31 protein-coding genes, 1 pseudogene and 2 riboswitches are annotated in these 52546 nt (G+C 69.5%); of the genes and pseudogenes, 21 read left to right on the top strand and 11 right to left on the bottom strand.

Annotated elements, in window-relative coordinates; all coding sequences use genetic code 11:
• The coding region (locus tag KIH73_RS08300; protein ID WP_274608136.1) for a UDP-galactopyranose mutase at nucleotides 1-221 on the top strand (221 nt) is incomplete at its 5' end.
• A gap of 6 nt (nucleotides 222-227) precedes the next feature.
• On the top strand, nucleotides 228-821 hold the full coding sequence (locus KIH73_RS08305) for an NUDIX domain-containing protein (protein ID WP_219082420.1): 594 nt from the start codon (nucleotides 228-230) through the stop codon (nucleotides 819-821).
• A 72-nt stretch (nucleotides 822-893) separates the two neighbouring features.
• Here KIH73_RS08305 and KIH73_RS08310 read toward each other — a convergent pair whose 3' ends face one another.
• From KIH73_RS08310 to KIH73_RS08320, 3 genes are all read right to left on the bottom strand, one after another.
• Complete coding sequence (locus KIH73_RS08310; protein WP_219082422.1) at nucleotides 894-3965, bottom strand: LTA synthase family protein; 3072 nt, start codon at nucleotides 3963-3965, stop codon at nucleotides 894-896.
• Between the two features lie 310 nt (nucleotides 3966-4275).
• Nucleotides 4276-7497 (bottom strand): family 43 glycosylhydrolase, encoded by a 3222-nt coding sequence (locus KIH73_RS08315; RefSeq protein WP_219082425.1) that lies wholly within the window; start codon nucleotides 7495-7497, stop codon nucleotides 4276-4278.
• Nucleotides 7498-8072: 575 nt separating this feature from the next.
• Complete coding sequence (locus KIH73_RS08320; RefSeq protein ID WP_219082427.1) at nucleotides 8073-9824, bottom strand: ATP-binding protein; 1752 nt, start codon at nucleotides 9822-9824, stop codon at nucleotides 8073-8075.
• Between the two features lie 461 nt (nucleotides 9825-10285).
• On the opposite strand from KIH73_RS08320, the gene KIH73_RS08325 reads away from it, so the two are divergent.
• From KIH73_RS08325 to murA, 6 genes are all read left to right on the top strand, one after another.
• On the top strand, nucleotides 10286-11836 hold the full coding sequence (locus tag KIH73_RS08325; protein ID WP_236022677.1) for an amidohydrolase family protein: 1551 nt from the start codon (nucleotides 10286-10288) through the stop codon (nucleotides 11834-11836).
• 248 nt (nucleotides 11837-12084) lie between these two features.
• Entirely contained in the window at nucleotides 12085-12879 is a 795-nt protein-coding gene (locus tag KIH73_RS08330; protein WP_219082429.1) for a LytTR family DNA-binding domain-containing protein, read from the top strand.
• 646 nt (nucleotides 12880-13525) lie between these two features.
• Nucleotides 13526-19135, top strand: coding sequence for a Spy0128 family protein (locus tag KIH73_RS08335; protein ID WP_219082430.1), 5610 nt, complete (start codon nucleotides 13526-13528; stop codon nucleotides 19133-19135).
• A gap of 524 nt (nucleotides 19136-19659) precedes the next feature.
• Nucleotides 19660-20790, top strand: coding sequence for a beta/alpha barrel domain-containing protein (locus KIH73_RS11230; RefSeq protein ID WP_420830226.1), 1131 nt, complete (start codon nucleotides 19660-19662; stop codon nucleotides 20788-20790).
• Nucleotides 20791-21032: 242 nt separating this feature from the next.
• A complete protein-coding gene (locus tag KIH73_RS08345) occupies nucleotides 21033-21524 on the top strand; it encodes an Rrf2 family transcriptional regulator (protein WP_219082435.1) in 492 nt (163 codons plus the stop codon).
• A gap of 364 nt (nucleotides 21525-21888) precedes the next feature.
• Nucleotides 21889-23214 carry a UDP-N-acetylglucosamine 1-carboxyvinyltransferase gene (murA, locus tag KIH73_RS08350; protein WP_219082438.1) on the top strand — a complete coding sequence of 442 codons (1326 nt, stop codon included), beginning with the start codon at nucleotides 21889-21891 and terminating at the stop codon, nucleotides 23212-23214.
• 300 nt (nucleotides 23215-23514) lie between these two features.
• On the opposite strand, the gene KIH73_RS08355 is transcribed toward murA, so the two are convergent.
• The 3 genes from KIH73_RS08355 to KIH73_RS08365 form a co-directional block, all read right to left on the bottom strand.
• The gene (locus KIH73_RS08355; RefSeq protein WP_219082440.1) at nucleotides 23515-24369 is read right to left on the bottom strand and encodes an endonuclease domain-containing protein; all 855 of its coding nucleotides are present in this window, start codon (nucleotides 24367-24369) and stop codon (nucleotides 23515-23517) included.
• Nucleotides 24370-24836: 467 nt separating this feature from the next.
• Nucleotides 24837-26294 carry an MFS transporter gene (locus KIH73_RS08360; protein ID WP_219082442.1) on the bottom strand — a complete coding sequence of 486 codons (1458 nt, stop codon included), beginning with the start codon at nucleotides 26292-26294 and terminating at the stop codon, nucleotides 24837-24839.
• A gap of 400 nt (nucleotides 26295-26694) precedes the next feature.
• Nucleotides 26695-27351, bottom strand: a complete 657-nt coding sequence (locus KIH73_RS08365) for a TetR/AcrR family transcriptional regulator (protein ID WP_219082444.1) — start codon at nucleotides 27349-27351, stop codon at nucleotides 26695-26697.
• A 236-nt stretch (nucleotides 27352-27587) separates the two neighbouring features.
• Here KIH73_RS08365 and KIH73_RS08370 point away from each other — a divergent pair, with 236 nt between their 5' ends.
• The 7 genes from KIH73_RS08370 to KIH73_RS08410 all read left to right on the top strand — a co-directional run bounded on the left by KIH73_RS08370 (nucleotide 27588) and on the right by KIH73_RS08410 (nucleotide 38361).
• Complete coding sequence (locus KIH73_RS08370) at nucleotides 27588-28472, top strand: lysophospholipid acyltransferase family protein (RefSeq protein ID WP_219082446.1); 885 nt, start codon at nucleotides 27588-27590, stop codon at nucleotides 28470-28472.
• 115 nt (nucleotides 28473-28587) lie between these two features.
• Entirely contained in the window at nucleotides 28588-29583 is a 996-nt protein-coding gene (locus KIH73_RS08375; protein ID WP_219082449.1) for an NAD(P)H-dependent glycerol-3-phosphate dehydrogenase, read from the top strand.
• Nucleotides 29584-30364: 781 nt separating this feature from the next.
• Nucleotides 30365-31582 (top strand): D-alanine--D-alanine ligase family protein, encoded by a 1218-nt coding sequence (locus KIH73_RS08380; RefSeq protein WP_219082452.1) that lies wholly within the window; start codon nucleotides 30365-30367, stop codon nucleotides 31580-31582.
• Nucleotides 31583-32042: 460 nt separating this feature from the next.
• Nucleotides 32043-34154, top strand: a complete 2112-nt coding sequence (amrA, locus tag KIH73_RS10965; RefSeq protein WP_274608176.1) for an AmmeMemoRadiSam system protein A — start codon at nucleotides 32043-32045, stop codon at nucleotides 34152-34154.
• A gap of 628 nt (nucleotides 34155-34782) precedes the next feature.
• Nucleotides 34783-35844 carry an AmmeMemoRadiSam system radical SAM enzyme gene (amrS, locus tag KIH73_RS08400; protein WP_338023986.1) on the top strand — a complete coding sequence of 354 codons (1062 nt, stop codon included), beginning with the start codon at nucleotides 34783-34785 and terminating at the stop codon, nucleotides 35842-35844.
• Between the two features lie 160 nt (nucleotides 35845-36004).
• Nucleotides 36005-37315, top strand: a complete 1311-nt coding sequence (locus KIH73_RS08405; protein ID WP_219082459.1) for a DUF4854 domain-containing protein — start codon at nucleotides 36005-36007, stop codon at nucleotides 37313-37315.
• Between the two features lie 65 nt (nucleotides 37316-37380).
• Nucleotides 37381-38361, top strand: coding sequence for a CPBP family intramembrane glutamic endopeptidase (locus KIH73_RS08410; protein ID WP_219082462.1), 981 nt, complete (start codon nucleotides 37381-37383; stop codon nucleotides 38359-38361).
• A 136-nt stretch (nucleotides 38362-38497) separates the two neighbouring features.
• On the opposite strand, the gene KIH73_RS08415 is transcribed toward KIH73_RS08410, so the two are convergent.
• The gene (locus tag KIH73_RS08415; RefSeq protein WP_219082465.1) at nucleotides 38498-39283 is read right to left on the bottom strand and encodes a mechanosensitive ion channel family protein; all 786 of its coding nucleotides are present in this window, start codon (nucleotides 39281-39283) and stop codon (nucleotides 38498-38500) included.
• Nucleotides 39284-39533: 250 nt separating this feature from the next.
• Nucleotides 39534-40262 (bottom strand): TetR/AcrR family transcriptional regulator, encoded by a 729-nt coding sequence (locus tag KIH73_RS08420; RefSeq protein WP_219082468.1) that lies wholly within the window; start codon nucleotides 40260-40262, stop codon nucleotides 39534-39536.
• Between the two features lie 324 nt (nucleotides 40263-40586).
• Between KIH73_RS08420 and KIH73_RS08425 the strand changes: the two genes are divergently transcribed.
• The gene (locus KIH73_RS08425) at nucleotides 40587-41234 is read left to right on the top strand and encodes a sugar O-acetyltransferase (RefSeq protein WP_219082471.1); all 648 of its coding nucleotides are present in this window, start codon (nucleotides 40587-40589) and stop codon (nucleotides 41232-41234) included.
• Nucleotides 41235-41319: 85 nt separating this feature from the next.
• Here the strand turns inward: KIH73_RS08425 and KIH73_RS08430 are convergent, their stop codons facing one another.
• Complete coding sequence (locus tag KIH73_RS08430; RefSeq protein WP_219082473.1) at nucleotides 41320-42585, bottom strand: DUF2974 domain-containing protein; 1266 nt, start codon at nucleotides 42583-42585, stop codon at nucleotides 41320-41322.
• Nucleotides 42586-42966: 381 nt separating this feature from the next.
• A riboswitch (guanidine-III (ykkC-III) riboswitch) is annotated at nucleotides 42967-43031 on the top strand.
• Between the two features lie 11 nt (nucleotides 43032-43042).
• Between KIH73_RS08430 and KIH73_RS08435 the strand changes: the two genes are divergently transcribed.
• The 3 genes from KIH73_RS08435 to KIH73_RS08445 all read left to right on the top strand — a co-directional run bounded on the left by KIH73_RS08435 (nucleotide 43043) and on the right by KIH73_RS08445 (nucleotide 46025).
• Complete coding sequence (locus tag KIH73_RS08435) at nucleotides 43043-43732, top strand: GNAT family N-acetyltransferase (protein WP_219082475.1); 690 nt, start codon at nucleotides 43043-43045, stop codon at nucleotides 43730-43732.
• 139 nt (nucleotides 43733-43871) lie between these two features.
• Nucleotides 43872-43933, top strand: a riboswitch (guanidine-III (ykkC-III) riboswitch).
• Nucleotides 43934-43943: 10 nt separating this feature from the next.
• A complete protein-coding gene (locus tag KIH73_RS08440) occupies nucleotides 43944-44258 on the top strand; it encodes a DMT family transporter (RefSeq protein ID WP_236022679.1) in 315 nt (104 codons plus the stop codon).
• A 159-nt stretch (nucleotides 44259-44417) separates the two neighbouring features.
• Complete coding sequence (locus KIH73_RS08445; RefSeq protein WP_219082478.1) at nucleotides 44418-46025, top strand: aspartate ammonia-lyase; 1608 nt, start codon at nucleotides 44418-44420, stop codon at nucleotides 46023-46025.
• Between the two features lie 510 nt (nucleotides 46026-46535).
• Here the strand turns inward: KIH73_RS08445 and KIH73_RS08450 are convergent.
• Nucleotides 46536-47747 carry an MFS transporter gene (locus KIH73_RS08450; protein WP_219082492.1) on the bottom strand — a complete coding sequence of 404 codons (1212 nt, stop codon included), beginning with the start codon at nucleotides 47745-47747 and terminating at the stop codon, nucleotides 46536-46538.
• A gap of 409 nt (nucleotides 47748-48156) precedes the next feature.
• Between KIH73_RS08450 and KIH73_RS08455 the strand changes: the two genes are divergently transcribed.
• Together KIH73_RS08455 and KIH73_RS11235 are read left to right on the top strand one after the other, a co-directional pair.
• Nucleotides 48157-50682 (top strand): tetratricopeptide repeat protein, encoded by a 2526-nt coding sequence (locus tag KIH73_RS08455; protein WP_338023987.1) that lies wholly within the window; start codon nucleotides 48157-48159, stop codon nucleotides 50680-50682.
• A 290-nt stretch (nucleotides 50683-50972) separates the two neighbouring features.
• A pseudogene (locus tag KIH73_RS11235) lies at nucleotides 50973-51270 on the top strand (helix-turn-helix transcriptional regulator); the annotation flags it as partial.
• Nucleotides 51271-52467: 1197 nt separating this feature from the next.
• Here the strand turns inward: KIH73_RS11235 and KIH73_RS11120 are convergent.
• The coding region (locus KIH73_RS11120; RefSeq protein WP_338023972.1) for an IS3 family transposase at nucleotides 52468-52546 on the bottom strand (79 nt) is incomplete at its 5' end.

Below are 52546 nucleotides of genomic sequence, written 5' to 3' on the forward strand. Positions count from 1 at the left end.
AGTACAGCCGGTTCGCCGAGCGCGGCGACGAGCCGTACTACCCGATCAACACCGAGGCCGACAAGGAGCTGTACGCGCGCTACGTCGAGCTGGAGAAGGACGTGCCGAACACCGTGTTCGGCGGCCGTCTGGGCACCTACCAGTACTACGACATGCACCAGGTCATCGACACCGCCCTGACCGCCTACGACCAACAAATCCACCCCATGATCACCAAGTAGGTTGCAATGGTCGACGATGAGGATTCCTTCGCCGGCGATGTCCGCAGCGGTATGCAGACCGATCTTGTCGTGCGCAACGAGGAGGTCGTGTTCCGAGGCGACGACGCCGCCGAATTCACGGTGATCCGCTCGCAGATCGAGTCCGACGGCCGGACGGCGCCGGTCATGTTCGCGCAGGTGCGGGGCGGGCAGCCCAGCGTCGTCTGCGTGACCGTGCGCGCCGACGGACGTCTGCTGCTGGTACGGCACCGGCGCATCGCCACGGACTCCGACGAGTGGGAGTTCCCCAAAAGCATGGGGGAGGACGGTCAGATCGCCGGGGACACGGCGGAGCATGAGGTGCTGCGCGAAACCGGAATCCGGCCGCTGTCGCACCGCACCATGCAGATGATCCATGCCGAGACCTGCAAGCTGCGCGATTCCGTCGCGGTCGTGGAGGTCAAGGTCGAGAACGATCGCGCCGATGCCGCGGCTCTGAACGATCCGCGCCTGCAGTGGCTGGACCGTGAGGAATTCGATGCGATGGTGCGGGCCGGCAACATCAGTGACGGCGTCACTTTATCGGCCTATCTGATCTGGAGCCTGCGGGCGGACGATTGATCATTGCCGTTGATTCGCCGTTAGGGGGGGCATGCCTCAATGGGTGTGCCCCCCTAACCATATCGGACGGAATCAGTACAGCGGCTGCTCCGCGACATACTGCTCGAATATCGGTGTATCCGTGGTGAAGCCGGACCCGGGCACCGGGTTCTTGGTCAACGTGACGTTCTGCGCCTCGGGCACGTCGTAAAACGCCGTATCACGCAGATAGCCCTCGCCGGCGGTCATGTCGTACTGGACCATCTGGTAATCCGCCAGCAGCTGCTGGGCCAGAATCGACAGGGTATCCGGATCGATGACGTTGCCATACATGTCCAGATACGTGGCGTCGCCCTCGCCCCAGCCGGCCGACGCGCCGCCCACGCGGCTGATCGAGGGCACCTGCTGCTGCAGCTCGGTCAGCAGCGCAAGATAGGGGGAGACCGTGGCGTTCATGTGCGCCGCGGCCATCGACATGCAGTAGTTCGACGACGAGAAGCTGGTGGTTTCGGCCCCCAGCTTGACGTCGTTGGATGCGGAGGCGAGATTCGACCAGATGAAGTAATCGGTCTCGTGCAGGGCGAGCGTGTTGTTGGGGTCGGCGTTCGCCGTGGCGTAGATGCTGGGCAGATGGTCGCCGTAGAAGATTACGGTGATGGGCTTGTCGATCTGGTCGAGGGCGTTGAGGAATTCGGTGGTCGCCTGGTCGGTGAGGCTGACTCCCTTGGTGTAATTGTCGATCTGCCGGCGCTCGCCATCGTCGAACGTGGACAGATCGGCATCGTAGAACTCGTTGTATTCGTAGTAGTCGCCGTAGGATGCATGGTTCTGCATGGTGACCAGCTGGATGAACTGCGGCTGGTCCTGCTCCTCGATGGCCGCGAGCACGTTATTGTAGGCGGCCGCGTCGCTGACGTAAGGTGATGATCCTGCGTGGTCCTGGTATTCAATCGCGGGGTCACTGTCCAGAGTCAGCAGTTCGGAAAACCCGAATTTCTGGTAGTTGCCGTCGCGGAAGTACATGTTCTTGAAATACGGATGGAATGCGATCGAGCCGGACTCCCCGTAGACGGCGGTCCATATCTGGTTGAACGAATACGGATTGTCCTGGCTCGGCACCAGCTGCTGGTACACCGACAGCATGGACTCGTCGAAATTCGCCATATCGAGACCGGTGAGCGCCTGATACTCGATGTTCGCGGTGCCGCCGCCGTAGCCGGGAGACAGCATCAGACCGGAGGTCGTGGTCTCCTTGAGCATGCGGATGCCGGGCATCGGGTCGACGGTCAGCGCCACGCCCGGCACGCGGGTCGGGTCGGAGAACGACTCCGAAAGGATCATGATGACGGTGTTGTCGGTCAGGTTGTTCGTTCTGGTGGCGTTGATGGCCTCCGCCTCGACGGCGTACCGGTCGGCGATCTCTTCCATCGCCTCCTGGCTGTAGCCCTCCGGCTCATCCATGGTCTTGGAATGGGCCAGCCGCAGGAAGTTGATCGCCGGGCCGTTGCTCCGTGAATCATCGAGGGCGTTCCATAGCTGCGGCGAATCCGAAAGGCTCCGCGACCACTGCTGCGCCCATGAGTTCGGCACGCTGAGGTTCCACACGTATGAGAACAGCAGCGAGGCGCACGCCACAAACGCCGCGACGCGGCAGACCACCGCCGTGATGTTGCGTACGCTGACGAAGCGCGACGGTCTCCAATGGCAGGGGAACAGGCCTCCGCGGCGGTCGAGGATCTGCAGCGCGACGCAGACCGCGATGAAATAGGCCAGCCCGACGACGACGCTGCGCACCAATGCCATGCTTTCGTCGGGGATGAACGACAGCAGCTCGCCGGTATTGCCGCTTGACACGAAGTTCAGATCGGCCGGGATGATCGGCTCGTTGCGCATGGCGACCTTGAATTTGTTCGCTACGGCGAACACGATCATCACCGTGCCGAACAGCGCCGTCGGCACCCAGAACCGGTTGAACAGCGTGATGACCACCAGATAGATCAGCCCCAGCACCAGGAAGTTGAGCAGGAACTGCCATTGGTGCTCCAACCAGGTCTGGCTGACGAATTTGGTCAGCTGGCCGAGCATGGTGCCCATGACGCGTGTGGTGGTGTCGACGTCCGCGTCCTCGGCGTATTCGATGGGGCTATACACGCTCCATTGCAGCGCCAGCACGCTGGCGGTATCGACGATGACGAACACGATGGCGTACAACGCGAACGACAGCTTCGGCCGCTTGTTCCAGACCGTGCGGATGGCCCGGCCGACCGGGGCGAGTGCGGACAGCCCGGACCTCATGGTGGCGAAGGCGTCGGCGAACCGATGGGCGGATGCGTCGGAGGCTTTGTCTCCGTCCGCCGGCTTCGCCGCATCGGTCGAGGTGACGTCGGTCCCGTCTGCGGGGTCCGTGTCCGCTTCGGTGTCGATTCGGTCTTCGTGATCCGTGTCTGCGCCGGGCTGCGGTTCGGCGCTGCCGGCGGACTCCTCGATCGCCGTGGTCGCCGATGACGCTTCGGGCTGCGACGCATCGTCGTCTGTGGCTGGCGATGTTTCAGCGTCCGGCTCGTCCGCGGCTTCCGTCGTGGCGTCGGTGTCGGGTTCGGTCTCGGCGGCGTCTGCGGTGCCGGGTTCGGCTTCGGCTCCGGTGTCGGCAGTATTGACGGCATTGCCGGTGTTGCCGGGGTCGGCATTGGTGCTGTCGTCTATGCCGGCAGTGTCTACGTCGTCGGATTCGACGTCGGGAGCATCGGCGTCGTTGATGGTGCCGACGTCGATGCCGTCATTGGCATTGCCTTCGGCAGTATCGTTATCGTCATCGACGACGGTGCCGTCGATGGTGTCATCGTCCGTATCGTCGGCAGTGTCATGTGCCGCGGTGTCGGTTGAATCAGTCAAGTCGGTCGAGTCGGTCGAATCGGGTGAAGCGGCCGGATCGGCTGTATCGAAGGAGCCGGAAGCATCGAGCGATTCCGTCGCCACGGCGTCCGTGACGTCGTCGGGACCACCATCGCCATCCCGAACGCCATCCGTCTCCGCAACCGCATGCGCCCTGTCGTCAGGGAACGTCACATCCTGCGGGAACTTGTCGATGATGCTGTCCAAGGTATCGGAGTCGTCGGACGCGGTCGTCGCGTCATCGCGATGGTCGGTTTCGTCGTACTGCTTCATGTCACCGTGTATTCATGTTCCGTTTACTACAACGAAGCATTGTACTCATGGAAGCTGGATGGGGGCGTCCAGGCCGTCCGGGCCGTCCTGCCGCCCGCTGGCCGCACGCGGCCGGATGTGCGGCCAGCGGGCGGTGATGCGCCGCCGGACCGTGTGGCCGATGGGTGTGCACCCGTCGGCCACACGGCGGCCGGCACGGTCGTCTCGCCATGCGGATCCACGCCCGCGTCGGCCTGCCAACCGTGCCGGCCTGCTGACCTGTGCCGGCCGTGCTGTCCGTGTCGACTATGCCGGCTGCGTAGCCGCGCCGCTACCGCCGCGCCCTGCGCAGCAGCAGCCCCGCGCCCGCGATCAGCGTCGCCGCGATCGCGGCGACAAGCGCCGGCACGACGCCGGAACCGGTCCGCGTCAGCTGGTCGGGAGCCGCCTCGTCCGAGCCGGCGGCCTGCCCGTCGCCGCTCTGCCCGCCGTCGCCCTGCCCCGGCTGATCGTCCGGCGTGCCCGGCGTCGTCGGCTGGCCGTCGCCGGTCTGCGTGTCGCACGGCACGATCGCGCTCGCCGGCGCGTCGATGGCCTTCACGCCCCAGAACGCGGCGCGGCCCGCGTCGCTGACGGCGTCCGGCCCGGCGTCGGGGAACGCGTCGCCGCCCACGCCGGTCAGGAACATCGCGTAGTCGCCGGTCTCCGTGGTCTGCATGCCCAGCGTGGCCGTGTAGTCGCCATGCAGGTGGCTGCCCTCCTCGCCGGAGTCGATGTGCAGCGTCACGGCGGTGCCGTCCACGCTCCACGTGCCGTCCACGCTCCACGTGCCGGTCGCCGCGCCGCCCAGCGTGCCGTCCTCGTGCAGCGTCACCGTGCGGGCGTGGTAGATCGCGTCGCTGGCGTCGCCGCCGCCCGCGTAGAACGCGACCGGGTTGTGCACCACGAACTCGTAGTCGCCGGCCACCTGCTCGGCGGTGTAGGAGTCCCGCTGCGCCAGCGAGCCGGACTTCTCGTACGGGGCCATGACCAGCCAGCCGTCGGGCGAGACCACCATCGGCTGCACGCGCACCTGGTGCTCCTCGAGGTTGCCCTCGGTGCGCACGAACCGCGTGTGGAACACGTTGTAGACGCTGCCGTCCTCGTCGGTCAGGATGGCGTTGCCGCCCTGCGCGGTCTTGACGTTCTCCGAACCGGTCTGGTCGTAGGAGCTCAGCAGGCGCAGGCCGCGGTTGAACGCCTTGTCGTCGCTCACGGCCTCGGTGTACACCGAGGAGTTGCCGTTCTGGTCGACGTACGGCCCGGTGATGCTTTCGGAGCGGAACTCGCGCATCTGGTAGCCGCCGGTCTGCTGCAGGCCGCCGTAGGACAGGATCATGTACCAGTAGTCGCCCTGCCTGGTCAGCGCCACGCCCTCGCCGGAGTTGCCGTAGCCGCCGGCCAGCTTGTGGCCGTAGTAGGCGTCGGAGACGTTCGGCACGGTCTCGTAGGTCGTGCCGTAGTCGCGCAGGCCGGTGGCCGGGTCGAGCTTGACCAGCCAGATGCCGCCGAACCAGGAGCCGAGCGCCATCCACATGTCGCCGTTCTCGTCGGTCTTCACGCTGGCGTCGATCGCGTTGATGCCGGTGTTCTGCAGGCTGTCGTAGCGCGACAGGTCGGCGCCCTCGCCGAGCACCCGGTACACGTCGGTTTGGTCGGCGTTCGCGGCGCTGAAGCCCGAGTAGATGACCGGGCCGACGTAGGTCCAGTCGCCCTCGATGTCATCGGCGGTGAGCAGCACCATCACGGTCTTCTGGTACGGGAACCCGCCGCCGTTGATCGACAGGTACATGCACCACTTGCCCATCGTGTCGTTCCAGACCACCTCGGGCGCCCACATGTTGCCGGCCAGGTCCGGGTTGGTGTCCTGCTTGGGCCAGGCCTCCCAGATGTCGCCGAGCACGTTCTCGTAGTCGGTCACCAGGTTGTTGGTGAAGTACTCCCAGTGCTGCAGGTCGGTGCTCTTGGCGAACGCGCGGTGCGAGCCGAAGACGTAGTACGTGCCGTCGGCCTTGATGATGCCGGGGTCGTGCGAGGTGACGCGCGTGTGCGTGGCGTCGTCGCCCGCCGACTCCGGCTGGACGGCGACGTCGACGGTCTTGACGACCGGCTGGTCGAAGGCGTCGGAGGTCACGGTCGCGGTGAGCGTCACGTTCGTCGCGCCGCCGCAGGACGGGCGGTCGACGACGGTCGTGTAGTACGACGACCCCTCCGCCAGCGGGTCGATGGACAGCGTCTCCGGGTCGGAGGAGGTCCACGAGACCGAGCCGGAGACCTGGTACGACTCGACGGTCACGGTGGCGGGCAGCAGCAGGCTGCCGCGCACGTCGTCGGCGTTGTCCACGACCACGTTCGCCGCGACGATCTCACGCAGCTCGTCGGTGTCCACGGCCTTCGGCACGGTGACGGTGAACTGCCTGGTCACCGGCGCGTTCGGCTGCGCCATGCGGCTCCTCGGCGCGAGCGTGGCCGTGAGCGTGACGTCGGTGTCCTGCGGCTGCGGGGTGACGCTCGCCGTGCCGCTGGCCGCGTCTACCGCGATCACGTCGGGGGCGGACGAGGTCCAGGCCACCGATGCGTTCTGGGTGGTCGTCGGCAGCGTGAAGTCCTCGCCGGCGTAGCTCGGCACCTCGAGCGCCTCGGCCTGGGTGGTGAGCAGGTCGGTCAGGCCGTCGGCGGGCAGGATGTCGGCGACCTCCGCCTGCGTCATGGCGCCGTCGTAGACGGTGAACGACTGGATGGCGCCGTGGAAGAACGCGTCGCCCACGCCGGGGTAGCGCGACTCGCCGATGACGTTGTGCGTGTGGTCGCCGAACTGGGCGGGGTTCGTGGTGACCGGGCTGCTGGCGACGGAACGGCCGTTGATGTAGAGCGTCACGGTGTTGGTCGTGCCGTCGATCGTGGCGGTCAGGGTCTGGAACGTGTCCATCGACAGGTTCTCGGAGGCGGAGAAGAACGTTTCGCCGTCGCCGTTGGCCTTGGAGGTGATGGAGGAGTAGAGCGAGGTGTGGGTCGAGACGGCCCAGGAGCCCTTGGCGGCCTGGCCGGTGCCGCCGAGCGACCACAGGTAGGTCCACTTGTCGCTGGAGCTGTTGAACTGGTCGTTCCTCACGACGACCGAGACGGTGGCCGACTCGTGGCCCTTGAGGATGTCGTCCGGAAGCGCGACGTAGTAGTCGCCGTCCATCTGCAGCGCGTCGTCCGCGAAGACGCCGGCGGTCGCGCCGTCGGCGTCGGTGATGACCGCGTCGCCGAACGCCGAGCCGCCGACCGTGTTCGGGACGGTGGAGTCGCCGGTGGTGCCGGTGGTGAAGTCGTAGCTGACGATGGGCTCGGGTGCGGTCTCCTGGGCCATGGCCGTGGCGGTGCCGATGCCGGCGATGCCGAGCAGCATGGCGGCCGTGGTGAGTGCGGCGATGGGTCTGCCGCCGCGGTTCATGCGGGTTGCGACGGATCTTCCCGCCAGCTTGTGCGGGTGGGCCGACAACGTTTTATAACGTTGTAAATTGAGCATGCGACCTTCCTTGTTCGCGATTGATGATGGGTTCCGTGATGTCGAAGCCGGGACGCCGTTCCGTTGGAATTCCCGGTTTCGTGATGTCGGAGGCACGGCATCGCTGCCGTGTGGTTCACTATAGCATTGATTGCAACGTTGTAAATACGGGTTGCCGTGCGAGAGGGGGCAAAGCGGGCCGGCGTGGGCGGGAAATGGCCGATTCGCGCGATCTGGATGACGCCGAGGCGCCGGGCGTGGCGCGGTGTGCGTTTGTGTGCGTCGGCCGGGTGTGTCGGTGGCGCGCTCGGCGGTATCGTCCGTCGGAGTCGCCGGATAATCGACCTTCCATGCCGCCGACGCGGCCCGCCGACGGCATAACTCGCCTAGATGTAGTGGATTTGGGGCCTTGCAGACACCCAACTGCATTAGGTGGGGCACCTGGACGCCCTGCCGTCGAGTAGCATCGGCCATATTCCGCGTCTCGTACTCGGGGTATCGCGACTAGGATGCCTCACCTAATGCAGATGGGTGTCTGCAGATCGGCAAATCGACTACACCTAATGCAGGTAGTCGCTTGCGGCTCGGGATTTCGTCTATCGATCCGTGGCGATGGCATCATCGGTGTTGGCGGACGATGCGCGCAGATACTTTCTGTGCTTGCTGGAGGGCGGGGCAGTGGCGACGGCCAGATTGCGCACGATAAGCATGCGGAGAACCCTGCGGACCGTTGATATGCCTTTGCCGCTGCGAGTCACGATGGCATGGACGTCGAGAGGTGTCTCTGTCGACAGGGAGGCGAGCACGATTTGCTCGGTGTTTGAAAGTTTGTCGGTCGTCGGTTTGTCGTCGGCGATGCCGGTCTGGGGCGTCGTGACGGCGTACTCGTCGGGGCCCGTCGGCGTGATGATGCCGCGTGTCGCAAGCCGTTCCATGATGTGCCGTATGTCATCGGAGTCGATGCGCAGCGAGGCGTGAAGCTGCTGAACGGTCATGGTGGAGGTTTGGCGCAGTGGCATCAGTATGGACTGTTCCTGATTGGTCAGCGTCGTGCCGATTCCGGTCAGCCACCGTTTGTTGTCCTGGTATTCTGCGCCGTATCGGTTCAGCACCACCGTGAAACGGTCCGGCTTGGCGACGAACTTCGGCGCGTCGAGCGCTCGTGACCGCATCTGTTGGATGACCAGGGGGATGCCGGTGCCGCCTCCTTCTACGGTGACCAGGCCTTGGGATCCGTATGGGATTTCGTGCATGAGCCGGACCAGCGTTTCGTTGCGGCAGCGTGAGATGCCGTCGGTGATATTGTCGACGGTCACGCCGCCCCATAATCCGCCTGGATTGGAGACCTCCACCCGATCGGGGTAGATGTCGACGCAGATGGATGTTCCGACGAATCGCGCGTCGTATTCGCGGTGGATGACTGCGTTGGCGATGACCTCGCGCAGCACCTCACGTGGTATTTCGGCGTCGGTCTGTGCTCCTGAGCCCACGACGAATGTTGTGGAACGCAGGTTGCGCGCCGTGGCCTCGACCGCCTGGTTGATGGCTTCGGGCATGTTGCCGTCGCAGATCGTGCGGTCGATGAAGCGCGGCCCCGCCGGGGCGGATTTTTCGGTTTCCGGATAGGCGGCGACGTCGATGACCAAGTTGGGGAAGTATTGCTGTGGATATTGCCCGGCGGCCAGCAGCCCTGCAAGGAGGATGTTGCCCTGTTTGTCGGTGATGTTGAGGCGCGCCAGGCGCTCCTGCCGTGTGGTGGTTCCGCGCAGCGCCTTGGAGTCCTTATGTATGTCGAGCAGGTGTTCGACGGCGTCGTCATTGAGGTCGGTCAGGTTGGTCTCGGGAACGATCTCGCGGTCGGCGCGGCTTGGCACCATGGCGTTTTGCAGCTCGAACACCTCGGTCCGGGAGAGACGGATGTCCTTGTCGTCCGCGCGGCGGTATCCGCCGTCGCTGGGGCCTTTGGCTGTGATGTAGCAGGGCTTGCGGTCGGCTGGGTTTTCGTTGATATCGACGGCGAGGAACGGCTTGCCGTTGGCCTGGCATCTGGAGATGCGGTAGGTCGGCGGGTTGGTCAGCCTGATTCCTTGCGGATTGCCGTCGCCGATGCCGTCCATGAACTGGTTGATGACTCGATCGGCGTCGAATCCGTCGATGGGGCGGAAACCGTCTTGTTCGCTGATGCCCAGCAGCATGGTTCCGCCGGATGTGTTCGCGAAGGCGCTGACGCTTTCCCAGACGCTGGCTCCGATGCTGGTGGTGCATGACTTGGCTTCGAACTTGCCGTCGTCCGACCCCTGGCTTCGCAGGCGTTCGAGAACCGGTTTGATGGTGTCATCCGTCCACATGGCACTGTCCTCCGCGTCACTGTCACGTCAGTGTTACACTGACAGTATCAGTGTAACACTGACGTGACAGTGATGTTCCACTGATGATTGATGGTGCGACGTTAATCGTTGATATTCCGCGGATATTCACTGTTTCGTCAGTGGTGCTCAGTGTGCCACTGATTTGTCAGTGATGGGTCAGTGACATTCCACTGTGAATCGCTGATAATCGCTGGCGATCGCCGACCGGTCATTGGCGGTCGTTGATGGGCGTTAACACCCGCTGATGCCCGCCGATGCCCCGCTGGCGCACGCCGCTGCTGTCGGCGTCGCCATCGTCGCCGCAGCCGTCGCCATCGTCGCCGCGTCCGCCGCACCCTCGTCGCCTCCGCCACCGCAAAGCCCCCCACGTGTGTTGCCCGCCCGCCTGATGCCACAATGGAATCATCGCCGGAACACCCCTACCCAGGAGCAGAACAAGCATGAGCAGCGCATTCGAGCCGTCCGCCACCGCCGCAACCCCCGACCTCGCGTCCATCGCCTTCGCCGTCGAAGGCCCGGCCTACACCAGCGAGACCGAAACCCATGTCGCCCATCGCCCGCGGTCGCTGTACCTCATCGACCACGCCGGCGTGATCGCGGCCGTCCTGACGCCCGACGACCCGGACTACACCGCCGTGCGCGCCGACATGGCCCGACTGAGCCGCCTGACCACCCTCGCGGACGGCCAGGTCCTGCTCCCCGGGTTCTGCGACCTGCACCTGCACGCCCCGCAGTGGGCGCAGGCCGGCGCCGCGCTCGACGAGCCGCTCGAACGCTGGCTCGGACGCTACACGTTCCCGACCGAGGCACGGTTCGCGGACCTCGCCTACGCCGACCGCGCGCATCGCCATCTGGTCGACGCGACGCTCGCCCGCGGCACCACCAGCGTGCTCTACTACGACACGATCGACCGCGCCGCCGCCGTCAACCTCGCGCAGGTCTGCGCCGAACGCGGGCAGCGCGGCTTCGTCGGCAAGGTCGTGATGGACGACCCGGATGCGAACCCCGACTACTACCGCGAGACCGCCGAGCAGGCGATCGAGCGGACCGAACGCTTCATCGGCGAGGTGCGTGCGCTCGCGGACGAGGCCGGGCGCACCGGACACGCCGGGGCGTCGCCCGCTGCGGCGACCGGCGCGACCGATGTCGATGGCGGTGGCGTTCGCGGCGCGGGTGCGCAGACCGCCGCATCCGCCCCGGACGGCCGCGCCGCGCTCGACCCGGCCCCGCCGATCGTCCAGCCGGTGATCACCCCGCGCTTCATCCCCAGCTGCACCGACGCCGCGCTCGAAGGGCTCGGCGCGCTCGCCGCGAAGTACCGCTGCTTCACACAGTCGCACTGCTCGGAAAGCGACTGGGAGCACGCCACCGTCCGCGAACGCTACGGCCGCAGCGACACCGAGGCGCTGGACATGTTCGGCCTGCTCACCGACCGCACGGTCATGCACCACTGCGTCTACCTGTCCGGGTCGGACGCCGACCTGTTCGCGCGGCGCGGCGCGGCGGTCGCGCACTGCCCGCTGTCGAACGTGTACTTCGCGAACGCGGTCGCGCCGATCCGCCGGTACCGCGGCCAGGGGGTGACGGTCGGCCTGGGCACGGACATCTCCGGAGGCTACGATCCGAGCGTCCACGCGATGGTCCGGCTGGCGGCGATCGTGTCGCGCAACCTCGCGTCCGGCGTCGACGCGCGGCTGGGGGCGGGGGAGCGCGGCGGCGTGCCCGAGGCGCTGATGACGCTCGACCAGGCGTTCTACCTGGCGACGGTCGGCGGCGCCGAGGCGCTGAACATCCGCGCCGGGCGGCTCGAACCCGGCTATGCGTGGGACGTGCAGCTGGTCGACGTGCATGCGCCGGGCAACGACCTGCCGGTGTTCGAGTCGGACGAGGATCCGGCGATCACGTTCCAGAAGATCATGAACCTGTCGACGCCGGCGAACATCCGGGCCGTGTGGGTGCAGGGGCGCCTGGCGCACGGCTCGCTCGACTGAGCGGCGGGCGCGGCATGTACGGCGCCGTGTCCGCGCGGACACGGCGCCGATACCCGTTGTATTGATTAAGGGGGATGGATGGCTGCATGGCCGTGTCTGGCAAGGCCATGCTGATGGCGCATGAAGGGGGTGTGTACGTTGCGTGAAGGGGGTTGATTCGTTTTTGGGTTACAGCAGGTTTTCTTGTCTATTATTCGTGGCATCGCGTACTTGATGACGTGAAGGCGGTGGTGACGTTGCCCGAGGACATGACAAGAGCCGAAGCGATGACCCGACGGCTGATCCATGCCTTCTGGCGGGGCGACGACCGCTGGATCCAGTCCGTCGCCGGCGAGGGGTTCACCGGCGTCGGCGCGATGCGCGACCGGCTCATGGTCGGCATCGACGAGGTGACGGCCTCGATGGAGGATCTGCCGCATGTGCTGATCACGCACGAGGAATACCGGGAGGTCGCGCAGGACGGCGGCATGGCCGTGGTGGTCGGGCGGTACGCGGTCCGCACGGATCTGCGCGAGCGTCTGGCCTTCGCCGACGTGCGGCGGATCACGGCGGTCTGGCACTGGGTCGACGGCGGGCTGAAACTGCAGCATGTGCATGCGTCGAACGCCGGACGACCGGCGGCGGGCGACGGGCGGTCCCCGATGCGCATGGCCGGCGAGGCGTACCGCTATCTGAAGGTGCTGGTGTCGCAGGGCGACCGGAAGGACGCCCGGCAGGTGCGTGACGCCGAGGGGCGCGTCCACCTGCTGACGCTGGCCGACATCGTATATCTTGAGGCGAAGGGGCAGAGCGCGATGGTGCACGGCACGTCGGGCGAATTCCGCGTGCATGACACGTTGGGCGGGACGTGCGCGAAGCTGGGGCTCGACGAGGAGCATGGGTTCGTGCGCGTGCACCGAAGTTTCACGGTAAACATGCTGTACGTCGTGTCGGTCGGCGACGAGCTGCTGCTGTCCACCGGCACGACGGTTCCTGTGCCGCGTCGGCGGGCCGCCGCGTTGCGCCGTTATCTCGCCGAGCTGCGGGCGGACGACGCCGGGTGACGTCCGACGGTGGTCGGCGGCGTTCCGGTGGCGTCTCGTGCGGCGTTTCGTGCGGCGGTACCGGATGCGTCGTGCGCATGGTGCGTGTCTGTGGTGCCGATCACGCCGGGTGCTTCGGTCGTGCCGTGCGCATGGTGCGTGTCTGTGGTGCCGGTCGTGCCGGATGCGTCGGTCATGCCGGGCACATTGTGTGCGTCGGCGGAGCCGGTTGTGCCGGATGTGTCGGACGCGCGGTGACGTGGGGTTCGTCGATGGGTGCGCGGCTTCCGGCGGTGCGTCGGCGGCGTCTCGCTCGACGGCGTAGGCGGCGTGACGGTGTGCGGCGGCGTGGTGCGTGGTCACCGGGCCGACGTCGATGTCCGTCGCGGCAGAGTGGCGTCCGGTGGCGGGGCGCGCGGCGTCCGGCGGCAGGTCGCCAAGGCCTTGCCGGAGTGGTGCGGTGGCATGTGACGGGGGTTTGTGATGGGGTGATCGCACCGCGTGTGGGAAGTCCGAATAATGGACGGGGAATGCTGCCATTCATTCGTTTCTTCGATTCATTCATTCGCCGTTGTGTGAGAAAACCGCGACCTGGAACGAGAGCATTAAGGGGGGTTCTTTAATATTGCACGTTGCTCAGTGTCGCTTTGTGGAGAAGGAGCATGCAATGGCGTCGATAACCGGTCAACACCGGCGGAAGGGATTCGCCGGAGGCCTGCATATCGTGGTCGCGTTCGTCATCGCGCTGGCGATGGTCGTGTCCGGCGCGGTGACGTCGGTGGCGCAGGCCGCGATCGCCGACTACACCGTGCAGGGCGTGTCGCCGCGCGGCACGACGATCAACGTGTTCGATTATTGGATCGATTCGCGTGACGCGAATGATCAGGGCAACCCGAGCAACTGGCAGAATCGCGGCATCAATGCGGGTCATGCGCTGAAGTTCGGCCAGGGCATGGGCACGACCGAAGATGAGAACGTGGTCAATAGCACCACCGTGAATCATTGGACCGGTGACGCCGCGCCGCGCCAAGGCATCGTGTCCGCCGAACTGGGCGAGGACGGCTATCCGGCGCTGAGCGGTGTCGGCCAGGGGAATCAATCCATCGGCACCGAGTCGCTGGCGTATCTGTTCAACAGTTCGTCGGGCGATGGCAAGGCCGCGTACACGGATGTGGACGGTCTGCTGCAGGTGGACGGCCAGGGTTATTACTACTACAACAGTCAGCGGAACTTCGCCGAGTTCGACGATGATGGCAGCGGCAGCGGATCGTTCACGCTGTACAACACCTGGGGCGTCACCGCCGCCGGCAGTTCGCCCAACGGTCAGTTCTTCCCGTTCAACACCGGAGCCCAGGTGTTCGATGAGGCGAACGGGGAGCTCGACCGGAAAGGCACCAAGTCGACGGACTCGGTGGTCAACCATTATTTCGGTCTGTCGATGTCGACGCGGTTCGTGCAGCAGTACGGCGGGCATACCGATGAAGAGCGGGATACGCCGGTGACGTACAACTTCTCCGGTGACGACGATGTGTGGGTGTTCATCGACGGCGTGCTGGTCGGCGATCTGGGCGGCATCCACGACAAGACGTCGCTGGAGATCAACTTCGCCACGGGCCGCGTGTACGTGTACGCCGACGCGAACAACAACAACCAGTACGACCAGGGCGAAACCGTGTACAACGGCAGCAACGGCAACGGCCAGACCCTGGCCGACATCATGACGGCGGCCGGCGTGACGAGCGGTCTGGATGGCGATACGCTGGCCGACGACACGTACCACACGCTGGATTTCTTCTATCTCGAGCGCGGCAACACGGATTCGAACATGTCGTTGAAGTACAACCTGGTGAACATCCCGGAGTCGGGCGTGCTCAAGGTCGACCAGAGCGGCCGGACCATCGAGGGTGTGGGCTTCGAGCTATATCCGACTGGTGCCGATTACGCCGTGGATGAGAACGGGGCGTATTACACGGGTTCGACGGATGCGAACGGCGAACTGGTGTTCACCACGACCGAGGGGTCGGGCGACGGTAGTCCGATGCCGGTTACGCTGGAGCAGCTGGAGGCCATCAGCTCGTACTGGGTGTTGCGGGAGACCGATGTGCCCGAGGGGTACCGGAACCCGGGCGACATCCAGCTGCGCTTCGAGGATGGCGTGTTGTTGTCGAGCAATGCGTGGTCGACGGGCGCGTGGTCGCAGCCGCACGTGACCGCGACGGCGACCGACACCGTGTACAAGTACGGTGACGACAGCACGTTCTTCGAGGACAGCTCCGGCACGATGTTCGCGGTGGTCCTGCAGAAGCAGGACGACGGCAGCTGGGCCCCGGTGTCGGGCGACGCGATGAGCGGCTGGACCGTGGGCGCGAGCCTGAACGACGATACCGAGATTTCCGAGTCGCTACTGGCTGCGGCGAAGGCAGATCCGTACCCGTTTGTGCTGGGTTCGGGCGGCGCGTACGAGGTGGACATCGAGGACCTGCCGGGCGACATCACGACCTACGCGTACATGCTCCGGCAGAACGGCGGCGACGCGAACGCCGCGAAGTACACGGTCGCCTACTACCGCACGGGCGCGGACTCGCTCGCCGGCGCGACGGCCGGCAACACGGTGCGTCTGGACCCGGACCACGGCGACAACGGCGGTTTCGACCGTGTGTTCTCGGTGACGTTGAACGTCGCGAACATCAAGAACGAACTGTCCCTGGTCAAGACCGACGCCGAGTCCGGCGAACCGATCGAAGGCGTGACGTTCAAGCTTTACCAGGATGCGGACGGCGACGGCGTGCCCGACGTGTCCGGTGGGGGAGCCGGAGCCGAACCCATCAGCACGCTGGCCACCGACAGTAACGGCACGCTGCAGGTCTACAGCGATGCGGACGCGCAGATCCTCGCGAACGGCCGGTACGTGCTGGTGGAGACCGCGCCCGACGGGTACGTGGACGAACACACGACGATCCGGATCGTGGTGGACAATTCCGGCGTGTACGCGGACGCGGGCAATGCGAATGACAACGTGACTGTGGAGACGAGCGTCGGCTCGCTGGTGGCGGGCATGCGCGGCTTCGCCGCGGACGACGACGTGGACGCGACCCTGCATGATGTGCAGGCGCAGCCGCAGACCGCCACCAACCTTCCCTCGTTGGAAGCGCAGGCGTCGTGGGGGAATGTTGACGGCACCGCAGCCATCCACTACCACTACGATTCCGCTTCCGGTCTGGCCTATCAGCCGACCGACGAGAGCGTCGTCAGCTACACGGCCCTCTCCGGCTGGTCGCGTTTGGACATCACGCAGTGCACCGACGAGCACGACGAGGACAGCGGCGCGCTGGGCGAGGCCGGCAACAAGCAGGATTTGGAAGGTCAGAGCCTGAACGCCCTGTTCACCGGCGCCGTGACCATCCACGTGACCAACCGCAAGGACCGCACGCCGGCCACGCTGGGCGGCGACACCGCCCTGCTGGTCCAGAAGACCGTGACCGGCGCGAACACCGACGTCGACTTCGCGTTCTCGCTGACGCTGAAGTCGGGCGACCCCGAAGCCGTGTTCAAGGGCGATGCCGCCACGGCCGCGGCCGGCAACGTCAACGACCGGTTCGGCGACGGCATGTCCGTGACGATGGCCGACCCGTGGGCCGCCGGCGACTCGCGGACCGCCTCGTTCGGCGACATCGCCTTCACCGAGGCCGGCACCTACGTGTTCGAGGTCAAGGAGACCACCGAGGACCCCGATCCGACGAACGGGTGGACGTACGACAATGACAGCGCGCGCACCATCACGGTGACGGTCGGCGTCGATGAAACGGGCGGCCTCGAGGTGACCGACGTCACGTACGACAACGCGAACGCCCGCACCGAGGCCGACCAGGCCGTCACCGACGCCGCGGCGTTCACCAACAGCTACGCCACCGGCTCCATCGACTACGGCGCGCTGGTCGACCTGCAGATCACCAAGACGCTGAACGGCCGCGACATGACCAAGGGCCAGTTCATCTTCACGGTGACGCCGAACGCGACCGAAACGGCCACGGCCAAGGACGCCGCCGACAAGCTCGGCATCGACGAGTCCGGCGCCACGGTCGACACGCCCGCCGCCGAGGACGGCGCGACCGCCGCCGTCTCGCTGCTCAACGGCAAGACCGTCACGTTCACGCAGGCCGACGCCGGCAAGACCTTCTCGTACATGGTCAAGGAGAACGCCCCGGAGTCCGACGCAGACGGCTACACCTACGACCGCGACGTCTACACCGTCGAGATCGCGGTGCGCGACAACGGCGACGGCACGCTGTCCGCCGTAACCACCGTGTCGAACGGCGGCGGCTACACGCAGTCGCAGACCGTCAGCAGCGGCGCCGCGTCGACCGTGCGTGCCACGCTCACCATCCCGTTCGTGAACTCCTACGAGGCCACGACCGATCGTGAGGACGGCTCGTCCGGCGCCGCCGCCGTGTCCGCGACCAAGTCGCTGACCGGCCGCGACCTGCAGGCCGGCGAGTTCTCGTTCGCCGTCGCCCCGCGCACCGCGAACGGCCTGCTCGACCCGGTCGCCACCGCGACCAACGCCGCCGACGGCACCGTCGACTTCGGCGGCCTCGGCTACACCACCGCGGATACGGGCACGGCCACGCTGGTCTCGCTGCCGCAGGCGGTCGCCGGCGGCTATGCGAGCGAGGGCGTGAACGCCGGCGGCAAGCGCACGTGGACGGTGCAGTACACCGCCTACGAGGCGACCGACAGCCTGCCCGCCGGCGTGAGCGCGAACGCGAGAAGCGTCGACTTCACGGTCACGGTCGTGGACAACGGCGACGGCACGCTGAGCGCCACCGCCGACCTGCCGGAGGGCGGCATCGCGTTCACGAACACGTACTCCACCGGCGACGCGCCGGTGAGCGTGACCCCGTCCGGCAGCAAGTCGTTCGTCTACGCCGACGGCGAGGCCGCGGACCCCGACTTCGAGGGCCGGTTCACGTTCACGCTGTCCTCGGACGACCCGACCGCGCCGATGCCGACCGGCGACGGCGCCACCGCGACCAATGACGCGAACGGCAACGTGACGTTCGGCGCCATCGCATTCGGCCTCGACGACCTTGCCGGCGTCGAGACCGCCGCCGACGGCTCCCGGTCGAAGACCTTCACGTACACCGTGACCGAATCCGGCTCCGTCGACTCGGTGACGAACGACGCGACCGCGACCAGGACGTTCACGATCACGCTGACGGACGACGGGCAGGGCCACCTGACCGCCGTCGCCGACCCGGCCAGCGGCCCGCTGTTCGCGTTCACGAACACCTACACGCCCGGCGGCGAGAGCAGCCCGACCGGCGAGGGCGGCGTGAGCGTCACCAAGACGCTCACCGGCCGCGACCTCAAGGACGGCGAGTTCTCGTTCACGATGACCGGCGTCAGCGATAACGCGCAGGGCATGACCGCCACCGGCACGAACGACGCGGACGGTACCGTGACGTTCGGCACGGTCAGCTTCGACGCGCCCGGCACGTATACGTTCGCCATCGCCGAGGACCACACCGGCGAGACCTTCGACGGCGTGACCTATGACCGGACCACGTACACGGCCACCGCGGAGGTCACCGACAACGGCGACGGCACGCTGGCGGTCGCATGGAGCCTGAGCGATGCGGACGGCGACCCCGTCGACGCGGTCACGTTCGAGAACGCCTACCGCGCCACGATGGCGACGCCGGTGACGCTCGGCGCCACCAAGATGCTGTCCGGCGCCGAACTGACCGACGGCCGGTTCACGTTCCAGCTGACCGGCGCCGACGCGGACACCCCGATGCCGGCCGGCGCGGCCGACGGCGCGGCCACCGCGACGAACGCGGCCGACGGCACGGTGAGCTTCGGCGGCATCGCCTACACCGCCGCCGGCACCTATACCTACACGCTCGCCGAGGTCGATGACGGGCAGGACGGCGTGACCTACGACGACACCTCCTACACGGTCACCGTCACCGTGACGGACGACGGCGACGGTACGCTGAGCGCCGCTGTCGACTACGGCGACGCGGACGGTGCGACGTTCGACAACGTCTACACCGCGCCGAGCGATCCGGGCGAGTCCGGTGAGCCTGGTGACTCTGGTGACGAGGGCGACGGCGGTGCAACGGACGACGGCGGGTCCGCCGCGGAGTCCGGCGGCGACGGCGTGCTGACGCAGACCGGCGCGGCCGTGCTCGGCGTCGCGGCCGCGATCGTGGCGCTCGTCGCGATCGCCGGGGTGCTGCTGGCGGTTCGCCGCCGTGCCTCGGGGCGCCGCTGATAGCGGCGCGGCGGTCGGACTGGACTGTTGAGCGTTCGGCCGGGTGCCCGTGACGCACATTGTGCGTGGCGTGGCATCCGGCCGGGCGGCTGGGATGGGCCGGATCGCCGAGTGTTTGGTCGGGCGCCCGTGATGCACATTGTGCGTGGCGTGGCACCCGGCCGCATGTTCGTGGCGTTCCCGGCCGTGTGATGCGGCCGCGTGACGGTCGCGGCGCCGTGCGTATCGCCGGGATGTGAGAGGATACCAGCAAGGGCGCGTCCGAAGCGCGGCGGCCGACCGGCGGCACGGCGCGGTCGCGGCGCCCGACGGCATTGCACACAATCAGGGAGTCGACAGTGAGCCAGGCGAACCAGCAATTCGAACCGTTCTACGACGTGAACCGCACCTACGACGACAACTACGCGCAGGGGCCGTTCGGCGCGTTCGCCGACGCCCTGCGCGCGCCGGACTCCGCCGAATCCGTCGTGGCGGACGGCGATGGCGCCGCGTCTGCCGCAGCCCGCAGCGCCGTCGCGTCTGCCATAACCGATGGCGCCGTCGCATCCGCCACCTCCACCGCCCGCCCGCGTGAGTCCTTCCTGGGCTTCGACGTCGATCTGCCGTTCGGCATCCCCGCCGGACCGCTACTCAACGAGCGCTTCACGACCGCCGCGTTCCGCATGGGCTTCGACCTGGCCGTCTACAAAACCGTGCGCTCGCGGGCGTGGGGCTGCAACCCGTTCCCGAACGTGCTCGCCGTCCACCCGCGTTCGGCCGACGGCGCGCTGACGCCCGGCAGCCCCGAACTCGACGAGGGCGTGCTCGCCGACACCCGCTACGACAGCCCCATCTCGATCTCCAACTCCTTCGGCGTGCCCTCGCGCGACCCGGACGTCTGGCAGCCGGACATGCGGGCCGCCATCGCCGCCGCCGGCCCCGGACAGCTGCTGGTCCCCAGCTTCCAGGGCTCGCGCGTCGCGGGCATGAGCACCGACGACTACATCGCCGACCACGTCGCCACCGCCCGGCTGGTGTGCGAGACGGGCGCGCGGCTCATGGAGATGAACACCAGCTGTCCGAACGAGGGGCACAACCGCCTGCTGTGCCACGACCCGCATCTGGTCGCCCGGATCTGCGAGGCCGTCAAGGGCGAGATCGGCGACCGGCCGCTGATGATCAAGCTCGCCTACATCCCGCCGACGGCGACGGAGCCGCACCCGTGGTCGGACCGGTCCGCCGGCGCCGGCGCCGCTCCGGCCGGCCGCGGCCGCGAACGCTACACCTACGCCCATGTCGTCGACGACGCGGCGCTCGAGCTGATGGTGCGCGAGACCGCCGGCCGCGGTACGGTGCAGGCCATCGCCGCGATCAACACGATCTCGGCGCGGCTGGTCGACGCGGACGGCAACCAGGCGCTGCCGGGCGCGGGCCGTGAGCGCAGCGGCGTGTGCGGCAACGCGATCCGCCATGCGGGCCTCGACATGGTGGCGCGCCTCGCGGCGATCCGCGAGCGGCTCGGGCTGGACTTCGCGATCGTGGGCGTCGGCGGCGTGGTGGCGCCGGCCGACTACGCGGCGTACCGCGCGGCCGGCGCCGACGCGGTGATGAGCGCGACCGGCGCGATGTGGGACGCGCATCTGGCGCGGCGCATCAAGGTGGCCGACATCCGGTGATGTTACACTTGCTGTAACAACGAAAGGCGTGTCGGCGAAGGACGGTGGCCGTGTCGGTGCCGGCGCGTCGGCATGCGGTCGCTTGTGGCACGGTCGTGCCGGCATGGCGTGGCGCGCCGCGGGGCGGTACGGTCGCATCGCCGGTTCGTCGCGGCGCGATGCGGCGGGAACGTGCGGTCGGTGCGGCCGGGCGCGACGCGGAACAGACGGAATACAGGCGAAACAAGGTAAGGAGCATATACATGCGTGCGTCATCGCGGTTCGCGGTCGGTGTGCATACGATGCTGTGCATCGCGCGGTTCGGGGCGACGGGCAAGGTCACCTCGCAGACGGTGGCGGCGAGCACCGGGCAGAACCCGGTGGTCATCCGCCGATCGTTCGGCCAGCTCAAGCAGGGCGGGCTCATCCACGTCGAGCGCGGCACCGGCGGCGCGACCTTCGCCAGGAACCCCGCCGACATCACCCTGCTCGACGTGTTCCGCGCCACCGAGGGCGAGGACGGCGAGTTCTTCGGCTTCCACGAGAATCCGAACCCGCAGTGCCCGGTCGGACGCAACATCCACGCGGTGCTCGACCCGGAGATGCAGGCCGCGATGCGCGCGTTCGAGCGGCGGCTGGAGGCCGTCACCGTGCGGGACCTCGTCGACCGGCTGGACGACCTCGTCGCCAACGAATCGAATGCCGCGCCGACGGCCGCGCCGGACGCTGCGCCATCCGCCGCGCCGGCCGTCTGAGACGCCGCGGAGGCCGCCGGTCTGTCGGGCCGGCAACCGGTCGGCATCGCCTTCCGGTCGGTGCCGCGCTGGCCGTCGGGGCGGTCCCGTTTCCTGACCGATGCGCCTGCCGGGCCGTGAGCGGCCGCGGAACACAGGCCCCCCGACGCGCACCCGACGATGCCCCCGAGCTTGCACCCGACGCGCCGGCCGCCCGGTCGCCCGTCGTGCGCGCCGCCGGTACGCACGGCAGGCTAATGTCATAGGCGCGGGCGTTTCGGCCCGCGGCGCATTTCACCGGGTCGCCACATGCGGTGTGGCAGACTGAAAGATGTCGCATCATGCCGACGCGAGTAGGACCGAGGACAGGAAAAGGGGTTGTGGCGTGGCCGAGAACAACGATGACGTGCTGCATGTCGAGGGCGGCAAGCCGCTGAACGGCACCATCAAGGTGCGTGGCGCAAAGAACTTCGTCAGCAAGGCGATGGTCGCCGCGCTGCTGGCTCCGGGCACCTCGGTGCTCAAGAACGTGCCCGAGATCCGGGACGTGCATGTCGTCTCCGACCTGCTGCGCCTGCACGGCGTGAACGTGGACGTCAACGGCGACAAGGGCGTCGTGACCATCGACGCCACGCACGTCGAGATGCCCGACGTGGCCGACGTCGACACCCTCGCCGGCTCCTCGCGCATCCCGATCCTGTTCTCCGGCCCGCTGCTGCACCGCCTCGGCGAGGCGTTCATCCCGGCGCTCGGCGGCTGCAACATCGGCGGCCGGCCCATCGACTTCCACCTCGAGACCCTGCGCAAGCTCGGCGCGAACGTCGACAAGGAGCACGCCGACGGCATCCACATCACCGCGCCGAACGGCCTCAAGGGCGCGAAGATCCATCTGCCGTACCCGTCGGTCGGCGCGACCGAGCAGACGCTGCTCGCCGCCGTGCTCGCCGAGGGCAAGACCGAGCTGTCCGGCGCCGCCACCGAGCCCGAGATCATGGACCTCGTGGCCGTGCTGCAGAAGATGGGCGCCATCATCTCCGTGGACGTCGACCGCACGTTCCGCATCGAGGGCGTCAAGGAGCTCAAGGGCTACACGCACACCGCGCTGACCGACCGCATCGAGGCCGCCAGCTGGGCGTCGGCCGCGCTCGCCACGCACGGCGACATCTTCGTCAAGGGCGCCACCCAGCCCGAGATGATGACCTTCCTCAACGTGTTCCGCAAGATCGGCGGCGAGTTCGACGTCACCGACAAGGGCATCCGCTTCTGGCACCCGGGCGGCGACCTCAAGCCCGTCGCCATCGAGACCGACGTGCACCCCGGCTTCATGACCGACTGGCAGCAGCCGCTCGTCGTCGCGCTCACCCAGGCCAAAGGCCTGTCGATCGTGCACGAGACCGTGTACGAGAACCGCTTCGGTTTCACCAAGCCGCTGGTCGAGATGGGCGCCACCGTGCAGCTGTACCGCGAATGCCTCGGCTCGCTGCCCTGCCGCTTCCAGCAGCGCAACTACAAGCATTCGGCCGTCATCTTCGGCCCCACGCCGCTGACCGGCCGCGATATCGACGTGCCGGACCTGCGCGGCGGGTTCAGCCACCTGATCGCGGCGCTCGCCGCGTCGGGCCCCTCCGACGTGCACGGCATCTCGCTGATCGACCGCGGCTACGCCGACTTCCGCGGCAAGCTCGCCGCCCTCGGCGCCGACATCGACTGATCGGGTTCCGCCGTCGGCCGGTCGGCCGAGAAGGCGCACGCAATCCGCAGGACCGTGCTCACGGCTGCGCCACATGGGGCCGCCGGGGCACGGTCCTGCGACGCTATGGAGCCATGTCCTGACGGTTTGCCGCATTCGTATGCAGCCGGCCTTTTGCCCGGTGCGGTTGCTCGTGTCGGAGCTGTGCTCCCGACACGATTTTCGGCCATATCGGGCATGGCCGTCACCGGTTCGCATGGTGGGTGCCGTCCACATGACAAGGCGCGCATCGGTCGGAGGCGGGCGTCGGTTTCCCGCGGGTCACCAGCTTGTATGGCCGTACGTCAGAATGCTGCGGCGGCCCTGGCCCAGCGTCCGCGCCGTCATCATGGCGAAATCCTCAAGCGTCCCGTCCGACGCGAAATCCTGCTTGGTCGCGACGAGCACCTTCCATCCGAGGTGCTGCAGGCGGTTGCGCTTATGCAGATCGCTGCGCCAGCGGGATTTGTCGTAGTGGTATTCGCCGTCGTATTCGATGGCGATGCGTTCTTCGACGTACGCCATGTCAACCAGCCATTCGGTGTCCTCCTCGATGTCGGCGACCGCGTGGTTCACCGCCGGTGTCCGGAGTCCGAAATCGACGAGCGCAAGCCTGAGCCTTGTCTCCTGCGGGGAGTCCGTGTCCTCGACGCTTCGCCGGAACGCGTCCCGGCACCGGGCGACGCCGGTGAAACGGCCCAGTCCGGCGATGTAGTCGCCGAGTTCGCTATGGGTGCATTGGCGGAGTTCCGGGTTGTGGCAGGTCAGCCAGTCCATGGCCATGGTCAGCGAGTCCCGGCTGGTGAACTGCGCCATCTGGCAGATGGCCTGCTGGGGCGTGACCGCGGTGACCAGCTCATCCGGACCGGCGGCGTAGCTCATCTCCTGGCGCCATACGTGGTGCTGCACGCCGGCGAGTCGTGATTTGTGCTTCGCGGAGGGAATCGTGACATGAAGCTGGTTCGTATCCAGCGAGGTTTCGAGCGCGACGGTCATGCCGGCCAGCCTCAGCGCGGTGATGTGGCTGAACACCAAGGGGCGTTTGGTGCGGGCGGCGGCCTTCCTGCAGGCGGCCTGCGTCGTGCGGGCGACCCCCATGGCCTCGTCAAGGGTGAAGAATGTGTTTGTCCCAACCATGAGACGAAGGTGTCCGATGTTGCTGGGTGTTTGCTGGGTGGCGTGTCCGACGGATATCGATTGCCTGATTGATTGTGCGGCGCCTGTTCGCGTGGGGCTCGGTTCCGTAGGCACGTTATGGCTTCCGTAGGCACTCCTCGCGGCGGAACCGGCATGTGCGCTGGCGGAATTCCAATGTTCCGGCGTTGGGGTCTTCCGGAACCGGTGCCTACGGAAGCCATAACGTGCCTACTGAATCCGGCGAGGGGCCAATCGGTCTTCGAAGCGATGGAACGGCATGAGCCGATGGGGGCGAGGCGTCGCAGGAGACTCCGCGTCGTATCGGCATGCCGCGGATGCCGCGCGATCGGCGCCTGGTTCCTGATTGGCATGGCATTCGTTCCTGAGCGCCATGGCCCGGATTCCGAATATTCACAGCCGAGATTCCCGATGCGCACAAGACCGCCGCATCCCGCATGCGCAGCCGCCTACCGGTCGAATCGGCCGAGCATCGGCGCCGTCACGACGGACAGCGCCAGGATCGCCGCCGCGGTGCCCAACAGGATCCACGCCGGCGCCGCGACGTCGAACAGCCATCCGTACAGCATCTGCCCGAGCGGCTGGGCGCAGGTGGCGAAGCTCGCCACCAGGGCCATCACCTTGCCGGTCATCGCCTCGGGCGTGCGCATCTGGATGGCCGGAATGGCGATGATGTTGGCGAAGCCGCAGACGCACGTCGTCGCGCAGCACGAGGCGACCAGCACGGCAAGCCGCGCCCACGGGCCGAGCGGCAGCAGGAACGCCGCGCCCGCCGGCACCAGGGTGACGCCGATGAGCGTCAGCACGGCGGGCAGCCGGCCGAGGTCCAGCCGCGCGGCGGCCAGCCCGGCGAGCATGGCGCCGGCCAGGGACGCCACGCCGACGACGCCCTCGCACGCCCCGTACGCCGTGGCGTCGAATCCGAGCGTCGAGCGGATGATCACCGGGAATCCCACGGCCGAGTACCCCACCATGAAGAAGTTCAGCGCGACCGACAGCACCATGAGCCTGAGGATGTTCGGGCGCTCGCGGGTCAGGAAGCGCAGGGCGAGCCGCATGTCCTCGACCGGCGACGGAATGGCGCGCGCGTCGGAGGTCGTGCGGGTGCCGCCGGCCGTCGTCGCGTCCGTCTCCGCGCCGGCGGTGCGCCGCGGCGCGTCGAGCCTGATGAGGCACTCCAGCGCCGCGGTGCCGAGGAAGCACGCCGTGGTGATCGCCATCATCGGGCCGATGCCGACCAGGCCGTACAGCACGCCGCCGATGAAGTACGGCAGCAGCGACGACAGCTGCTGGATCTGGTTGATGACCGCCATGCCGCGCCGCAGCGTCGTTTCGCTTTCGCCGCGCAGGATCTGCGGCAGCGCGGCCTGTACGATGGGCGTCTCGAACGCGCCCAGCACCGCCAGCGCGACCATGAGCGCGCCGACGCCGGCGAAGCTGAACCCGCCGTTCGGGTCGCCGGCGGGTTCACGGGCCGTCGCGATCCCGAAGAATCCGGCGACCCCGGCGCGCGTGGCGAACCAGGCCATGGCCGCGAGCACGAGGACGCCGGAGCAGGCGTCCAGTCCGACCATCAGCGTGCGGCGGTTGATGCGGTCGGCCAGAACACCGCCGAACGGGGAGAGCAGAATCGTGGGGATGACGGACAGCGCGAGCAGCGAGGCGAACGCGGTGGCCGACCCGGTGGCGTCGAGCACCCACATCGACATCGCGAATCGCAGCATCGTGCCGCCGAACAGCGAGCATCCCTGGCCTGCGACGAGCAGCAGGAAGTTGCGGCCCAGCAGCGCCGAGCGGCGGCGCGGCGGCTGCGGTGCCGGTGCGGTCGTCGATGCGGATGCGGCCGGTGGCGCGGGTGCGACTGCGGGTGTGGTGTGGGCTTGGCGATTGCTGGTGGGAGCGGTCATGATGGCCTCCTTGTCTGGCGATCGGTGACTTTTATGCATACCGACCGACGGTATGAAAAATTGGGTATAGTGCGCCGCGGATGCGGTGCGATGCGGGTGGGGAGGGTCGGGCATCGTGCGGTGCGATGCGGGTGTGGCAGGTCGGACATCGCGCGGTGCGAGTGGCGGTCGTGCGATGCGTGATGGTGGGGCGTGATGGTGGGGCAGGGTGCCCATGCTTGGGCGAGGGGCTGCCGTGCGTGGGTGCGTCGGGTGGTATGCCGCAACGCACAATGTGCGTTAGGTCGGCATTTCGGCAATGGCGGAATTCGAGGCGATGACGGAGTCTGGCTGCAACGGCCGGACGGCACAATGTGCGTTGGGGCGCCGTGCGCCGCGCCGCGCCGCCGCCCGCGGCCGGCTACCCGTGTTGCTCGAAGCGCGGCCGGTTGATCTCGCCGACGCCGTGGATCGTGAGCCGGATCATCTCCTCGTCGAGCACGGGCAGTCCGAGCGCGGCGAGCATCGTGGCCACGCACCGCAGCCGCGGCTCGACCTGGTCGGCGCTCGGCGCGTCGCCGACCCAGTAGTTCAGCAGCAGCGAGAACAGCACGGCGGCCTCGTGCGGGTACTCGGTCGTGATCGACCCGTCCTCGACGCCCTGGCGGATGATGCGCTCGATCCATTCGGCGATGGTGGTCTGCCACCATTCGAGGTTGTGCGCCAGCGTGGTCGGGTCCTCGAGGAACTGCGCGCTCTCCCGGTTCGTGGCCAGGTGCGCGTCGTCGGTGGTCGAGGCCCGGATCAGCTCGCGCAGCTTCTCCAGGCCGGTGATGTCGGTGCGGTCGAGCATCTCGTTCGCCATCTTCCAGTGGGCGTTCCAGTCGTCCTCGGTGAGGGCCTCGAGGATCGCCTCCTTGTTGCTGAAGTGGTGGTAGATCGCGCCTTTGGACAGGTCGCCGAGCTCGTCGAGGATGTCCTGGATCGTCGTGTTCGCGTAGCCGCGCTCGGCGAACAGCCTCTGCGCGGCCTCCAGGATGCGTCGGCGGGTGGCCTCCGGATGGGCGTTGCGTGCCATGGCGCTCCTTTCGTCGTCGCCGGTGGTGTCACTGGACCGGTGTCGCCGGTCCGGCATCTGTCGCCGGGCCGGCATTGCCCGGCTGCGGTGTTGCCTGCAGTATATACATACCGTCGGTCGGTATGCAAGTAACTGAGGTTTCGCGCGTCGCCTTGCGGCGGTCCGGGGTGCGCCCCGTGCCGGCGCAGCCTCGGGAGCGCCGCGGAAGTCGGGGGGAGTGGGGCACAATAAGACGCATGGCATCGAAAGGAAAACCCTCACCGCGCTCGTCCGTCCGCCCGCTCAGCGATGAGCAGGTCGCCCGCCTGGACGCGAGGCACCGTCTCGTGGATCCCACGCGCTACTATCCGACCGGCCCGCGCACTCCCAACACCGCGGAGATCAACGCGCAGAACCCCAAGGCCACCGAACGCCTGCTCGAGGGCGTCTCCAAGGTGCTGCGCAACCGCAGCAAGGTCCGGGCATGGGGGCTGGAGCACGTGCCCGAGACCGGCACCTTCATCACCGCCGCCTCGCACGTGACGATGTATGACGTGTTCGTGCCGATGATGAGCCTGTTCCACATGGGCCGCCGTCCGCGCTACATGGCCAAGGCCGAGATGGCGCACTGGCCGCTGATCGGCAAGTGGTTCCGGCTCGTCGGCATGCAGCCGGTCCCGCGCGGCACCGGCCAGGCCCGCGCCATCGAGGAGGAGTCGATCCGGATCGTCACCTCCGGCCGCCCGCTGACCATCTGGCCCGAGGGCACCGTGACCCGCGACCCCAAGAAGTGGGTGATGAGCCTCAAGCCCGGACTCGGGTACATCGCGCTGGAGTCGTCCCGCCGCCTGGGCCGGCAGGTGCCGATCCACTGCGCGGTGACCTGGGGCGCGGCGAGCATCAACCAGTGGTGGCCGTGGCCGCGCAAGAACGTCGTGATGTGCTACGACGCCCGGCTCGACTACGCCGACCTGCTCGCCGACGTCGACTCGTGGGGCGAGGAGCCGCCGGCCGAGGCCGTGGACGAGCTGACGATGCGCGTGCTCAGGCGCATGAACGAGATCATGGCGGAGATCCGAGGCGAGCGGATGCCGCAGGAGGGCTACTGGGACTACCGCACCATGAGCCGCAGGGCGTGGTGAGCGGGAACCGTCCGCCACGCAGAAACGCCGCGCCGGTTCAGGCATGCCTGACGGTAGGATGACCCAGGAACGGCGAACGCAGAACGCAAGACGCAGACGCGAAGGAGCGAAGCACATGAAGATCACGGTCCTGGGAGCAGGCGCATGGGGCACGGCCTTCGGCCAGGTGCTGGCCGACGCCGGCAACGACGTGATGATGTGGGCCATCGAGCCCGAGATCGTGGAGGGCATCCGCGACCACCGCCGCAACGCGGTGCGCCTGCCCAGCGTCGAGCGGCTGCCGGAACGCATGACCGCCACCGGCGACCGCGCCGAGGCCGTCGCCGGCGCCGACATCGTGATCGTGTCCATCGCCGCGCAGGCCGCGCGCGTGGCGCTCGAGCCGTTCCGCGGGCTGATCCCCGAGACCGCCGTCGTCGCCTCGCTGATGAAGGGCATCGAACGCACGACGGGCAAGCGCATGGACGAGGTCGTGCGCGAGACCCTCGACCTGCCCGAGGCGCGCTTCGCCGCCATCTCCGGGCCCAACCTGAGCAAGGAGGTCGCCGCGCGCAACCCCTCCGCCACCGTGGTCGCCTGCTCGGACATCATGAACGCGCGCCTGGTGGCCCGGGCGTGCACCACCCATTACTTCAGGCCGTTCGTGACCACCGACGTCGTCGGGCTGGAGCTGTGCGGGTCGCTGAAGAACGTGATCGCGCTCGCGGTCGGCATGGCGCGCGGCGCCGGGTACGGCGAGAACACCGCCGCGATGATCGAGACCCGCGGCCTGGCGGAGATGACGGCCATCGGCGTGGCAGCCGGCGCCGACGCGAAGACGTTCTGCGGGCTCGCGGGCGTGGGCGACCTGATCGCCACCTGCGGGTCGCCGCTGAGCCGCAACTACACCTTCGGTTCGAACCTGGGCAAGGGCATGAGCGTCGAGGAAGCCACGAAGGTGAGCAACGGCGTGGCCGAGGGCGTGCCGACGACCGATGCGGTCGTGGCGCTCGGCGAGCGGCTCGGCGTGCCGACCCCGCTGGCCACCGCGATGAGCCATGTGCTCGGGCGCGGCATCGGCTGCGGCGAGATGCTCGGCGAGCTGTTCGGGCCGGACATCACCGAGGAGTAACGGGCGCGGCGTCTCCCGGCGTCGGCGCCGTTGGCGTTGACGGTGGCGATCGGTCGGGCCCATCCTCCGGATTCGCCCTGAACGGACCTGTTCAGATAAGACGGATGCGTTAGCTGTAGCGGATTTGAGGGGTTGCGGACATCCATCTGCATTAGCTGGGGCACCCGGATGCCGATACCCCGAGTAGCGATGGCGGAATACCGCCATCGCTACTCGCCCTGGTCCGTTCCAGGTGCCTCACCTAATCGAGATGGGTGTCTGCAGACCCGCGAATCTGCTGCACATAAGCCAACAACATTACGTGCACGCCGTGTATCGCGTCCGCCGGCGCGCTCGTCGGCGGACGCCCGCCCGGGGGCGCGTGCCGGGGTCGATTCGGCGCCCGCGTCGATGCACAATGTGTCTTTGTCCGATGCGTGGATGGCTGTGTTGATGCACAATGTGTCCGCGGTGGTTACTTGGGGTCCTCAGCGGTGTGCGGGCGGCTGTTTGGACACGCGGGTGGCTGCCAAGATGCGCGGATGGCCGCTCGGACGCGTGAGTGGTTGTTGAGATGCGCGGACGGCTGCCGAGACACGTAGGCGGCTGTCCACGCGTCGCGTCGCACCGTGCTCCGATCCGTCGGATGCGCACCGTGCCTGTCGACGCATCGGATGCACGCCGTGCCGGTGTTCTGCGCGGAGCGCGTGAACAAACGCCGCGGGACGCGGTCGCGGTGTCGCCGCGTCGGGTACGCTTGAGGGCGATTGCTGACGCTAACAAAATCAAGAAAAGGGAAGTCATGACCAAGAAGCGCATTGTGGTGTTGTACGGCGGCAAGGCGGACGAGCATCCCATCTCCTGCATCTCGGCGGCGGGCGTGTTGAACGCGATGGACACCGAGAAGTTCGAGCCGATCCCCGTGGGCATCACCAAGCAGGGCCAGTGGATCGTCGGCGGCGAGGACCCGCGCGGCTGGAGCCTCGACGGCGGCGAACTGCCCGAGGTCACCGTCACGCCCGGATCGCGCCCGGTGCTGCTGGACATCGGCCGCGGCCGCGACGGCTTCCTGGTCGGCGGCCCGTCGCTGCGCGACGGCGACGCGGCGAACGCCTCGCTGGCCGACGCCTTCCGTGCCGGCGCGCACCGGCTGGCGGCCGGCCAGTCGGTCGTGGAGTCCCTCGGCCGCATCGACGCGGTGCTGCCGGTGCTGCACGGCCCGTTCGGCGAGGACGGCACGATCCAGGGCCTGCTGGAGATGATGGACGTCCCGTACGTGGGCTGCGGCGTGCTGGCCTCCTCCGTGTGCATGGACAAGCATTACACCAAGGTGCTGCTGCGCGCGGCCGGCATCCCCGTGGCACCCGGCATCACGCTGGACACCCGCGGCTACGACGCCGTTGGCGGATTCGCCGCCGACGGTCCCGCGATCCTGGGCCAGGTCGAGCGGGCGGGCCTGCGGTACCCGCTGTTCGTCAAGCCGTCGCGCGCGGGCTCGAGCTTCGGCGTGACCAAGGTCGAGCGCGAGGGCGACGCCGCGGAGCTGGCGGCGGCCGTCTTCGAGGCGTCGCGGCACGACTGGCGCGTGCTGGTCGAGCAGGGCATCGACGCCCGCGAGATCGAGTGCGCGGTGCTGTGCCCGAAGCCGGGCGACGAGCCGCGCGCGAGCTGGCCGGGCGAGATCGTGCTCGACCGCCGCGCCGAGGACGACGACCAGTTCTACGACTTCGACAGCAAGTACATGGATTCCGAGGCCTCGCACGTCGAGGTGCCCGCGCACCTGCCCGAGGAGACGCTGCAGGCCGTGCGCGAGCTGGCGGTCAGGGCGTTCCGGGCCGTCGACGGCGCCGGGCTGAGCCGCGTCGACACCTTCGTGACGCCCGACGGCGGCATCATGATCAACGAGATCAACACGATGCCCGGGTTCACGCCGATCTCGATGTATTCCAAGGCGTGGGAGGCCACCGGCCTGAGCTACACCGACCTGATCACCACGCTGATCGAGGGCGTGCTGCGCTAAAGTCCGGTCGGCCGGCGCGCCCGCGCCCGCCGGCGTCGCCCGCCTATGATGGACGTAGGGTCTGTTCCATCGTAACGAGGCGATTGTGATGACTGGATCGGTTTCATCGCGCTGTGGCGAGGCGCCGGCGCACATCCGCCCGGCGGCGGTCGCGGGGTCGTTCTATCCGGCCGACCCGCGCCGTCTGGCCGGCATGATCGACGAACAACTCGACTACGCGCGGCAGGCGCTCGCCCGCCGCGCGGCCCGTCGCGCCGACCTCCGCCCCGCGTCGGGCGGCGCCCCCGTGAATCCAAGTCGTGGGCCCGACGCAACGCCGGACGACGACTCCGGAGCGATTGCGGCCACCGGTTCCGCAGGGGACCCGAGCATCGGTTCCGTCGGGAGTCCGGCCCACGGCTCGGGCGGGGTTCGCGTCGCCGCCCATGCTGCGCCGGGCGCCGATGCCTCCGCTCATACCATGCCGGGCGCCTCCGCCGCCGCCCGCGATCGTGCCTCCGACCCCACCGCCCCGCCGCCGCGGCCGCACCGGAGGCCTTGGCCGAAGGCGATCATCGTGCCGCACGCCGGCTACGTCTATTCCGGCACCACCGCCGCGCTCGCCTACGCGCTGCTCGAACGCGGCCGCGGCACGGTACGCCGTGCGGTCATCGTCGGCCCGACCCACCGTGTCGCGGTGCGCGGCGTGGCCTGCTGCTCGGCCGACGCCTTCGCCACCCCGCTCGGCGTGGTGCCGGTCGACACGGCGTTCGAACGCCGAGCGCTGGGCCTGGCCGCCGACGATGCGGGGGATTGCGACGTTCCCGCGCGGACGTCGGGTACCTCCGGCGGCCCGACTCCGGACAGCCCAGACAGCCCGGGCGGTCCGGACAGCCCAAACGGTCCGGGCATCTCGGCCGCCCCGACCGGCTGCGCGCCGCGCCTGCGCTCCGGCATGACCGCCGCGCCGGGCGCCCCCGCCCCCGCGCTGATCGTCAACGACCCGACGCATGCGCAGGAGCACGCGGTCGAGGTCCAGATCCCGTTCCTGCAGCGCGTCCTGGGCGACGGCATCGAGATCGTGCCGCTCAACGCCGGCCTCGCCGCCCCGGAGCAGGTCGGCGACGTGCTGCGCGCGCTGTGGGGCGGCCCGGAGACGGTGGTCGTCATCAGTTCCGACCTGTCGCATTACCATCCCGAGTGCATCGCGCGCGAGCTCGACGACGAGACGATTCGCCGCGTCACCGCGCTCGACTACCCGATCGACCCCGACCTGGCGTGCGGCGCCTATCCGATCAACGGCCTGCTCGATGTCCTGGCGCGGCCGTCCCGCATGCCGGCCGGTGGCGGGCGTGCCGACGACGCGTCCGGCGACGATGGGGCACCGCCGGCGGCGCCGCGCTGGGACATCGAGTTCCTGGGCTGCGCGACCTCGGGCGATGGCGGCGAGGTCGCGCTCGCCGGCGAGGAACGACCGGCGATGGATGACCCGTACGCACGCGTGGTCGGGTACGCGGCATGGGCGGTGTGGCAGTATGACGATGATGCGGCCGGGGCGCCGCGTGATGGCGCCGCGTGCGGTGCGTGCTGTGGTGACGACGAGGTTGTGCCGCCGCGAGACTCCGGTGTGCCCGCGTCGGGCCTCGGCGATGCGGGTGCGGCCCGCGGCGAGGTGCTGCTTGACCTCGCCGACGCCGCGCTCCGCGAATATCTGGGCATCGCCCCGGAGCCCGGGCGTGTGGCGCCGTGCGCTGCAGATGCCGCGCCGGCGCGCGGTTCCGAGGATGCTTCAGTTCCGGCAGGCAACTCCACGGATGCTTCGGTTCCGGTGGGCGACGGTTCTACGGGTGCCTCGGTTCCGGCAGGTGGCGGGTCTGTGGGTGCCTCGAGTCCGGCGTGTGGGTCTGTGGGTGTCACGCCGGCGCGCGGTTCCGCGAATGCTCCGAGTCCGGCGTGCGGTTCTGCGGATGCTCCGGTTCCAGCGGCTATCGGGTCCGCGGGGGCTTCGAGTCCGATGCACGGATCTGTAGGCGCTTCGACCCCGGCGGGCGATTCCGCGACGCCGCCGTCGCCCGGTTCCGCATCGGTGCATGCACCGGTCGTCACGGTGCGCGGCATTCTGGAGTCGCACCCGTGGCTGGACGAACCCGGCGCGAGCTTCGTGACGCTGACCAAACACGGGAGCCTGCGCGGCTGCATCGGCACGCTGGAGGCGTACCGCCCGCTCGGCCGCGATGTGGCTGGCCACGCCGTGGACGCCGCCGTCCGCGATCCGAGATTCTGGCCGGTCACGGCGGACGAATACCCGGAGCTCGACATCGAGGTGTCGGTGCTGTCGGAGCCGGAGCCGATGCCGGTCGCCGACCGCGCCGGGCTGGAACGGATGCTGCGCCCCGGCGTCGACGGACTGGTGCTTGCCGACCGCGGCGGCCGGCATCGCGCCACGTTCCTGCCGCAGGTGTGGGACGAGCTGCCCGAACCGCACGACTTCGTCGCGCATCTGCTGGCCAAGGCCGGGCTGCCGGCGTCATACGACTGGCGTGGCGGCGCGATGGACTGCCGGCGGTACACGGTGACGGCATACCGCCGCTGACCGAAGCCGGTACCGGATGATGGCACGCGCGGCGACGGGGGAAAGGACGGTGACGGTCATGATGCGAATCGCAGCGCCCGCGATGGCGGGAACACGGCCGGCCGACGGAACATCAGGCGATCGGCGGCCGGCGGTGCATGATGGCGGAGGTACGTGCCGGATGGCGTGGCGGCGGCTGATCGGCGGCCGGCGGCGCGCATGACGACGGGAAAGGACGGTGATGGACATGGCGGGAATCGGGGATACGGGATCCGGCCGCGCTGACGGCCGCGCTGATGGCACATCCGTTACGGTGTCTGAGACGGATGTGCAGGGGAGCCGGGCGGTTCCGGGCACATCCGTCTCAGATGCTGTAACGGATGTGCCGGGAGGACAGGGGGTCTCTGGCACATCTGTCTCAGGGACCGTAACGGATGTGCCGGGAGAGCTGGGTGTTCCGTGCACATCTGTCTCAGGGATCGTAACAAATGTGCCGGGAGGGCCGGGGGTTCCAGGTACATCCGTCCCAGACACGGTCACGGATGTGCCGGGAGGACTGGTTTCTGGTACATCCGTCTCGGGTACTGCGACGGATGTGCCGAAGGGGCATGGTACTCCGGATACATCCGTCCCAGAGACCGTAACGGATGTGCCGCCGCCGGCGGTGGGGCGCTGGCAGCATCGCCTGGCCGACCGTCGCGTGCGGTGCGACCTGTGCCCGCGCGGATGCATCCTGCGCGACGGCCAGCGCGGCTTCTGCTTCGTGCGCTCGAACCACGGCGGCCGGATCGTACTCGACACCTACGGCCGGTGCTCCGGACTGGCCGTCGACCCGGTCGAGAAGAAGCCGCTCAACCACTTCCTGCCCGGCTCGCGCGTGCTGAGCTTCGGCACGGCGGGCTGCAATTCGGCGTGCCGGTTCTGCCAGAACTGGACGATCGCCCGCGCCCGGGACTGGCATGCGGTCGGCGTCGAGGCGCCGCCCGAGCGGATCGCCGCGCTGGCGGTCTGGCACCGCGCGGCGTCGGTCGCGTTCACCTACAACGATCCGATCGTGTCCGCCGAGTACGCCATCGACACGGCCGCCGCCTGCCGCGAGCGCGGCGTCCACCCGATCGCGGTGACCGCCGGGTACATGTCCGCGGCGGCCCGCCCGGAGTTCTACGGCGCGATGGACGCGGCGAACATCGACCTCAAGGGCTTCACCGAGGACTTCTACCGCCGCGTGACCGGCACGCATCTGCAGGATGCGCTCGACACCATCGAGTATGCGGTCAACGAGGCGCGCACGCCGGACGGCCGGCATGTGTGGGTCGAGCTGACGACGCTGCTCATCCCCGGGCATAACGACGGCGACGCGCAGCTGCACGCCGAGTGCGCGTGGATCCGCGAACACTGCGGCGTGGACGTGCCGCTGCACTTCTCCGCGTTCCACCCCGACTACCGGATGCGCGGCGTGCCGTCGACGCCGCTGTCCACGCTGGTCCGCGCGCGGCGGATCGCGATGGGGGAGGGACTGCGCTACGTGTATACCGGCAACGTGCATCACCGCGAGGGCGACGCCACGCTGTGCCCGAACCCCGACTGCCGCGCGACGCTCATCCAGCGTGACTGGTACCGCATCGAAACCAACCGCGTCGCGCTCGCCGCCGACGGCACCGGCCGCTGCCCCGACTGCGGCACCCCCGTCGCCGGCCGTTTCCGGCGCTGACCCCCGAGCGTCCGGCCCTGGAATGCCGCGCCTTCGCCGGCGCCGGAACATGCGCGCCGCCCGCCGACGGGGCGGGGGCGTCGCGCGGGCGATACACTGAAAGGGAGCTGTACGTCGGCATCGCCATGATTCCGGCACTCGTTGAAGAGAAGAGACCATCATGAACGATCAGCAGTACCCGCAGGACGACCAGCGCATCCCGGACGATCCGCACGCGGCGCAGACGCCGCCCGCCGAGATGCCCACCGAGGCGTTGCCGCAATCCGCAGACGCCGCCCCCACCCAGACGTTGCCGACCGCGTACGGTTCGGGCGACGCCGCGCCGACCGGGGCGTGGCCGCAGTCGCCCGTCGCGCCGTCCGAAGCGCCGACCGCGGTGCAGCAGCCCGTCGGCTCGCCGGCGTCCCCCGCCGCGGACGACGCGACCTCGACGCTGCCGGCATACCCGACGCCGGGCGCCGACGCCGCCACGAGCGTCATGCACGAGTCGGCCGCGGGCGCCGCGCCGGACGACCCCACCCAGACCCTGCCGACCGCATACGGCCCGGGCGGCGCCGCGCCGACGGCGGCCTACGCCGCGCAGCAGCAGTATGGGTACGTCGCGCCGGGCGCGCCGCAGCAGCCGCCGTATGGCGCCGCCGGCCCCGTGCCGCCGTACGCGGCCCCGGGCGCGACGCCGCCGCAGGGCCCCGGCGCCCCGTACGGATGGCGGCCGCAGCAGCCCGAGCAGTGGAGCGGCCTGGCGATCGCCGGCTTCATCGTGTCGTTCTTCTTTGGCCTGATCGGTCTGATCCTGAGCATCCTCGGACTGAACCAGACCAGGAAGGAGCGCCGGAAGGGCCGCGGCCTGGCGATCGCCGGCATCGTGATCGGCGTGATCAACATCGTGGTCGTGTCGCTGTTCTGGATCGCGGTCATCGGCGTCGGCGTGAGCGCGGTGGACGAGGCGCTCGACCAGGCCACACAGTCGCAGACCGACCCGAACGGCCCGGACGGCCGCGGCGATGGTTCGGCGGACGGTCAGTCGGACGGGCAGTCGGACGGCCTGACGGACGACGAGCTCGCCGACGGCCTGGGGGAGGACCTGTCCGACGATCTGACCGACGACCTGGACGCGGCGGCCGGCGACCTGTCCGCCGAGATCTACAGCTCGCTCGACGACTTCGTCGCCTCCCCGTATTTCCAGGACATGCTGGGCTCGGTCACCGACGACGCCTCGCAGGTCGGCATCACCTTCTCCTACCGCACCGAAGGCAGCACGCTGGTGCTGGAGTACGCGGTCGACGACCTGTACGGCATAATCGCCGAGGACCTCGCCTCCTCGGTGGAGGAGACCGCCGCGGACTACCAGGAAGCCGTCGACGCGATCGGCATGCTGTGCCGGACCGACGGACCGGCGCAGCTGCGCGTGTACATGCACACCTCCGGCGGGCAGAGCATCTACGATAGAACCTTCGTCGAAGGACAGTGACGCGGCGGCCGGCGCCGCGGGTATGGACGCCGGGCTCGGGCCCGGCGGGAAGGAGGGGACGGACGATGGACTGGCTGATCGAGGCGCGGCGGCGCTGCTCGCGGGTGGGGCTCGCCGGCTGCGTGATGGTGGCGGCGTGGCTGGCGTGCAACACCGCGCTGTCGGTGCTGCTGCTGTCGGTGACGAACGGGAACCCGCCGGCCTGGGCGCTGCTGCTGATCTCCAGCGGTCCTCTGTACGTGGTCGCGATGCCGCTGGCCGTGCTGGTGATGCGCGCGGCGCCGGCGCTGCCGACGCGGCGGTTCGCGATGTCGCCCGGCCGTTTCCTCACGCTGCTGCTGATGTGCCTGCCGATCATGTACGCGGGCAACATCGTCGGCACGCTGCTGTCGTCGCTGCTGTCGGGCGGCACGGCGGTGAACGCGGTCGGCGAGCTGGTGATGCGCAACGACCCGTGGACCGCGCTGTTCGTGGCGGTGCTCGCCCCGATCTTCGAGGAGTGGCTGTTCCGCAAGCAGATCATCAGCCGCACGCGCCGCTACGGCGAACGGCTGGCGATCGTGCTGTCGGCGCTGATGTTCGCGCTGTTCCACCTCAACCTGTTCCAGTTCTTCTACGCGTTCGGCCTCGGCCTGATGTTCGGCTACGTCTACACGCGCACCAGCAACCTGCTGTACCCGATCGCGATGCACATGGTCATCAACCTCAACGGCGGCGTGCTGGCCCCGTGGGTGCTCTCGCAGGTGGACTACGGCACGCTGGAGCTCGTGTCGTCGGGCGACGTGGCGGCGGCCGAGCAGGCGCTGCGCGGCGGCGCGATGGGCGGCCTCGGCGTCGTGATGCTGTACGGCCTGGCGCTGGCCGTCCTGTCGATCGCCGGCCTGGTGCTGCTGATCGCGAAGCGCCGCTCGTTCGTGTTCTACCGCACGCCCGAGGAGCTGCCGCGCGAGGCGGCGGCGCGCACGGTGTTCGGCAACCCGGGCGTCGTCGCCTACATCGTGATCACCGTGCTGTACATCCTGGCGTCGCTGGTCCTGCCCATGTGACGCCTCCCACGCGGCGCCGCCGGCCCCGGTTCCGGCTCCGGAGGCGGGGCGATCGGGGTTTAGCCTTGCGTGCCTGCGTGCCTCGCGCGCCTGCGCCGCCGGTCTTCCGCGGCGAACCTGCCGCGCGCGGCGCCGCTCAGTCCTGCGAGCCCGCGCCGACGGCCGCTCGCTGCTCGATGAAGTCGGCCCCGGCGAGCGCCCTGGCCGCCGCGTCGGCCGCGGTGGAGGGGAACACGTCGAACTTCGCGTAGACCTGCACCTCGCCGCTGATGCCGTACGGCGTGAACCCGGTGAACTTGACGAGCGTGGGCGCGTTCTCCAGGCGCATCCCCTCGGTCGCCCGGTTCACGGTGTCGAGCACCCGGCGTTCGACCTCCTTGAGGTCGTGCCCGGCCGCGACGGTGAACGGCACCGACACGCAGCCCTCGGAGGCCGCGGTGAGCCGCTCAAGCGACGAGGTGTTGAGCACCGAGTTCGGGATGACCATCTCGTTGCCGCCGCGTTCGAGGATCACGGTCTGCCGCCAGGTGATGTCGCGGACCACGCCGGTGGTGCCCTGGATGCGCACCAGGTCGCCGGGCTGGATCACCTTGCCGAGCATCAGCCCGAAGCCGCTGATGACGTTCGAGATCGTGTCCTGCATGCCGAGCGAGACGGCGAGGCCGCCGATGCCCAGCGCGGTCAGCAGCGAGGTGGGCGTGATGCCGAACACCGGCTGCAGGATCGTCGCGGCGGCCACGAACCATACGATCACGCGCATGATGTTGACGAAGATCGAGGCGCTGGGGATGCTGGCCCGGTTGAGCACCTCGGTGATGAGCTTGCCCAGCGTCTTGGTGATCAGGACGGCGAGGACCAGCACCACCGCGACCAGGACGATGGTGTGGGCGTTCTCGCGCAGCCAGTTGAGTACCGTATCCATAATGCCCCCGTGATGTGTGCCGTTACGGTTCCCATCCTAGCGGCGGTTCGCCGGGCGTCGGCCGGACCGTCATGTCGTCGGCCGCCGCGATGGCGGTCCGCGGTCGCGGCGCGGTATCGCGGCGGTGCCGTCGCCGGTAGCGCGCCGAGGCCGCGACGCCGCCACTCCGGCGGGTGGCGACGGTCGCGGCGGCCCGCCCCGTGGATTGCCCTACGACCGGTCCTGCGGCCGGCTCGCCTCGCGGCGTGCGCTACGGCCGGTCCGCCGTCCGATCCTGCGTCCGGTCCGCCGTCCGGTCGGTCGCCTGGCCCTGCGGCTCGCGGAACACCTCGCGCCAGTACTCGCGCAGGTCGTTGTTCGAGATCGACAGGTAGACGCCCATCGCCAGCGCCGTCAGGTTCTCGTCGAACAGCGTCTCCGCGGTGAAGCGCGAGCGCAGCTCCGGCCAGCGGCGCAGGATCGCGATCACCCCGCCGACCGCGAACTCGAGGGTCAGGTCGGATCTGAGGCTCAGGTGCCGGGGATCGAGCTGCAGCGCGCTGATCAGCGACATCCGGCTGAAGTCGCGCAGCGATTCCATGAGCTCCGGCGCGCTGTGCGGGCCGGCGATGAGGGCGAGCCGGTTGATGTGCTCGCGCTGCTCCGGGTCGTCGAGCGCGGCGACGAGCCGTTCGTGCAGCTGCCGTTTGAGCGTGCCGTCGTCGGCGGCGCCGGTCGCCGCGTCGCCCGGCCGCCGGTCCGTGCGGTTGGCGATGCCGTGCAGCGGGACGCGTTCGACCTCGCGCAGGATGGCGGCGTCGGCGAGCTCGGACAGTCCGCTGAAGTGGTAGTAGAACGAGTTGCGGTTGACCTGCGCCTCGCGCACGATGTCGGTGACGGTGATCTTGCGGTATTCGCGGTCGGCGAGCAGCTCCCAGAACGCGTTTTCGAGCCGTTCCTTGGCGGGGAGGATCTCCGAGTCTCGACGGGGGCGTGGCATGGGTGGGGCTCCTTTCTGCGATGCCGTGGCGCGGGTGCGGCGGGCGGCGCCCGGCATGCCGCGTCGTCGCGCGGTTCCTGAGCGCCTGCGCCCAAGTTATTGGGCATTCTGTCTAGACATAATACCGATATCATATTGGACGCCGTGCCTGGAGGAAGGGGTGGTTCGCTGAGGGCGGCAACGCCGCGCGACGCCGCGTCCTTCGGCGTTTCCGCAGGCGGGCACGGTACCATGGTGCGACAACACGGGGCGGTCCCGGGGAGGCGGGCCGCCGTCCGGGCGGCGTCGGCGCAACGGCGGCGCGATGACGATGAGGAGGTTGTCATGACGGTACCGCGGCAGGTTCTGGACCGGATGCAGTCCGGGGACGTCTACCTGTGCGACGACGAGGAGATGCTCGCCGCGCAGCGCGCGCAGATGGAGCTGCTCTACGACTTCAACGCGACCCGGCCGGGCGAGATGGACCGGCGGATGACGCTGGCGCGCCGGCTGCTGGGCTTCGTCGGCGAGGGCGCGTACATCGAGCCGCCGCTGCACGCCAACTGGGGGTGCAACACCAGCGTCGGCAACCGGTTCTACGCGAACTTCAACCTCACGCTGGTCGACGACGGCACGATCACGATCGGCGACGACGTGATGCTCGGGCCGAACGTGACCATCGTGACCACCGGCCATCCGATCCGACCCGACCTGCGCCGCGCGCCGACGATCACCCAGTTCTCGCTGCCGGTCTCGATCCACGACGGCGTGTGGATCGGCGCGGGCGCGACGATCCTGCCGGGCGTGACGATCGGCGAGAACAGCGTGATCGGCGCGCACTCGCTGGTGACCAAGGACGTCCCGGCCAACGTCGTCGCCTACGGCAACCCCTGCCGCGTGGTGCGCGAGATCGATGGGCGCGACGACGTGTACTACTGGCGCGACCGGCGCATCAACCCGCCGTTCGACGTGGTCCCGGAGCCGGGGCGGTAGCTCGCGGGCGGAGCGGAGGCGGGCGGCGGTCCGCGGCGCGTTCGCCGTGCGGCTCGCGCTCGTCCCGCTCGTCGTGTCCGCCGGACTACCGCTCCGCGTCGCGGCTGTCGTCGTCGCGCTCCTCGCGTTCGCCGGGGTCGCCGCCGATCGACAGCGACGCCTTGACCAGCAGCGTCGCGGCCTCCACCAGATGCCGCCGGTCCTCGTCCGACAGCCCGGCGAAGGTGCCGAGCATCGCCGCGACCTGCTTCGGGCCGACGTCCCGCAGTCCCAGCAGCCCCTTGCGCTCGCTGGCGCCGAGCACCGCGAACAGCGCGTCGACCGCGCGCTCGCGCTGCTCCGCGCTCATGCCCGCCAGCCACTGGTTCAGCGAGCGGTTGAAGTACCGGGAGCTCGCGGACACGCCCGGCGCCTCGACGAACGCGTCGCCGCGGACCCGCCAGGAGAAGGCCAGATGCTGCATCAGGCCCCACTCGTTCGAGCGCACCACGCGGCACGGCTCCGGGGTCTCCAGGATCATGCCGACGATCGAGGTCTCCGGTACGATCTTGACCACGCGATCGGCGACCGCGCGGTACTCCTCGCCGGCCACGACCTCATCCGGGAACCCCGGGCCGTCCAGCGAGTAGACGCGGCGGATGCGCGCGCGGACCTCGTCGTCCGCGTGCATCGCCGCGTACACCGCGAGGTTCCCGCCCTTCGAATGGCCCAGCAGGATCAGGTCGCCGCGCCACAGGCCGGCCACATGCGCCACGTATTCGGCGGCCGAGCGCTGCGCCGGCACCGGGTATTGGAAGGCCATGTTGAAGTCCTCCTTCCAGCCGACGAACGAGGTGTCGGTACCGCGGAAGGCGACGGCCAGCGTGCCGTCGGGCAGCAGCATCGTCATCGCGGCGAACTGCGTCTGGTCCTCCTCGCTGAACCGCTCCCGCACGCCGCCGACGCGGATCGGCGCGAACCGCGGATTGGCGGCCGCCCCGGCGAACAGGGCCTCGGTGAGCTCCGGGTCGGCCAGGCCGGTGTAGCCGGCGTCGTGCGCGAAGTCGCCGCCGTCGAGCGCCGCGTAGGCGTCGGCCAGCGTGACGGCGGGGAACGGGGCTCGCAGCAGCGCGCGCAGCGCGCCGAGCATCGAGACGCCGGCGCGCTTCCGGTAGGACGGCAGGTCGCGCACGCGGGCGGCGAAGGTGCCGTGGCGTTCGAGCGCCGTCTCCAGCGTGGGGACGGCCGCGGGCATGCGCTGGTAGGCGAGCGAGGCCAGGACCAGCGCGTCCACGTCGTTGAACGGCCGCTCGTCGAACGAGGCGGTGCGCCGGCTCACGTAGTCGATGATGTTGCCAGTCGAGTTCGCCATGTCATGCCATCCCGTCATGCCGTGTCGTCGTTCCGTCGGAGCCGGCCGTGCCGTGTGCCGCGGCGCCCGGCCGTGTCGTGTCGCCGCGCCGCCCGGCCACGTCGCGTCGTACCACCGTGCCGTCGCGTCGTACCACCGTGCCGTACCACCGTGCCGTACCACCGTGCCGCCGCGTGCCGTCGCGCCGGAACGCCGTGCCGTCCGGCGGGGCGCCGATCGCCGTCGGTCGCGCGGGGCCGGTCCCCGCCCTGCCACCATGATAACGAGCGGCGGCTTGGTTCCGTCGTTCGCCACGGTGCCACGGGTCGAGGGCGCGAGTCCGGCGCCGTCAAGGGGTTCCCGCGCCGCACGGGGCCATGGCCGCGCCGTGCTACGATGCCGGAGGAACCGCGCACGGCGGTTCCCGGACGAGGGAGCCGTACCCGGACAGCGACAAGACGGCCGAGAAGGATGGACGATGAGCGGTGCGGAATGGTCGGAGGCCGGGGCGGCGGATGGCGGCCGGCCGGCGGCGGACGTCGCGGCGGACGGCGGCGTGACGCTCGGCCGTACGACGGCGAAGAATATGACGGACGATGCCGCGCGCCACTGCGCGATGCGTTGCGGAGTGGCGGCCGATGGCGCGGCGGACGGCGACCTGTCGCTGCGGCGTTGCGACGAGGGCGACGTGGCGGCGCTCTGCGCGATCGGCGCCGAGACGTTCCGCGACACCTTCGCCGACACCAGCGCGGCGGACGACATGGCCGCGTACCTGCGCGACGCGTACGCCGGGCCGGTGATCCTCGCCGAGCTGCGCACCGCCGGCAGCGAGTTCTACCTGGCGTATCGCGGCGCCGAACCGGCCGGGTTCCTCAAGCTCAACTTCGGCGCCGCCCAGAACGAGGACATGGGCCCGGGCATGATGGAGATCGAACGCCTCTACGTGCGCGTCGGACACAAGCGCCACGGCGTCGGCGGCATGATGATGCGGTTCGCGCTGGACCGCGGCCGCGCGGAGGGCTGCCGGGGCGCGTGGCTGGGCGTCTGGGAGCACAACGAGCCGGCGAAGGCGTTCTACACGCGCATGGGGTTCGCGTTCATCGGCAGCCACGTGTTCACCGTGGGCTCCGACGACCAGACCGACCTGCTGATGTCGCGCATGTACTGACCGGACGCGGCGTGGATCGGGGCGCCGGCCGGGGTGCGGACCGGGCCGTCCGCGTCGTCGCCGGCCGACGGCGGGCGGGTGCCGGGCCGTGCGGCGGGGCCGCCCGTGTCGGCGGCGAAAGGCGTGCTACTGTAGTCCGACAGAGCTGGACTGGCTCCCGGACGATGGTCAAGTACCCGGTGTGCGACAAGACTTGCCAAGGAAAACCATCATGTCATGGATCGTATTGATCGTCTCCGGCGTCTTCGAGTCGGTGTGGGCGATCGCGCTGGATCACATCGAGGGGCTGGGCAGGCCCCTGCCGATCGTGCTGTTCGTGGTCGGGCTGGTCGCCAGCATGGCCGGCCTCGCCTTCGCGATGCGCGACATCAGCGCCGGCACCGCGTATTCGATCTGGGTCGCCATCGGCGCGTCGATCACGGTGTGCTACGGCATGCTGACGGGCGCCGAATCGTTCTCCTGGGTCAAGGTGCTGCTGCTCATGGGGCTGATCGGCTGCGTCATCGGCCTCAAGCTCGTGTCGTGACCCCGCCCTGCCCCGTGCCCCCGTCGCGAACCGCCGCCGTTACGCCATCGCCGCGCCGCACGCCCACAGCGTAAGGGTGGCGGCGTATGGCGTTTCGCGGGAATTGCGGCAATGATGGAGGTGACATCGACGAGCGCGCGCAACGCAGGAAGGTGACCCATGACCGACGAAACCACCAGCATTCCCGGAGGTACCGATCGCGCCGAGGCGGCCGGCGGCTCGCGGCCCGCCACGCCGCCGCCGGCCCCGCCGCGGTCCGCCGGTTCGCAGCCGGCCGGCCAGCAGCCGGACCGGTCGCAGCCCGCGGTCCCGCAGCAGTCCGCGGTCCCGCAGCCCGACGCGTCGCCGGCCGAGGCGTTCCGCATCGAGCACGACTCGCTGGGCGAGCTGCGCGTGCCGGCCGACGTGTACTGGGGCATCAACACCCAGCGCGCCATCGGCAACTTCCCGGTCTCCGGCATCACCGACTCGCAGCACCCGAGCCTGATCCGCTCGTACGCGACCATCAAGCGCGCCTGCGCCGAGGCCAACGACGAGCTCGGCCTGCTCGACCACCGGCGCGCCCGGCTCATCGAGGACGCCTGCCTGGAGATCGAGCGCGGCGGGCTGGCCGACCAGTTCCCCGTCGACGTGCTGCAGGGCGGTGCCGGAACCTCGACGAACATGAACGTCAACGAGGTCGTCGCGAACCGCGCGCTGGAGCTGGCCGGGCGCCCGCGCGGCGACTACGCGACGATCCACCCCAACGACCACGTCAACCATTCGCAGTCGACGAACGACACGTACCCGGCCGCCTGCAAGCTCGCCATCGTGGACGCGCTCGGGCCGCTGACGGCCGAATGCCGCCGCCTGGCGCGCGCGTTCCACGACCTGGCCGACAGGCACGTCAACGACGTGACGATCGGACGCACCCAGCTGCAGGACGCCGTGCCGATGACCTTCGGCCAGGAGTTCCACACCTTCGCCTCGTTCCTCAAGATGGACGTCGCCGCGCTGGAGGAGCTGGTCCCGAAGCTGACCGTGCTCAATCTCGGCGGCACCGCCATCGGCACCGGCATCTGCGCCGACCTGCGCTTCCGCGAGAAGGCGCACGAGCGGCTGGCGGCGATCACCGGGCTGCCGATCACGGCCGCGCCCGACCCGTTCGCCGCGGTCACCGACATGAGCGCGTACATCGCGGCCTCCGCCGCGCTCAAGAACCTCGCCATCCACCTCAAGAAGGCGGCTGATGACCTGCGGTTGCTGAACTCCGGGCCGCGCTCGGGATTCGGCGACCTGCGCGTGCCGCCGCGCCAGGCCGGCTCGAGCATCATGCCCGCGAAGGTGAACCCGGTGATCCCCGAATGCGTGGACCAGTGCTGCTTCGTGATCTTCGGCATCGACGTGACCGTGAACTGGGCGGCCGCCGAGGGCCAGCTGCAGCTCAACGCCTTCGACCCGGTGATGACGCACGAGATCCTGACCGGCATGGAGCTGATGGACAACGCGATGCAGGTCTTCCGCCGGAACTGCATCGAAGGCATCGAGGTGAACCGCGAGACCGGCCGGCGCTACGCGGAGGGCTCGCCGTCCATCTCGGCGGCGCTCAACGCCGAGATCGGCTACGAGCGCGCCGCCGCGATCGCCAAGGAGGCCGTGGCCGACGGGCGCACCGTCCGCGAGGTCGCCGGCGAGCGCACCGACATCCCCGAGGACCAGCTGGACGCCCTGCTCGACCCGATCGCGCTGTCCCGCCGTCTGGGCCAGACCTGCCGCGAGCGCCGATAGCGGCGGCGGACCCGGAAAGACCGGAGGCGCCGGGCCCTGAGCTGCCTGGGCTGGATTGCCTGAGCTGGATTGCCTGGGCCGGATTGTCTGAGCTGATCCGCCCGAGCTGATCCGCCCGAGCCGTTTCGCCGGGGCCGAATCGCCTGGACCAAGGCGCTGGAGCCCCGGCATGTCGGTGCCCCTCACTTCACCCAACGCACAATGTGTATATGGCCCGGCGTGTCGCGCAATCGAACCGGTTCGCCGCGTATGATTCTGCACATTGTGCGTGTGGGTTGATGCATCCGGGCGTTTTGCGCGCGACGCATCTGGGCGTTTCGCGCGCGATGGGGCTGGGCGTTTTGCGCGCTATGGGCGGTAAGGCATTTGCATGCGACGGGCGGCGGGGCATATGGCGCGCGATGCGGCGGGCATATGGCGCGCGATGGCGGCCGGGGCATCCGCGCGTAATGGCGATCGGATGCTACGGCGCGGATGGCCCCGCGCCATAGCCCCGGCCCGCCGCCAGCCTCAGCTGGCGCGGGTCGGATCCTTCTGCAGCCCCAGGAAGATCAGCGCGAGCACCAGCAGGATCGCGATCGAGAGCACGCCGAGCGAGGCGTCGCCGGTCAGCGACGTGGTCGTGGCCACCAGGAACGTGCCCAGCACCGACGCGGTCTTGCCGAAGATGTCGTAGAAGCCGTAGTACTCGTTCGCGCGGTCCTTCGGGATGATCTTGCCGTAGTACGAGCGCGACAGCGCCTGGATGCCGCCCTGGAACATGCCGACCAGCACCGCGAGGATCCAGAACTCGACCGCGCTTTTGAGGAAGAACGCGGCGAACATCACGATGCACAGGTAGGCGACGACCGCCGCGACGATCATCGGCTTGGCGCCGAACCGGCCGGCCAGCCGCCCGTACAGGATCGCGCACGGGAACGCCACGAACTGCGTGACCAGCAGCGCGACGACCAGCTGCGTCGAGTCGATGCCCAGCTGCGTGCCGTACGAGGTCGACATCGAGATCACCGTGTTCACCGCGTCGATGTAGAAGAAGAACGCCAGCATGAACAGCAGCAGCGGCTTGTTCGCGGCGATGCTGCGGAAGGTACCCGCCAGCTCGCGGAACGTGCCGCGCACCGCCTCGGCCGTGTGGTCGGCGGTCGTGCGGTAGTGCACCTGCCGGTAGCTGCGCAGCAGCGGGACCGTGAACGCCACCCACCAGGCGGCCGTGATCACGAACGAGATGCGCGTGCAGGCCGCGGTGTCCAGCCCCGGCAGCGACGGGCCGGCGAAGATCAGCGCGATGCACGCGATGAACGGGATCGTCGAGCCCACGTAGCCCCACGCGTACCCGTGCGACGACACCTTGTCCATCCGCTCGTTCGACGTCGTGTCGATGAGCATCGAGTCGTAGAACGTCAGCGAGCCGTTCAGGCCGATCGTCGCCAGCACGTACACGACCAGGAACGCCAGCCACCCCAGCGGCAGCGCCATCCCCAGGCACATCACCACGCCGGTCAGGAAGAACCCGAGGAAGAACCTGACCTTCATGCCCTGCACGTCGGCGATCGAGCCGAGGATCGGCATGAGCAGCGCGATCACCAGCGACGCGACGGTCTGCGCGTAGCCCCACGTCGAGACGATGTTGCCCTGCCCGGCGGCCTCCAGCAGCGAGTCCGCGTAGATCGGCACCACCGCGGTCGACAGCAGCACGAACGCCGAGTTGCCCACGTCGTACATGATCCACCGCTTCTCCCGCGCGGTGAGCCGGCCGGCCGGCTGCACCGGGAACTCGCCGGTCGACAGGGCCTCCGGCGCCTCCAGCCCCTTGGCGGCCGAGGACTGTGCGGCCGGCGAGGCCTGCACGTCCGGAGATGCCTGCGGCGTGCGCGCGGCCGGCGCGGACTGCGGCGCGCCGCCGGCCCCCGTCGTCGTGGCGGCATCCCCCGTGGTCTGGCTGTGTGCGTTATGCGACATCGTGAAACTCCTTTACCACTGCCCATCCTAGGGGCTGGCTCCGAACGCCGCGTCCGGCGCGGTTGAACGCCGGATGAACAATCGCCCCGCCGGGCGTGCCGTCGATGCCGTCGATGCCGCCGCGCGGTCGTTACGATGGAGGAAGCACCATACCCGAGACAAGGAGGTCGCCGTGGGCGCGCATCGAACGGAAGCCGTGGACGGGACCATCAAGCTCCCGCTGCTCGCGAAGACCGGCAAGCTGGCCGCCATCCCCGGGCAGCCCGAGGGCGTGACCTACGCGGTCGTCTGGGACGCGTGCGGCGAGCCGGCGCGCGGCCTCGGCTACGTCGCCGAGCTGCTGCCCTCGCGCCGCGCCCGGCCGATCGCCTGGCTGGCGGGCGACGGCAAGGCGTACTCGTGCGACGGCCCGCTGCGCGATCTCGCCGGGCTGCGGCCGTCGCTGACGCTGGCGCGCTGGGAGGAGCAGCCGGACACCGGCGCGATCCGCGTGCCGAACCCCGACGGCTCGTCCGGCGTCACGCTGGTCGGCGAGTTCCGGCGGGGCTGGGACGGCAAGTACGCCTTCGTCAACCCCACGCGCGACCCGGGCCGCTTCTTCGCGTCGCGGACCTGGGAGCTGCGGTACTTCCTCGCCGTGTGCTGGCTCACCTTCGTGCACGTCCCGCAGACGCAGGGCGTCGCCCCGGGCGCCGGCGGCGGGCGCATCTCCGAGACGCTGCTCGCGCTGGTCGGCAAGCCCCTGCCCGACGCGCTCGACGCGATGATCTGGCGCGGCACCACCAACGACGGCTCCGTCAGCGAGTTCGAGCGCTTCGCCGCCCGGCAGCTGGTGGAGGCCGGCGCCGCCGACGTGCGCGCGATCGCCGCCGAGCACAATGTGCATTTGGTACGGTTGTCGACGACCTCGCTGTTCTGGATGCGCTTCGACGATGACGTCGACGAGCGCGGCCGCGCGACGCTGCTGGCGGTCGAGGCCGCGCTGAACCGGCTGTGGTACGTGGCGTGGGCCGCCGAGGCCGCGGACGGCGGCGTCGGCATGCTGCACGCCTTCGACCAGCACTTCTGCGCGCAGGCGGCGCAGGGCGCGCTGCGCGAGGCCTCCCGCATCGCCGGCCGGATCGCGGCGGCGGAGGGCGCCGACAACCCGCACCGCACCGTCGGCGGGGCGAGCGGGCAGCGCGGCGGCGCCTGGGACGTGATGACCCGGTTCGCCGCGATCTGCGAGCGCACGCGGTTCCCGTTCCGCCTCGAATACCGCTTCGACGTGGACGTCGCCAGCGGCGCGATGGCCGTGCGGTTCGCGGTGCCGACGCCGGCGATGTTCCCGGCCACGCGCCTGGAAGCGCCCGGTTGGCAGGACGCGCGCGCCCGCCGTCCGGCGCACGCCGCCGCCTACGCGGTGCGGCTCGCCGGGCTGCTCGCGCAGGCCGCGTTCGCCAGCAGCGTGCGCATCACCGCCGTCGACCTGACCGCGCACGAGGGCGCGCTCGACGGACGCCCGGTGCTCTCGCTCGGCTTCGAGCGCACGCCGTTCGTGATGGGCGCGCAGCCCGCGCTCCGGGACGGCCGCTGCGACGACCCGGCGCTGGACGACGACCCGCTCGCCCTGCTGCACATCCTGCGGCCGGCGCGGCACGCGGTCGCGTTCGCCGCGGACCGCGGTCTGGCCGCGATCGAGCCGCTGCCGTTGAACCCGGCGTTCGCCGCCAACCGCGTGCCGCTGTGGCGGGACGGCCGCCCGCTGCCCGAGGCGCTGCGCCCGCTGCTGCGCGCCGATACGGCCGCGGAGCTCGACGTGATGCACGACGACGCGGCCGTCGGCTCCGACGACGTGCGCGCCATCGTCGAGGACAACGAGGACTCGCCGCTGGTGGGGTCGGTGCAGCTCGAGGCCGCGCTGGCGCAGCTGGGCGAGATCGGCCTGGACGGACAGGGCAGGCTGCCGCTGTACTGCGGGCAGCCGGCGATGCGGCTGCTGGTGTCGCTGAACCCGGCGGAGTCGCCGGACACGGCCATCCCGGGCATCGAGCAGACCCCGGCCTCGGAGCGACGGTACTGGAAGATCCCCGACGCCGTCTACGACGCGCACCTGTGGTTGGGCCGGTTTGCGCACCGCTCCGGGGAGCATGAGCGCGCCGTCGCCGAGGCGGTGCAGTGCCTGACGCTGGCGCCAACCACCCCGCGCTCGTACGTCGAGCTCGCGGTGCGGCACGCCGAGCAGGACCAGTACGCGCAGGCGGCCGACGTGCTGGTCCGCGGCCTGCGCGTGGCGACGCTGGAACAGGACTACGTGTACATGTACTACCGGCTGGCGTACGCGTTGTGGCAGACCGGACGGCACAACCAGGCCGTCGCCTGCTACACGCTCGTGACGGACTGCGCGAACGAGGCGCTCGCCGACACCGCCCGCGAGGAGCTCGGCGAGCTGCGCCGGCAGACCGACGACGCCCGCCCGCCGATGGCGCGGGCCGAGGCCGAGCAGGTGCTGCGCGCCGCGGGCATCCCGGTGGCGCCGACCGAGGCGGCGACCGAGACGCTGGCGCGCGCCGCGATCGGGCTGATCGACGCCGGGTTCCCCCTCGCCGCCGCCGACGCGGTGTGGCTGGTCGGCCGGCACACGGGCGGCAGCGACGTGCTCGGGGCGCTGCCGCCGAGCCTGCGCCTGGGCGTGGCCGACGCGCCGCAGCCGGACTGACCGCGTGTCGTGGCCGGATCCGTCGCGCGTCGCGGCCGGCGGGCCCGCGCAACCGCTGGTTGCGCGCCGCGCCATACCAAGGAAAGCCGCCCTTGCGCGGTTCCCGGCGCACCGGCGGCCGCCGGCGCGGGACTCAGGGGCGCGGGCGGTTGCGCGGCACCCGGTTGCGTCCGGCCGGCGCAACCCAAAGCTGGTGGCGGACGGTTCCGGTCCCGGTCATGATGGGGATACCGACGGAACCACGGACGGGCCCGGCGAACGGTATGGGCGACGAGAAGGAGGCACCCACGATGAGTTTTCGCGACAACCTGCAATACCTGCGCGCCTCGCGCAACTTCACCCAGGAGCGGCTGGCGATGCTGCTCGGCGTCTCCCGCCAGGCGATCTCCAAATGGGAGTCCGGCAAGGCGTATCCGGAGATGGACAAGCTGCTGATGATCTGCGACCTGTTCGGCTGCACGCTGGACGACCTGGTGCTCGGCGACGTGCGCCGGCCCGGCGCGTCCGCCGCGGGCGCCGGGGCCGGCGTGCCGGGCGGCGTCGCGTTGGCTGGCACGGCGTCGGGGGTTGCCGCGGCGTCGGCTGGCATGGCGTCGGGCGCCGTTGCGTCGGCCGGCGGTGCGATGACCGGCGGCCCGGCCGTCCCGCTCGCCGGCGGCCCGGCGTCGGAGGGCGCGCCGGATGCGGATGCCGCGCAGGGGCCGGATGGCGGCGACCCCGGCCATGCGGGCGGCGTCGGCATGACGGGCGTGGACGGCGGCTCCGGCATGGCCACCGCGGCCGGTCTGAGCGTCGCGGCGGCCGGGGCGGCGGGCGAGGGGCTCGGCATGTCCGCGCCGGTCGCGCTCGCGCAGGACATCACCGGCTACGACGCGCACGTCCGCTCGTTCGCCTGGCGGATCGCGGCCGGCGTGGCGGCGATCATCGCCGGCGTCGGTCTCGGCGTGCTGTTCGACACCCGCGGCATGTTCGACCAGGTGGACACGATGCGCGACGGCCTGGCGTTCGCGACCGGCGACTTCATGGTGTTCCTGTGCATCGCGGCCGGCGTGGTGGCCGGGCTGGCGCTGATCATCCCGGCGGGCATGACGCACGCCGAGTTCCGCCGCCGCCATCCCTACATCGAGGACTTCTACACCGACGACGACCGCGCGCGGGCCTCGCGCAACCTGGCGGTCGGCATCGTGGTCGGCGTCGGGCTGATCATGGCGGGCGTCGCCGTGACGGTGTACGGCGAGGAGGTGCTGCACATCGAGGACGGCTGGCCGACCAGCGCGATGCTGCTGTGCGTGGCGGCCGGCGTGGCGGTCATCACGCTGTTCGGCGTCCGGCGCGGGCTGATGGACGTCGACGCCTACAACAGGGAGTCGGAGTCGGATCGCCGCGAGCGCGAGCGCGAGGCGTCGGGCGGCGACTTCTACGACAGGCTGACCGGCGCGGTGTGCGGGATCATCATGCTGATCGCCACGATCGTGGGCCTGGTCCTGCTGTTCGGCGGCCCGAGCCTCGCGGCGATGAAGGACGGCGACTGGGAGCCGTGGGGCTCGCCCGCTACGCTGTTCTGGCTGGCCTGGCCGATCGGCGGCGTGCTGTGCGGCGTGGCGGCCTGCATCATCAACATCTTCCGCTCGTTCCACGACCGCGACCGGTGACGGGCCGACCCGTCATGGGCGGGGCCGGCCCGCCGCGCGACGGGCCGGACGTCATGCGAACGTGAAGGGCCGTGCGCTCCGAGGCTCTGAACTGCGTCCCGTTTGTTGGACGTTGTTTATTAGGATACAGGGTCTAGGCTGTGAGGGACATGCTCCGGTATTCCTCCGGGGTGTGTCCCTCCAGTCGTATCTGGCGCCGTTTGGTGTTCCAG

It is taken from the genome of Bifidobacterium phasiani, assembly GCF_019331775.1.
GTDB lineage: Bacteria > Actinomycetota > Actinomycetes > Actinomycetales > Bifidobacteriaceae > Bifidobacterium > Bifidobacterium phasiani.

Excerpts from the sequence above, each read along its gene's own strand:
- KIH73_RS08305 (WP_219082420.1), top strand. The coding sequence starts at position 228 with ATGGTCGACGATGAGGATTCCTTCGCCGGCGATGTCCGCAGCGGTATG.
- KIH73_RS08310 (WP_219082422.1), bottom strand. The coding sequence starts at position 3,965 with ATGAAGCAGTACGACGAAACCGACCATCGCGATGACGCGACGACCGCG.
- KIH73_RS08315 (WP_219082425.1), bottom strand. The coding sequence starts at position 7,497 with ATGCTCAATTTACAACGTTATAAAACGTTGTCGGCCCACCCGCACAAG.
- KIH73_RS08320 (WP_219082427.1), bottom strand. The coding sequence starts at position 9,824 with ATGTGGACGGATGACACCATCAAACCGGTTCTCGAACGCCTGCGAAGC.
- KIH73_RS08325 (WP_236022677.1), top strand. The coding sequence starts at position 10,286 with ATGAGCAGCGCATTCGAGCCGTCCGCCACCGCCGCAACCCCCGACCTC.
- KIH73_RS08330 (WP_219082429.1), top strand. The coding sequence starts at position 12,085 with ATGACAAGAGCCGAAGCGATGACCCGACGGCTGATCCATGCCTTCTGG.
- KIH73_RS08335 (WP_219082430.1), top strand. The coding sequence starts at position 13,526 with ATGGCGTCGATAACCGGTCAACACCGGCGGAAGGGATTCGCCGGAGGC.
- KIH73_RS08345 (WP_219082435.1), top strand. The coding sequence starts at position 21,033 with ATGCGTGCGTCATCGCGGTTCGCGGTCGGTGTGCATACGATGCTGTGC.
- KIH73_RS08355 (WP_219082440.1), bottom strand. The coding sequence starts at position 24,369 with ATGGTTGGGACAAACACATTCTTCACCCTTGACGAGGCCATGGGGGTC.
- KIH73_RS08360 (WP_219082442.1), bottom strand. The coding sequence starts at position 26,294 with ATGACCGCTCCCACCAGCAATCGCCAAGCCCACACCACACCCGCAGTC.
- KIH73_RS08365 (WP_219082444.1), bottom strand. The coding sequence starts at position 27,351 with ATGGCACGCAACGCCCATCCGGAGGCCACCCGCCGACGCATCCTGGAG.
- KIH73_RS08370 (WP_219082446.1), top strand. The coding sequence starts at position 27,588 with ATGGCATCGAAAGGAAAACCCTCACCGCGCTCGTCCGTCCGCCCGCTC.
- KIH73_RS08375 (WP_219082449.1), top strand. The coding sequence starts at position 28,588 with ATGAAGATCACGGTCCTGGGAGCAGGCGCATGGGGCACGGCCTTCGGC.
- KIH73_RS08380 (WP_219082452.1), top strand. The coding sequence starts at position 30,365 with ATGACCAAGAAGCGCATTGTGGTGTTGTACGGCGGCAAGGCGGACGAG.
- amrA (WP_274608176.1), top strand. The coding sequence starts at position 32,043 with ATGCCGGGCGCCTCCGCCGCCGCCCGCGATCGTGCCTCCGACCCCACC.
- KIH73_RS08405 (WP_219082459.1), top strand. The coding sequence starts at position 36,005 with ATGAACGATCAGCAGTACCCGCAGGACGACCAGCGCATCCCGGACGAT.
- KIH73_RS08410 (WP_219082462.1), top strand. The coding sequence starts at position 37,381 with ATGGACTGGCTGATCGAGGCGCGGCGGCGCTGCTCGCGGGTGGGGCTC.
- KIH73_RS08415 (WP_219082465.1), bottom strand. The coding sequence starts at position 39,283 with ATGGATACGGTACTCAACTGGCTGCGCGAGAACGCCCACACCATCGTC.
- KIH73_RS08420 (WP_219082468.1), bottom strand. The coding sequence starts at position 40,262 with ATGCCACGCCCCCGTCGAGACTCGGAGATCCTCCCCGCCAAGGAACGG.
- KIH73_RS08425 (WP_219082471.1), top strand. The coding sequence starts at position 40,587 with ATGACGGTACCGCGGCAGGTTCTGGACCGGATGCAGTCCGGGGACGTC.
- KIH73_RS08430 (WP_219082473.1), bottom strand. The coding sequence starts at position 42,585 with ATGGCGAACTCGACTGGCAACATCATCGACTACGTGAGCCGGCGCACC.
- KIH73_RS08435 (WP_219082475.1), top strand. The coding sequence starts at position 43,043 with ATGAGCGGTGCGGAATGGTCGGAGGCCGGGGCGGCGGATGGCGGCCGG.
- KIH73_RS08440 (WP_236022679.1), top strand. The coding sequence starts at position 43,944 with ATGTCATGGATCGTATTGATCGTCTCCGGCGTCTTCGAGTCGGTGTGG.
- KIH73_RS08445 (WP_219082478.1), top strand. The coding sequence starts at position 44,418 with ATGACCGACGAAACCACCAGCATTCCCGGAGGTACCGATCGCGCCGAG.
- KIH73_RS08450 (WP_219082492.1), bottom strand. The coding sequence starts at position 47,747 with ATGTACGACGTGGGCAACTCGGCGTTCGTGCTGCTGTCGACCGCGGTG.